Source organism: Curtobacterium sp. ME26 (genome assembly GCF_903970945.1).
Taxonomy (GTDB): Bacteria; Actinomycetota; Actinomycetes; order Actinomycetales; family Microbacteriaceae; genus Curtobacterium; species Curtobacterium citri.
In genome coordinates this window covers 1-40,978 of the sequence record NZ_CAJCKG010000027.1, presented here as the reverse complement: position 1 = coordinate 40,978, position 40,978 = coordinate 1, and the positions used below count along the sequence as shown (strand labels likewise).

General features: G+C 72.7%; 37 protein-coding genes and 1 tRNA gene. 25 read left to right on the top strand and 13 right to left on the bottom strand.

Annotation, left to right across the window (positions count from 1 at the left end):
• Positions 1-381: 381 nt before the first annotated feature.
• Together H7A69_RS11645 and H7A69_RS11640 are read left to right on the top strand one after the other, a co-directional pair.
• A tRNA-Leu gene (locus H7A69_RS11645) sits at positions 382-455 on the top strand.
• A 135-nt stretch (positions 456-590) separates the two neighbouring features.
• Positions 591-1,934, top strand: coding sequence for a threonine/serine exporter family protein (locus H7A69_RS11640; protein WP_182047157.1), 1,344 nt, complete (start codon positions 591-593; stop codon positions 1,932-1,934).
• 57 nt (positions 1,935-1,991) lie between these two features.
• Here H7A69_RS11640 and H7A69_RS11635 read toward each other — a convergent pair whose 3' ends face one another.
• Entirely contained in the window at positions 1,992-4,319 is a 2,328-nt protein-coding gene (locus tag H7A69_RS11635) for a hypothetical protein (RefSeq protein WP_182047156.1), read from the bottom strand.
• Between the two features lie 245 nt (positions 4,320-4,564).
• On the opposite strand from H7A69_RS11635, the gene H7A69_RS11630 reads away from it, so the two are divergent.
• Together H7A69_RS11630 and H7A69_RS11625 are read left to right on the top strand one after the other, a co-directional pair.
• Positions 4,565-5,146: a LemA family protein gene (locus H7A69_RS11630; RefSeq protein WP_069711703.1), complete on the top strand. Its 582-nt coding sequence runs from the start codon at positions 4,565-4,567 to the stop codon at positions 5,144-5,146.
• Between the two features lie 23 nt (positions 5,147-5,169).
• Positions 5,170-6,066, top strand: a complete 897-nt coding sequence (locus H7A69_RS11625; RefSeq protein ID WP_182047155.1) for a M48 family metallopeptidase — start codon at positions 5,170-5,172, stop codon at positions 6,064-6,066.
• 144 nt (positions 6,067-6,210) lie between these two features.
• On the opposite strand, the gene H7A69_RS11620 is transcribed toward H7A69_RS11625, so the two are convergent.
• Positions 6,211-7,476, bottom strand: a complete 1,266-nt coding sequence (locus tag H7A69_RS11620; RefSeq protein ID WP_182047154.1) for a winged helix-turn-helix domain-containing protein — start codon at positions 7,474-7,476, stop codon at positions 6,211-6,213.
• 92 nt (positions 7,477-7,568) lie between these two features.
• On the opposite strand from H7A69_RS11620, the gene H7A69_RS11615 reads away from it, so the two are divergent.
• The 3 genes from H7A69_RS11615 to H7A69_RS11605 all read left to right on the top strand — a co-directional run bounded on the left by H7A69_RS11615 (position 7,569) and on the right by H7A69_RS11605 (position 10,777).
• Positions 7,569-8,876 carry an AI-2E family transporter gene (locus tag H7A69_RS11615; protein WP_259346196.1) on the top strand — a complete coding sequence of 436 codons (1,308 nt, stop codon included), beginning with the start codon at positions 7,569-7,571 and terminating at the stop codon, positions 8,874-8,876.
• Between the two features lie 37 nt (positions 8,877-8,913).
• On the top strand, positions 8,914-10,182 hold the full coding sequence (ilvA, locus tag H7A69_RS11610) for a threonine ammonia-lyase (protein ID WP_182047161.1): 1,269 nt from the start codon (positions 8,914-8,916) through the stop codon (positions 10,180-10,182).
• A 103-nt stretch (positions 10,183-10,285) separates the two neighbouring features.
• Entirely contained in the window at positions 10,286-10,777 is a 492-nt protein-coding gene (locus H7A69_RS11605; protein ID WP_182047153.1) for a hypothetical protein, read from the top strand.
• An 80-nt stretch (positions 10,778-10,857) separates the two neighbouring features.
• Here the strand turns inward: H7A69_RS11605 and greA are convergent, their stop codons facing one another.
• Both greA and H7A69_RS11595 read right to left on the bottom strand, forming a co-directional pair.
• The gene (greA, locus tag H7A69_RS11600; RefSeq protein WP_069711699.1) at positions 10,858-11,346 is read right to left on the bottom strand and encodes a transcription elongation factor GreA; all 489 of its coding nucleotides are present in this window, start codon (positions 11,344-11,346) and stop codon (positions 10,858-10,860) included.
• Between the two features lie 68 nt (positions 11,347-11,414).
• Complete coding sequence (locus H7A69_RS11595) at positions 11,415-11,909, bottom strand: DUF4307 domain-containing protein (RefSeq protein ID WP_182047152.1); 495 nt, start codon at positions 11,907-11,909, stop codon at positions 11,415-11,417.
• Positions 11,910-11,986: 77 nt separating this feature from the next.
• Here H7A69_RS11595 and mca point away from each other — a divergent pair, with 77 nt between their 5' ends.
• On the top strand, positions 11,987-12,877 hold the full coding sequence (gene mca / locus H7A69_RS11590; protein ID WP_182047160.1) for a mycothiol conjugate amidase Mca: 891 nt from the start codon (positions 11,987-11,989) through the stop codon (positions 12,875-12,877).
• A complete protein-coding gene (locus H7A69_RS11585; protein WP_182047151.1) occupies positions 12,874-13,173 on the top strand; it encodes a hypothetical protein in 300 nt (99 codons plus the stop codon). The genes mca and H7A69_RS11585 overlap by 4 nt, the downstream gene beginning before the upstream one ends.
• A 110-nt stretch (positions 13,174-13,283) precedes the next feature.
• On the opposite strand, the gene trhA is transcribed toward H7A69_RS11585, so the two are convergent.
• Positions 13,284-13,979, bottom strand: coding sequence for a PAQR family membrane homeostasis protein TrhA (trhA, locus tag H7A69_RS11580; RefSeq protein WP_220456235.1), 696 nt, complete (start codon positions 13,977-13,979; stop codon positions 13,284-13,286).
• A gap of 95 nt (positions 13,980-14,074) precedes the next feature.
• On the opposite strand from trhA, the gene H7A69_RS11575 reads away from it, so the two are divergent.
• The 3 genes from H7A69_RS11575 (at position 14,075) to H7A69_RS11565 (ending at position 17,666) form a co-directional block, all read left to right on the top strand.
• Entirely contained in the window at positions 14,075-14,860 is a 786-nt protein-coding gene (locus H7A69_RS11575; protein WP_259346194.1) for an isoprenyl transferase, read from the top strand.
• A 101-nt stretch (positions 14,861-14,961) separates the two neighbouring features.
• Complete coding sequence (locus tag H7A69_RS11570; protein ID WP_182047149.1) at positions 14,962-16,071, top strand: aminotransferase class V-fold PLP-dependent enzyme; 1,110 nt, start codon at positions 14,962-14,964, stop codon at positions 16,069-16,071.
• A 239-nt stretch (positions 16,072-16,310) separates the two neighbouring features.
• The gene (locus tag H7A69_RS11565) at positions 16,311-17,666 is read left to right on the top strand and encodes a PhoH family protein (protein WP_259346193.1); all 1,356 of its coding nucleotides are present in this window, start codon (positions 16,311-16,313) and stop codon (positions 17,664-17,666) included.
• A 187-nt stretch (positions 17,667-17,853) separates the two neighbouring features.
• On the opposite strand, the gene H7A69_RS11560 is transcribed toward H7A69_RS11565, so the two are convergent.
• The 5 genes from H7A69_RS11560 to xseA form a co-directional block, all read right to left on the bottom strand.
• Complete coding sequence (locus H7A69_RS11560) at positions 17,854-19,266, bottom strand: class II fumarate hydratase (protein ID WP_182047147.1); 1,413 nt, start codon at positions 19,264-19,266, stop codon at positions 17,854-17,856.
• A gap of 124 nt (positions 19,267-19,390) precedes the next feature.
• Positions 19,391-20,005: a carbonic anhydrase gene (locus H7A69_RS11555; RefSeq protein WP_069711694.1), complete on the bottom strand. Its 615-nt coding sequence runs from the start codon at positions 20,003-20,005 to the stop codon at positions 19,391-19,393.
• Positions 20,006-20,050: 45 nt separating this feature from the next.
• A complete protein-coding gene (locus H7A69_RS11550) occupies positions 20,051-20,692 on the bottom strand; it encodes a DUF4245 domain-containing protein (RefSeq protein ID WP_182047146.1) in 642 nt (213 codons plus the stop codon).
• Positions 20,689-20,961, bottom strand: a complete 273-nt coding sequence (locus H7A69_RS11545) for an exodeoxyribonuclease VII small subunit (protein WP_069711692.1) — start codon at positions 20,959-20,961, stop codon at positions 20,689-20,691. The genes H7A69_RS11550 and H7A69_RS11545 overlap by 4 nt, the downstream gene beginning before the upstream one ends.
• Positions 20,962-21,057: 96 nt before the next feature.
• Positions 21,058-22,299, bottom strand: a complete 1,242-nt coding sequence (gene xseA / locus H7A69_RS11540; RefSeq protein ID WP_182047145.1) for an exodeoxyribonuclease VII large subunit — start codon at positions 22,297-22,299, stop codon at positions 21,058-21,060.
• Between the two features lie 103 nt (positions 22,300-22,402).
• Here xseA and H7A69_RS11535 point away from each other — a divergent pair, with 103 nt between their 5' ends.
• Both H7A69_RS11535 and H7A69_RS11530 read left to right on the top strand, forming a co-directional pair.
• A complete protein-coding gene (locus H7A69_RS11535; RefSeq protein WP_411469364.1) occupies positions 22,403-23,467 on the top strand; it encodes a 4-hydroxy-3-methylbut-2-enyl diphosphate reductase in 1,065 nt (354 codons plus the stop codon).
• Positions 23,464-24,228, top strand: a complete 765-nt coding sequence (locus tag H7A69_RS11530; protein WP_182047144.1) for a DUF6264 family protein — start codon at positions 23,464-23,466, stop codon at positions 24,226-24,228. Before H7A69_RS11535 ends, H7A69_RS11530 begins: the two co-directional genes overlap by 4 nt.
• A 37-nt stretch (positions 24,229-24,265) precedes the next feature.
• Here the strand turns inward: H7A69_RS11530 and H7A69_RS11525 are convergent, their stop codons facing one another.
• Together H7A69_RS11525 and fbaA are read right to left on the bottom strand one after the other, a co-directional pair.
• The gene (locus H7A69_RS11525; RefSeq protein ID WP_182047143.1) at positions 24,266-25,522 is read right to left on the bottom strand and encodes a M18 family aminopeptidase; all 1,257 of its coding nucleotides are present in this window, start codon (positions 25,520-25,522) and stop codon (positions 24,266-24,268) included.
• A 104-nt stretch (positions 25,523-25,626) separates the two neighbouring features.
• On the bottom strand, positions 25,627-26,655 hold the full coding sequence (gene fbaA, locus H7A69_RS11520; protein ID WP_069711688.1) for a class II fructose-bisphosphate aldolase: 1,029 nt from the start codon (positions 26,653-26,655) through the stop codon (positions 25,627-25,629).
• A gap of 121 nt (positions 26,656-26,776) precedes the next feature.
• On the opposite strand from fbaA, the gene glpX reads away from it, so the two are divergent.
• Positions 26,777-27,766 (top strand): class II fructose-bisphosphatase, encoded by a 990-nt coding sequence (glpX, locus tag H7A69_RS11515; protein ID WP_083263742.1) that lies wholly within the window; start codon positions 26,777-26,779, stop codon positions 27,764-27,766.
• A 129-nt stretch (positions 27,767-27,895) separates the two neighbouring features.
• Here glpX and H7A69_RS11510 read toward each other — a convergent pair whose 3' ends face one another.
• Positions 27,896-29,158, bottom strand: a complete 1,263-nt coding sequence (locus H7A69_RS11510) for a DNA recombination protein RmuC (RefSeq protein WP_182047142.1) — start codon at positions 29,156-29,158, stop codon at positions 27,896-27,898.
• 165 nt (positions 29,159-29,323) lie between these two features.
• On the opposite strand from H7A69_RS11510, the gene iolC reads away from it, so the two are divergent.
• Genes iolC through H7A69_RS11460 form a run of 10 tightly spaced genes read left to right on the top strand, consistent with a single transcriptional unit; the run spans position 29,324 to position 40,943 of the window.
• Positions 29,324-30,328 (top strand): 5-dehydro-2-deoxygluconokinase, encoded by a 1,005-nt coding sequence (gene iolC / locus H7A69_RS11505; protein ID WP_182047141.1) that lies wholly within the window; start codon positions 29,324-29,326, stop codon positions 30,326-30,328.
• Positions 30,321-31,310 (top strand): class I fructose-bisphosphate aldolase, encoded by a 990-nt coding sequence (locus H7A69_RS11500; protein ID WP_182047140.1) that lies wholly within the window; start codon positions 30,321-30,323, stop codon positions 31,308-31,310. Before iolC ends, H7A69_RS11500 begins: the two co-directional genes overlap by 8 nt.
• Positions 31,307-32,851, top strand: coding sequence for a CoA-acylating methylmalonate-semialdehyde dehydrogenase (locus H7A69_RS11495; RefSeq protein WP_182047139.1), 1,545 nt, complete (start codon positions 31,307-31,309; stop codon positions 32,849-32,851). Before H7A69_RS11500 ends, H7A69_RS11495 begins: the two co-directional genes overlap by 4 nt.
• A 7-nt stretch (positions 32,852-32,858) precedes the next feature.
• Positions 32,859-33,764, top strand: a complete 906-nt coding sequence (iolB, locus tag H7A69_RS11490; protein WP_182047138.1) for a 5-deoxy-glucuronate isomerase — start codon at positions 32,859-32,861, stop codon at positions 33,762-33,764.
• On the top strand, positions 33,761-35,668 hold the full coding sequence (iolD, locus tag H7A69_RS11485; RefSeq protein WP_182047137.1) for a 3D-(3,5/4)-trihydroxycyclohexane-1,2-dione acylhydrolase (decyclizing): 1,908 nt from the start codon (positions 33,761-33,763) through the stop codon (positions 35,666-35,668). The genes iolB and iolD overlap by 4 nt, the downstream gene beginning before the upstream one ends.
• A 47-nt stretch (positions 35,669-35,715) precedes the next feature.
• Entirely contained in the window at positions 35,716-36,669 is a 954-nt protein-coding gene (locus H7A69_RS11480) for a sugar phosphate isomerase/epimerase family protein (protein ID WP_182047136.1), read from the top strand.
• Between the two features lie 32 nt (positions 36,670-36,701).
• A complete protein-coding gene (locus H7A69_RS11475; RefSeq protein WP_182047135.1) occupies positions 36,702-37,766 on the top strand; it encodes a Gfo/Idh/MocA family protein in 1,065 nt (354 codons plus the stop codon).
• Positions 37,766-38,635 (top strand): sugar phosphate isomerase/epimerase family protein, encoded by an 870-nt coding sequence (locus H7A69_RS11470; RefSeq protein WP_069711679.1) that lies wholly within the window; start codon positions 37,766-37,768, stop codon positions 38,633-38,635. The genes H7A69_RS11475 and H7A69_RS11470 overlap by 1 nt, the downstream gene beginning before the upstream one ends.
• On the top strand, positions 38,632-39,744 hold the full coding sequence (locus tag H7A69_RS11465; protein ID WP_182047134.1) for a transaldolase family protein: 1,113 nt from the start codon (positions 38,632-38,634) through the stop codon (positions 39,742-39,744). The genes H7A69_RS11470 and H7A69_RS11465 overlap by 4 nt, the downstream gene beginning before the upstream one ends.
• Positions 39,741-40,943, top strand: coding sequence for a Gfo/Idh/MocA family protein (locus tag H7A69_RS11460; protein WP_182047133.1), 1,203 nt, complete (start codon positions 39,741-39,743; stop codon positions 40,941-40,943). Before H7A69_RS11465 ends, H7A69_RS11460 begins: the two co-directional genes overlap by 4 nt.
• The last annotated feature ends 35 nt before the right edge of the window (positions 40,944-40,978 follow it).

Below are 40,978 nucleotides of genomic sequence, written 5' to 3'. Positions count from 1 at the left end.
GATTGATCTCGGATCCTGCAAAGTCAGGCGCGCCGGAATCCGCTTTGTTCTTTTTTGTTAAGAGCAGAGCCCGCTGAAGTGATTCATGCGGGGTGAGGGGGGGTTTGGTCTGCGCTTCCTGATTTCGTCGCGGGTCTGGCCAAAGGCCCGCCGTCGAGGCGCCGGCGCCCGCCGCTGCCCAGGCTCCGGCCGAGGGCCAGCCGGCCGACGCCGCCGGCCCCGCCTACGCCACCCCGGCGGAGGACGTCTCGAAGGACGCCGCACCGGTCGCGGCCCCGGCGAACGCCGAGTAGGACCCGGCAGCACCACACAGCCGACACGACGGCCGTCGCCCCCGCGTGGGGCGGCGGCCGTCGTCGCGTCGGTAGGCTGTTGCGGCCCGCCCCCGTGGCCCAACCGGTAGAGGCACGCGACTTAAAATCGCCGAGTTGTGGGTTCGAGTCCCACCGGGGGTACCTGCGAGACTCGTGTCCGCGGACGCTTTCGCGGTCCGAGTCCCGCGAACGTGTCCGCGGAGCCGAGCCTCGCGAAAGCGGCACGGGGGCCACCGCGGGAGCGGACCACTCCGGCGAGCACCTACGATCGTCCTCGTGGTCGGACTCGGTAGCGCCCTCGCGAACCTGCGCAACGCGCTCAACCGTCCCGAGGCGCACGTCGAGGTCGTCGACGGCGAGACGGTCCCCGTCGGCATGCTGCTCGGCACCCTCGGCGCCCTGCTGCTCGACGCCGGCAGCTCCGTCACCGACGTGCGGTCCGCGCTCGAGAAGGCCCGCGACGCCGCCGGGGTCGGCCCCACGCTCGCCGTCGGCGTGCTCCCCGCGCTCGTCATGGTGAGCGAGGTCGCGACCGGGTCCGCGACGATCGTGAACGCCGAGGGCGTCGAACTCTCGTCGCGCCAGGCGGCCCGCGCGAACCGCTTGGTGCTCGGCCTGGAGCGCGGGTCGATCGCCCTCGCCGAGATCCCGGCGCGCGTCCGGGCGATCCGCGCCGGCACCGTGCCGCCGCCGGCCCCGCCGTGGATCACCGGGAACGCCCTGACCTCGGTCGGACTCGCCGTCGTCTTCCGCTGCCCGTGGTGGGCGATCGTCCTCGCGCTCGTCGTCGGCGCCCTCGTCGGTGTGCTCAGCCTGCTGCTCCGCCGGTTCCGCGAGGCCGTCGCCATCATCCCGTTCCTCGCGGCCTTCATGTCGACGACGGTCGTCGGCCTGGTCGCCGCCGGCACCGGGTTCGACCACGTCCCGCTCTTCGCCGTCTGCGCCCCCGTGGCGGTGTTCGTGCCGGGTGCGCTCATCACGAACGCCCTGCTCGAGCTCACCGCCGCCGACATCGTCACCGGGGCCTCCCGTCTGGTGCAGGGCCTCATCATGCTCGGCTTCATGGCCGCGGGCATCGCCGCCGGCAGCGCGCTGACCGGTCTCCGGGTCGACCCGTCCTCGGCGGCGCTCGTCGGCGAGGTCGCCGGTGTCGGCACACTGCGCGGCGGGTGGGAGGCCGTGCCGTCCTACTGGGTGTCGTGGGTGGCCGTGGTCGGCCTGGCGGTGGGTCTCGGCCTGGTCTTCCGCTCCGGTTGGCGGCTGACGCTCGTGTCCGTCGCGGTGATGGTCAGCGCCTACGCCGTCGTGAGCGGGACGACGCCGCTCTGGGGCAGCGTCGTGGCGACCGGCGCGGCGGCGGCCCTGCTCTTCGTCGCGACGCGGCTCCTCGAACGGCTCGTGCCGGTGGTCCCCGCGACGGTGTCGTTCTTCCCCGCGTTCCTGCTGCTCGTGCCCGGCACCGTCGGGCTGGTCGCCGTGGCCACCTTCGACCCGGTCGCGCTCGGGACACCGCTCGCGACCTTCGTCAGCCTGTGCATCGGCACGAAGATCGGCGGGCTGCTGCCGGGCCTGTTCCGACGGGGCGTGCCGCACCGGACGCAGGCGCACGCCGCCGGGTGACCACCTGACGGACGGGAGGCGCGTGGGGACCCCGACACGCGCCTCCCGTCCGTGTGGTCAGTGGCGGGAGGTCGTCGGCCGGCCCCGGCTGAGCCAGGCCCAGCAGAGTGCGCCCCCTGCCGCGCAGAGCGCGGCGGCCACGGCGACCTCCGTCGGCGAGGGCGCGACGGGGGCGGGACCGGCGACGACCGCGGCGAGGGCGACCGCGGCCACCGTCAGGCCGACGTAGCGGGCGCGGGCGCCCGCTACGAGGACGGCGCCCGCCGAACGCGGTACCGGGAGCAGGGTGGCGACGAGCGCGCCGACGGCACCGACGCAGAGGGTGGTCGCGAACTCCGCGACGAGGGCCGACCAGAACCCCGAGCCGGACGGCACCGAGTGCAGTGCCCAGCCGAGCGCCGCGACCACGAGCAGGCCGACCGACCGGGCCGTGGCGACCCGGACGCCGGACGCGAGGGTCGACCCGAGGCGGAGCGCGCCCGTGTCCGCTCCCGGTCGGCCGACGGGGACGAGGACCGCCCCGACCACGAGGGCGGGGGAGAGGTCACCGAGCCGGGTCACGCCGCACGCGACCAGGGCCGCGACGACGAGCCACGGCGAGACCCGGAAGCCGACCGACGCCCGGTCGGCACCCGCCGCCCACCGTGTGGCGAGCACGACGACCGCCGTCGTGACCGCCGCGCCCAGGAGGACGGCGACCGCCAGGCGGACGTACCGGGCCTCGAACGAGGCGCCGACCGCGAGGAGCGTCGACACCCCGACGACGCCGACCCCGATCGCGACGGCGGCCCAGGTGGGCAGCACGTCGTCGCCGAGCCGTCGCTCGGCGCGGGACCGGTTGCGCCCGAGGAGTCCGGTGAACGGGTTGCGGAGCCGACCGCGCACGGACGCCCCGACGAGGGCGAGCGGCGCGGCGACGAGGAGGAGGAAGGCCGCGGCGACGCCGGTGGCGAGGAGGACGGTGCCCCACGAGAAGGACGCCTGGATCGTGGGGACGCCGCGGTCGTACGCCGTCGAGGCCGTCCAGTCGCCCGCGGGTCCGGACCAGTCGGGGGCACCGCGCTGGCCGTCGCCCGTGGTGCCGCCGGTCGTGCCGCCGCCCGTGGTGCCGCCGCCGTGCGCGCTCCCGCCGCCGGTGCCGGTGCCGCTCGCTCCGGCCCCGGGGGTGGCGCCCGCGCTGCCGTCGGTGCCGCCGGGTCCGGCGCCCGGGGTCGTCCCGGAGGCCGACGGGCTCGGGACCCCGCTGCCGCCGCCGCCGGGAGTGGCGGACGGTCCGTCCGTCGGCTGGGCGCTCCGCCCGGGCAGCAGGACGCGGACACCGGTCGAGGACCGCGAGGCGTTGCCCGCAGCGTCCTGCTGGACGGCGGTCACGGTGTGCATGCCCGCGGCCACGGTCGACCCGGTGGTCGTGCAGGCCCAGCGGCCGTCCGGGCCGACGTCGCTCCGGCACACCGGTGCCCGGTCGAGGTAGGCGGTGAGCACCGCGCCCGCCTCGCCGGTGCCCCGCACGACGAAGGGCTGCGACGGCACCCGTTCGCCCGTTCCCGGTGCGGTGACGACCGGAGCAGCCGGGGCCGTGCGGTCGAGCAGGACGGTCCGGGGTGCCGACGCCGCACTGCGGAGGTCCGAGCGGAACCCGTCGGCCGTGCTGGCCGTCTGCACCGCGGACACCGTGTGCCGGCCGTCGCGACCCGTGATCGCGACCGTCCACCGACCGTCCGGGCCGACCGTCGTCGTGCGGTCGCCGGCGCTCCCCGCCACCGACACCGAGACCGAGGCGCCCGGGAAGCCGGTGCCGGAGACCGGCCCGATCGTCGGACGGTCCGTCGTGACCGACGGTGGCACGACGACGTCCGAGGCGGGAGCGCTCGACGAGCCGAGTGCCGGGTCGCTGCCGTCCGTCACGGTGAAGACCTGCTGCGGACCGGAGCGGACGGTCGCGATGCACGACCACGCGCCGGAGGCCGGCACGGTCGCGGTGCACCCGGTCGATCCGGTCGCCGCCGGCCCGGCGACGCGGACGCGGTGGCCGGGGGTCCCGCGACCGTGCAGGCGCACGGTCGCGGTCGTGACGTCGCCGGGGTCGGCGATGGTCGGTCGGACGGCGGGACGGTCGGAGGGCAGGGGCGTCGGGGTCCCCGTGCCGGGCGGCAGGGTGCCGAACTGCGGGAACGTCGTCGGCGACGGGACCGGCGTGGTCGTCGCGGCGGCAGCGGACGCGCTCGGCGCGCCGAGCAGGACGGTGAGGACCACGGGCAGCACGGCGGCCAGGGCCGCGGCCAGGGCACCGGCACCGCGGACCGACCGACGCGTCGACGTCCGGGGTCGCCGGACGCGGCCGTCCGCGACGGCCCCCTCGTCCACGTTGTCCCCGAGCGTGTTCACCGGCTCCATCCCACGCGATCTCGCCGCGATGGTCAATCCACCACACGGATGATGTGTCCGCAGACCGACGTGGCCGGGCGGCGACCGGACGAGCGGTGGGCATCACTCGGGAATCACCCGTGAACCCCCGCCCACGGCAGGGACGACCCGGTCGGCCTCGGTAGGATCGTGCCCGGCCGTCCGACGGCCACGCACCGGCTGCGGTCCTCCCGCGTCGGACCCGACGCGCGAAGGAGAACGCCCCGATGGACACCGGACTCGTCACGACGCTGATCGTCGTCGGAGTGGTGGTGGTCCTGCTCGTCGTGGTCGGGATCTACCTCTGGGTGACCTACAACTCGCTCGTCACGCTGAAGGTGCGCGTGGACGAGGCCTGGAGCGACATCTCGGTGCAGCTCAAGCGCCGTGCCGACCTCATCCCGACGATCGTCGACACGGTCAAGGGGTACGCGACGCACGAGAAGTCCGTCTTCGACGACGTGACGAAGGCCCGGTCCGAGACCCTGACCGCGGGCGACGCCGGGAGCGCGTCCGCCGCCGAGGGGCACATGCAGAAGGCGTTGAAGAGCGTGTTCGCGGTGGCCGAGGGCTACCCGCAGCTGCAGTCCAGCCAGAACTTCCTGCAGCTGCAGTCCGAGCTCGTCGACACCGAGGACAAGATCCAGGCGGCCCGACGCTTCTACAACGGCGGGGTGCGCGAGCTGAACACGAAGATCCGCGTCTTCCCGAACTCGACCTTCGCCAAGAGCAAGGGCTTCACCGAGGCAACGTTCTTCGAGTCCGCCGAACCGGCGGCGATCGCCGAGCCGCCACGCGTGCAGTTCTGACCCCAGCGGCGTCGGGCTGACCCGTGTACAGCGCCATCGCGCGGAACAAGCGCAACACCGTCCTCATCGTCCTGGTGTTCCTGCTCGTGATCGGGGCCCTCGGGTTCCTGGGCGGGTACCTCGCCGGGAACGTCTCGATCGGCGTCGTCGTGCTCGTCGTGGCGATCGGCTACGCGGCGCTGCAGTACTTCACGGCGGCGCGACAGGCGACCGCGATCGCGGGCGGCGTCGAGGTGGACCGGACCACCGAACCACGACTCTGGCGGACCGTGGAGAACCTGGCCATCACGACCGGGACGCCGATGCCGCGGGTCTTCGTGGTCGACGACCCGGCACCGAACGCGTTCGCGACCGGGCGTGACCCGGAGCACGCCATCGTCGCGGCGACCACCGGACTCCTGGCACTGATGGACGACCGGGAGCTCGAGGGCGTCATGGCGCACGAGCTCGGGCACGTGCGGAACCACGACATCCGGGTCTCGACCATGGTGTTCGGGCTGGTGGTCGCCGTCGGGTTCATCGCGGACGTGCTGCTGCGCATCTCGGTGTTCAGCGGGCTGGCCGGACGTGGCCGGAACAACGACTCGGGCAGCAACAACCCCGTGCTCATCGTCGCCGGACTCGTCGCCGTGCTCGTGGCCCCGGTCGCGGCCGCGGCGGTGCAGGCCGCGGTCTCACGCCAGCGCGAGTACCTCGCCGACGCGACGGGTGCGATGACGACCCGGTACCCGGAGGGCCTGGCGAGTGCGCTCGAGAAGCTCGGCGCGTACGGCCGGCCGACCCGGACGCAGAACTCCTCGATGGCGCACCTGTGGATCGCCGATCCGATGCGCCCGGGCGTGATGGATCGGCTCTTCTCGACGCACCCGCCGCTGCCGGACCGGATCACGCGCCTGCGGAACAGCCTCGACCGCTTCTGACCGCGGCCCGGAACGCCCTCGTCCCAGCGAGACGCCCGCGTGACCGCGAGCCGCCGTCGGATGCCGCGGCGTGTCGGTGGGCGGAGGGCGTCCGGCGGACCGGAGGGCGTCTGACGGGGCCGGCCACGGGCCTCCAGGCCGACGTCAGGTGGCGACGTCGTCGGCGTCCGCGTCGGCTGCCGCTGGATCGTCGGCGGCCTCGTGCGGGACCAGCGCGACCCCGAGCGCTCCCGCGACCGCGGCGGCGGCGGTGCCCCGGTCGGTGACCTCGATCCCGTCGAGACCCTGCCACGCGGCCGCCCGTCGCAGCGTGACGGCGAGCCGCTCGGCGTCCAGGTGCTCGCCGGGCTCCTGCCAGGCCGTCCTGACCCGGAGCACGCCACGCTGCCGGTCGCTCTTCAGGTCGAGCCGTCCGGTCAGCCGGTCGTCCTGGAGCACGGGCAGCACGTAGTAGCCGAAGACCCGCTTCGGAGCCGGCGTGTAGATCTCGATCCGGTAGTGGAAGCCGAACATGCGTTCCGCGCGACGACGGAACCAGACGACGGGGTCGAACGGGCTGAGCACCGCGTCGGCGGTGACGTGGCGCGGGACCCGCGCACCGGCGTGCAGCCACGCCGGCTCGCGCCAGCCCTCGACGCGGACCGGCAACAGCTCGCCGCGGTCGACGAGCTCGGTGATCGCGGCGGCGGTGTCGTCCGACCGGAGCCGGAAGTGGTCGGCGAGGTCGGCGCGGGTGCCCACGCCGATCGCCCGCGTGGCGCGGCGCACGAGTTCGGTGATCGCGGTGTGGCGGTGGGGAGCGGTCTCGAGCGCACCGACCGGCAGCACCTGGTCGGGCAGGGCGTACACGCGCTCGAAGCCCGAGCGGCCGGCGCTGACGACCTCGCCCCAGCGGAACATCTGCTCCAGCCCGGTCTTGACGTCGCTCCACCCCCACCAGGGACCGCGTCGGACGTTCGCCTCGTGCTCGACGGCGCTCGCGGGCATCGGCCCCTCGGCGGCGAGCAGGGCCCGGAGCTCGCGCCGGACGCCGGCCGTGCGCTCGACCCCGGCGACCCGGTTCGGCCGTGCGTCCCGCTCGCGGTACGCGTCCATGCGCCAGCGGAAGAGCGGCAGGTCGGTCCGCGCGACGAACGCGGCCTCGTGCGCCCAGTACTCGGCGTACGGGCCGCGGCGGGTCAGGGTCAACCGGTCGAGGACGGCGCGGTCGTAGCCGCCGAGCCGCGCGAACAGGGGCAGGTAGTGGCTCCGCTCGAACACGTTGACGGAGTCGATCTGCAGCAGGCCGAGGCGTCCGATCGTGCTCGTCAGCGTCCTGGTGGCGACGGTGTCGGCGGGCGCGGCCCCGAACCCCTGCGCGGCCAGCGTGACACGGCGGGCCTCGGCGGCGGAGAGCGTGGACCTGACCATGGGACCGACGCTACCGATGCCTGCCGACACGCTGCACGCGGGCGGGCGCGGCGCCAGGTACGCGGCCAGGACCCCGTGGATACAGTGGCGGAATGGCATGGGGCAGGAAGCGGACGCAGGCGCCGACACGGACGGAGTCGCAGCCGCCGACGCAGCCGCCGACGCATCCCGATCCGGTGGTCGAGGACTCGGTCCCCACGGGCATGCGGATCGCGGGGGCGTGGTCGTGGCGCGTGCTCGTCGTCGTCGGCGTCATCGCGGTCTTCATCAGGCTGATGACGGTGTTCAGCCAGATCCTCATCCCGTTCCTCCTCGGCATCGTCGTGTCCGCGCTGCTGGTCCCGATCTCGAACTGGCTGCAGCGGCACCACGTGCCGAAGTGGTTGGCGGTCGTCATCAGCCTGCTCGGCGGGCTCGCGGCGCTCGGCGGCCTGATCTGGCTCGTCATCGACCAGATCATCGCGTCCTACCCCTCGCTGCGTGACCGGACGGTGGAGCAGTACGCGAACATCCGCGACCTCGTGCTCAACTCCGGCCTCGGGATCACCCAGGGCGACGTCAACGGGTGGTTGAACGACGGCACGAGGTGGGTGCAGGAGAACTCCGGGCAGATCCTCTCCGGCGTCGCGAGTGCCGGCTCGAGTGCGACGCACGTCTTCGAGGCGCTCTTCATCATCCTGTTCACCACGATCTTCCTGCTCGTCGACGGCAAGAACGTCTGGCGCTGGACGGTCCGGCTGTTCCCGCGCAAGGCCCGGGCCGCGGTCGACGGCGCCGGGGTCGCGGGCTGGATCACGCTCACGAGCTTCATCCGCGTGCAGATCTTCGTGGCGTTCGTCGACGCGGTCGGCATCGGCCTCGGCGCGTACATCGTCGGCCTGTTCTTCGGCGGGATGCCGCTCGTGATCCCGATCGCCGCGTTCGTGTTCCTCGGTGCGTTCATCCCGGTCGTCGGCGCCATCGTCACCGGGTTCCTCGCGGTGTTCGTCGCCCTCATCTTCAACGGTCCGCTCGCCGCGGTGCTCGTCCTCGGTGTCGTCCTGCTCGTGCAGCAGATCGAGGGGCACATCCTGCAGCCGCTCGTGATGGGCAACGCGGTCAAGGTGCACCCGCTCGCGGTGGTGCTCGGCGTGACCGCGGCGTCGGGCCTGGCGGGGATCGCCGGCGCGTTCTTCGCCGTGCCGCTCATCGCGACGCTGAACGCGATGGTCACCACGATCGCGAGCGGGCGGTGGCGCGGGCTCGACTCCGACCACGTGCTCGAGGCGACCCCGAAGCGCGGGCAGCACGGCCGCATCCAGCTCATGCGCCGACGTCGGCACCAGGTCGGCGACGACGTGCCGCCGCCCGGTGCGGACCGGCAGCCGACGGCTGCTGAGGGAACCGCCAGCACGAACTGACGTCACGGGTTCGCCGTGACGGCTGCGAGCGACGATGATGGGTGGCGTGACCGACACCTCCGTGCCCCAGCAGCAGACCGTGGCGTTCCCGACGTTCGCGGACATCGAGGCGGCGCGGGAGACGATCGCGGGGGTGGCGCGGGTCACGCCGATGGAGACGTCGCAGTTCCTCGGCGAGCTGCTCGGCTCGCCGGTGCACCTGAAGTGCGAGAACCTGCAGCGCACCGGCGCCTACAAGGTCCGCGGGGCCTACAACCGCCTGGCGGCGTTGAGCCCGGAGCAGCGCGCCGCCGGCGTCGTCGCCGCGAGCGCGGGCAACCACGCGCAGGGCGTCGCGCTCGCCGCCCGGGAGCTCGGCATCCCCGCCACGATCTTCACGCCGGTGGGCGTCGCCCTGCCGAAGCTGCAGGCCACGCGGCACTACGGCGCGGACGTCGTGCTCCGCGGGCACTCCGTGGAGGAGGCCCTGAGTGCCGCGAAGGACTTCGCCGCCCGCACGGGTGCGGTGTTCATCCCGCCGTTCGACCACCCGGCGGTGATCGCCGGCCAGGGCACGCTCGGTCTCGAGATCGTCGACCAGGTCCCCGACGTCGACACGGTCGTCGTGCCGATCGGCGGCGGCGGGGTCATCGCGGGCATCGCGCTCGCGGTGAAGGGCATCGCCGAGCGCCAGGGCCGCGAGATCCGGGTCGTCGGGGTCCAGGCCGAGAACGCCGCCGCCTACCCGTCGTCGATCCGAGCGGGCCAGCCCGTCACGATCACGACGAAGCCGACGATCTCGGACGGCATCGCGGTCGCCCGCCCCGGCGAGCTGAACTTCCCGATCATCCGCGACCACGTCGACGAGATCGTCACCGTGTCCGACGACGACACCGCCCGGGCGCTCCTGGTGCTCCTCGAGCGGGCGAAGCTCGTCGTCGAGGCGGCCGGAGCCGTCGGTGTCGCGGCCATCATGTCGGGTGCCGTGCGCGACACCGGGCGCACCGTCGTCCTGCTCAGCGGGGGCAACATCGACCCGCTCATGATGGAGCGCGTCATCACCCGCGGTCTCGTCGCCGCCTCGCGCTACATCGGCATCCGCATCATGCTGCCGGACCGCCCGGGGCAGCTCGCCCGCGTCGCCCAGGTGATCTCGGACGCCGGTGCGAACGTCGTCGAGGTGCTCCACACCCGGCACGGGCAGGGGCTCGTCATCAACGAGGTCGCCCTCGACCTGTCGATCGAGGCCCGCGGCCCGGAGCACGCGCAGGAGGTCATCCAGCGCCTGCACGAGGTCGGCTTCCGCCCGGAGCTGCTCGAGCACTGACGGCACGGCCGGCCCGTCAGCGCTCCGCACGGAGCGCGCGTCCGACCGTCAGGGTTCCGTTCGCGGCGGGGCCGCCGGCCGGGAGGCGCGTGATGCTCCCGTCATGACCCTCACGTCGATCCTGCCGTCACTCCGCGCCTCGCTGCCCGACCCCCTCGACCCGACGCTCTGGCCCGCGCGCACCGAGGCCACGATCGACGACGTCCGCGTCCGCGCCGTGTCGATGCAGCGCCTGGCCGCCGTCGCCGGGACACCGTGCGTGCACACCGCCGAGCAGGCGCCGCCGCGGTACCGCCCGCGCGACTGGGTGCCAGCGGACGTCTGCGTGACCGTCGCCACCGTCACGCGGGTGCGTCGACCGTGGGGCGTGCTCTTCGTCGAGCTCGACGCCGTGGTCCCGGACTGCGCCGTCCTCGACGAGGCGCGGTTGATCGGCCGGCGGTCGGTCGCACCCTCGGCCGAGGTCACGGTGACGACGAACGCGACGGGCACCGCCGGCCGCGAGGCGCTCCTGCCGGGCGACGTCGCGGTCGGCGACCTCGTGTGCTTCCCGTGCGTGCGGGCGCTCACGCACCGCGAGGTCGTGGCGCGCTGAGGCGCCGCACGACCGGAAGCAGCTCGCGCCACGTGATCACGTGGCGCGAGCTGCTTCCGGTCGTGCGAGGGCGGCGCGCCCTACGGCTCGTAGCGCTCGACCTTCGTGACCTCGACGGCGATCTCCTTGCCGTTCGGGGCCGTGTAGCTCGTCTTGTCGCCCGCGCGGAGCCCGACGATGGCGGCACCGACCGGGCTGACCGGGCTGTAGACGGTCAGGTCCGAGCCCTCGGCGACGATCTCGCGGTTGCCGACGAGGAAGGTGGACTCGTCGCCGGCGATCACGGCGGTCACGACCGTGCCGGGCTCGACGGTGCCGTCGAAGTCCGCCTCGCCGACGGTGGCGTGCTTGAGCAGCTCGGTGAGCTGACGGATGCGGGCCTCGATCTTGCCCTGCTCGTCCTTCGCGGCGTGGTAGCCGCCGTTCTCCTTGAGGTCGCCCTCCTCGCGCGCCGCCTCGATGCGGTCCGCGATCTCCTTGCGGGCGGGGCCGGAGAGCTGCGCGAGCTCGGCCGTCAGACGGTCGTGCGCCTCCTGGGTCAGCCAGGTGACCTGGGTGTCGTTGCTCATGTGGGGTTCCCTTCGACAGAGAACGAGACCGGCCGGTGTGGCCGGTCTCGTCCGCGAATCAGACGAGTCTAGGGAACCCAGCAGTCGTGGATCAAGCCGGTCACGCCGCGAGTCGTCGTGTTCACGTCGGTCGAGATGGTCCGGGTGCGCTGGTCGGACTCCGGGAGCGTCACGACCTTCCACCCCACGATCGAGTACGACTTGTCGAGCACCTGCACGGCGCACTTCGCCTCGGTGCCCGGATCGACCGAGACCTGCGAGTGCACGACCGTCCGGTGGTCGGACACGACGGTGTACCCGACCTCGGTGTTGTCGAGTCCGTGCGAGGTCTGGTCGAGCCCGGCCCAGACCACCCACGCGACGAAGACGAGCACGACGGCGATCGCCGCGAGGACGCCGAACAGCCGGCCGCGCCGGCGTCGGTCGGGCGTCCGGCCGTACCGGTCGTCCAGGGTCGCAGCGGTGGCGGCCGACGACGCGGTGGTCGCGGATCCGGCGGGGTGCAGCGGTTCGGACAGTTGGGGGCTCCCGGGGTGATTATCCTGATCCCCAGGGTAGTTCACGCCTCGCTGTGCGCTGCCCGCATGCACGCGGACGCCGCGTGCGCGCCCCACTCGACTCGCACCCCGTGAGGAACACCGTGCCGTACCGCCTGCTGGCCGTCCACGCCCACCCCGACGACGAGTCGAGCAAGGGAGCCGCGACCGCCGCCCGGTACGTCGACGAGGGGCACCAGGTCCTCGTCGTGTCGTGCACCGGCGGCGAGGCCGGGGACATCCTCAACGAGCAGCTCGGCGAACCGGCGACGAGCCGCGCGCACCGGGACATGGCGGGCTTCCGCCGCGGCGAGATGGCGGCCGCGCAGGCGGCGCTCGGCATCGACCACGTGTGGCTCGGCTACCACGACTCGGGCCTGCCCGACGCCGAGCAGGGCGAGACCGTGCGCCCCGGCACGTTCTCGACGGTGCCGCTCGAGTACTCGACCGAGGCCCTCGTCCGCGTCGTCCGCCGGTTCCGTCCGCACGTGCTCGTCACCTACGACGAGAACGGCGGCTACCCGCACCCGGACCACATCCGGACGCACGAGGTCTCGATGGCCGCGTGGCGGGACGCCGCCGACCCGGCGAAGTACCCGGCCGCCGGTGCCCCGTGGTCGGTGTCGAAGCTCTACTACGAGCGCACGATGAACCCCCGCCGCTTCAGCACCATCTACGAGGCGCTGCGGGAGCGCGACCCGGAGAGCCCGGCGCTCGAGCAGCTGCGCGAGTGGGTCGAGCGGTTCGCCGACCGGCCCGATCTCGCGACCACGCACGTCGACGTGCACGAGTACTTCGACGCCCGCGACGCCGCCCTCCGTGCGCACGCGAGCCAGGTACCGCCGGACAGCGCCTTCTTCTACTGGCCGAACGACCTCCTCGCGACGGTGTGGCCCACCGAGGACTACCAGCTCGTCGAGGCACGCGTGCCCACCGAGCTGCCGGAGTCCGACCTGTTCGCGGGGATCCCTGACGACGAGGACACCACCGCGTGAGCACCATCCTGACGGCCATCGCCGCCGCCCCCAGCCCGAGCCCGTCGGTCGTGCCCGACGTCGACGTCACCCCCGGGGTCGCCGGCTTCATCGCCATCGCGGTCGTCGCGGTCGTGACGATCCTGCTGGTCGTCGACATGACCCGTCGCATCCGTCGCACGCGCTACCGCTCGGAGGTCCGGGAGCGGCTCGAGGCGGACGCGGGGTCCGGTGACCGCACGTCGACGGACGAGGCGGCGCGTCGCGCCGCCGAGGACGGCCGGGCCGGCGTCGGCGACGACACCGAACGCGGCTGAGTCCGCACACGACGGACGGGAGGCCCGTGGCGAGCGCGCCACGGGCCTCCCGTCCGTCGTCCGGTCGCGTCAGCCCGCCGGGTCAGCGCCCACGGTCCAGCGCACCGGGATCAGCGCACCGGGTCCAGCGCCACGATGAGCACACCCGCCCACTGGGCGGCGAAGGCCACGACCGTGAGGGCGTGGAAGACCTCGTGGAAGCCGAACACCGTCGGCGCCGGGTCCGGCCGCTTGAAGCCGTAGACGAGCGCGCCGATCACGTAGGCCAGCCCGCCGGAGAGCACGAGCACCGTCATCGGGACGCTCGCGGCGAAGAACTGCGGCAGCAGCCCGAGCGCGGCGCAGCCGAGCACGAGGTAGATCGGCACGTACAGCCAGCGCGGCGCGTTGATCCACAGCACGCGGAACGCGATGCCGAGTGCGGCGCCGGACCACATCACCCACAGCACCACGACCATGAGCGTGTGGGGCAGGGCGCAGATCGCGATCGGCGTGTAGGTGCCGGCGATGAGCAGCAGGATGTTGGTGTGGTCGATCCGCTTGAGGACCTTCTTCACCGCGGGGCCCCACGGGAACCGGTGGTAGGTCGCCGAGACGCCGAACATGAGCAGGGAGGTCGCCATGAAGACCGCGCTGCCGGCCTTCGCGGCACCGCTGTCCGCCAGGCAGATGAGCACGATGCCCATCGCGACGGCGAACGGGAACGTGCCGAGGTGGATCCAGCCGCGCCAGGCCGGCCGGGGTTCGGCGGCGGCCGCCTCCTCGGTGAACGGCACGTGGGGCAGCGTGGCGGTCTCGTCGTGCATGGGCCGACAGTAGGGCCCCTGGCCGAACGGCAGCCGAGCGTCCATGGCCTGCTCGGCTCCAGCGCGGTCCGGGCGCGGTGCACTACAGTCGTGCCGTGACCGGCAGGGTGGGATGGGCAGGGCGCGGCGTCCTCTACCGTGCCTACCAGCGTCGTATCCGCCGGCAGATCGACACCCGCGCGATGCCGAAGCACGTCGCCATGATCGTGGACGGCAACCGTCGCTGGGCGAAGCAGCTCGGCCTCGAGTCGGCGGCGCACGGGCACCGGGCGGGCGCCGCGAAGATCCCCGAGTTCCTCGACTGGTGCGACGACCTCGGCATCGAGGTCGTGACGCTCTACCTGCTGTCCGCCGACAACCTGACCGGGCGCGGCGGCGAGGAGCTCGAGCAGCTCGTCGGCATCATCGCCGACCTGGCCGGCACGCTCGCCGACCACCGGGACTGGCGGGTCCAGCACGTCGGCGCGGACGAGGGGCTGCCCCCCGCCCTCGTGTCCGCACTGACCGCCGCCGAGGCCCGGACCGCCGACCACACCGGGCTGCACGTGAACCTGGCGGTCGGCTACGGCGGCCGCCGCGAGATCGCCGACGCCATGCGGAGCATCGTGCGCGCCCACGGCGAGGGCGGCGGGACGCTCGACGACCTGGCCGAGGTCCTGACGCCCGAGCTCATCGGCGACCACCTGTACACGCAGGGTCAGCCGGACCCCGACCTGGTGATCCGCACCTCGGGGGAGCAGCGGCTGTCGGACTTCATGCTCTGGCAGAGCGCCCACAGCGAGTTCTACTTCGTCGAGGCGTTCTACCCGGACCTGCGCGAGGTCGACTTCCTCCGCGCGGTGCGCGACTTCGGGCTGCGGTCCCGGCGCTTCGGCGGCTGACGGACGCCCCGGCACCGGACTGCGCCGATCGGCTCAGGTTCGCTGCGCCGCAACCATCCCAGTAGACTCACAGGGTTCCCATCTCATGGAAGGTTGCCCCTGTGAACATCGCCGAGTACGTGAGCGGCTTCGCCGAGGAGCCCGGCTACCTCGACCACGCCGCGTTCGGTCCCGTGCAGACCGCCGTGCTCGAGGAGCAGCGGGTCCTCGGGACGATCCAGGAGCGCATGCGCTTCGGCGCCATGGAGACCATGGACGAGCAGGACGCCCGCGTCCGCACGGTCGCCGCACGACTCGTCGGTCGCCGCGAGGACCAGGTGGTCTCGCAGACCGCGACGACGCCCGGGCTGCTGCACACCGCGTTCGGCCTGACCGGCGGGGTGCTCGTCGCCGCGGACGAGTACCCGTCGCTGCCGCTCGCGCTCGCCAGCGCCGCCTCGGCCACCGGCGGCCGGGTGCAGCCGGTCGTGGTGGAGTCCGGCGCCGGGTGGATGACCCCGTCCCTGATCGCGTCCCGCCTGACCGACGACGTCACCGCCGTGGCCGTCTCGCTCGTCGACTGGCAGACCGGGTACCTGGCCGACCTCGCCGCGATCCGTGAGGTGATCGGCGACCGCCTGCTCATCGTCGACGCGATCCAGGGCTTCGGCGTCGTGGACGCTCCCTACGAGGTCGCGGACGTCGTGGCCACCGGCGGCCAGAAGTGGCTGCACGCGGGGTGGGGGACCGGGTTCACCGCGTTCAGCGACCGGGCACTGAACCGGTTGCGTCCGGCGCTGTCCGGTCCGCACGGCACCACCGGCTGGCCGACCGAGGTCCCCTCCGTCAAGCCCGGTGCCGCCGGGTACCAGATGACCCGCATCGATCCCGTGGCGCAGGCGCGGATGGCGGTGTCGCTCGAGCGGCTCGTGTCGGTCGGCGTCGGCGCGGTGCAGGAGCGGGTCGCCGAGCGGGTCGAGCGGGTGTTCGACATCGCCGACGAGTTCGGGCTCGAGGTCGAGTCGAGCCGTGACCCGCGCGAGCGTGCCGGCATCGTGGTGCTCCGACCGGCCCAGGGCCGACTGACGGCGCTGTCCGCGGCGCTGCACAACCACGGGGTCACGGTCACGACGCGCCTCGGGGTCGCCCGCGTGTCCGTGTTCGCGTCCACGACGGACGCGACGCTCGACGTGTTCCGCGACGCCTGCCTGTCCTACGCGACGATGCAGTAGCGCGCGAGCGCGGTGCGCTCCGCGCTGCGCGGCGCTGCCTCCCGCGCCCGTGCCGCCGTTCACGCGACCGTAACCTGCGGCTCAGCGTGTCGCGGAGTCGGTGTCAGGGGCGGGTCGTAGCTTGGCCGCATCGGGCACAGTGCCCGGTCGAAGCGGCCACGGTCGGTGCTTCGGGACCGCTCCACGGCCGCGTTCGAGGACAGTGACCGGGCCGAGCGCGGCCCGGGGATGGAGTGGTCGTGACCTCTCAGAACGTCTCTCGCGAACCCGCCCAGCGGCCCACCGCGGACCCGTCCACACCGGTCGCCCAGCGCACGTACGTGCTCGACACCTCAGTGCTCCTCAGCGATCCGCGGGCCCTGTTCCGGTTCGCGGAACACGCGGTGGTCCTGCCCGTGGTCGTCGTCAGCGAGCTCGAGGCCAAGCGCAACGACCCGGAGATCGGGTACTTCGCACGCCAGGCCCTGCGGTTGCTCGACGACCTGCGCATCGAGCACGAGCGCCTCGACTTCCCCATCGCGCTCGAGGACGGCGGCTCCTTCCGCGTCGAGCTGAACCACTCCGAGCAGTCCGTCCTGCCGTCCGGGCTGCGACTCGGTGACAACGACTCGCGGATCCTGGCGGTCGCGTCGAACCTGTCGAACGACGGGCTCGACGTCGTCGTCGTGTCGAAGGACCTGCCGCTGCGCGTCAAGGCATCGTCGATCGGCATGGCGGCGGAGGAGTACCGCGCCGAGCTCGCGGTCGACTCCGGCTACACGGGCATCACCGACCTGCAGGTGTCGGGCGAGCAGATGTCGGACCTGTACGAGCGCGAGGAGATCCGCTCGTCGCAGCTCGCGGGCGTCCCGGTGAACACCGGTGTCGTCATCCATTCCGAGCGCGGGTCGGCGCTCGGCCGCGTGCACGAGGCCGGCGCCGTGTCGCTCGTCCGCGGCGACCGCGAGGTCTTCGGCCTCCGCGGCCGGTCCGCCGAGCAGCGACTCGCGATCGACGCCCTGCTCGACCCGGAGATCGGCATCGTCTCGCTCGGTGGCTCGGCCGGTACGGGCAAGTCCGCGCTCGCGCTCTGCGCCGGGCTCGAGGCCGTGCTCGAACGGCAGCAGCACAAGAAGATCATGGTCTTCCGGCCGCTCTACGCCGTGGGTGGCCAGGAGCTCGGGTACCTGCCCGGCGACGCCGCCGAGAAGATGAACCCGTGGGCGCAGGCCGTGTTCGACACACTCGGGGCGCTCGTGTCCGACAACGTCCTCGACGAGGTCGTCGAGCGCGGCATGCTCGAGGTCCTGCCGCTGACGCACATCCGCGGGCGGTCGCTGCACGACGCGTTCGTTATCGTCGACGAGGCGCAGTCCCTCGAGCGCAACGTCCTGCTCACGATGCTGTCGCGCATCGGGCAGAACTCGCGCGTGGTGCTGACGCACGACGTGGCGCAGCGGGACAACCTGCGGGTCGGCCGGCACGACGGCATCGCGTCGGTGATCGAGCGGCTCAAGGGGCACCCGCTGTTCGCGCACGTGACGCTGACGCGCTCGGAGCGCTCGGCGATCGCCGCGCTGGTGACCGAGCTGCTCGACTCGCCCGACCTGGTGTAGCGCGGCTCCGCGCGCCGGCACGAGGCTCGGCTGGGCGGACACCTTCGCGGTCGCGCGACCGCGAAGGTGTCCGCTGGCGCGAGCCTCGCGCACTGACGCGACCGGGTGACTGACGCGACCGGGTGACGGACGGGAGGCGCGGTGCCGGCCGGCACCGCGCCTCCCGTCCGTCGGTCGAGGACCCGCGTCAGTTCGGGTGCGTCATGCTCAGCACGTCGAGGGCGCTGTCGAGCTGCTCCTCGGTGACCTCGCCGCGTTCGACGTGGCCGAGGGCGACGACGGCCTCGCGGACGGTGATGCCCTCGGCGACGGCGTACTTCGCCACCTTGGCGGCGGCCTCGTACCCGATCACCCGGTTGAGCGGGGTCACGATCGACGGCGACGACTCGGCGAACGAGCGGGCGCGCTCGAGGTTCGCCTCGAGTCCGTCGATAGTCTTGTCGGCGAGGACGCGCGAGCTGTTCGCGAGCAGGCGGATCGACTCGAGGAGCGCCGTGCCCATCACCGGGATGGCGACGTTCAGCTCGAAGGCGCCCGAGGCCCCGGCCCACGCGACGGTGGCGTCGTTGCCGATGACCCGCGCGGCGACCATGAGGGTGGCCTCGGGGATGACCGGGTTGACCTTGCCGGGCATGATCGACGAGCCGGGCTGCAGGTCGGGGATGTGCAGTTCGCCCAGGCCGGTGTTCGGCCCGGAGCCCATCCACCGCAGGTCGTTGTTGATCTTCGTGAGGCTGACCGCGACGACCCGGAGCGCACCGGACGCCTCGACGAGGGCGTCCCGCGCACCCTGGGCCTCGAAGTGGTCGAGCGCCTCGGTGATCGGCAGGCCGGTGTCCTCCGCGAGCCGCGCGATGACCTGCTGCGGGAAGCCCTTCGGCGTGTTGATGCCGGTGCCGACCGCGGTGCCGCCGAGCGGGACCTCGGCGACGCGGGGGAGCGTCGCCTGCACCCGCTCGACGCCGAGCCGGACCTGGCGGGCGTAGCCGCCGAACTCCTGGCCGAGCGTGACCGGGGTGGCGTCCATCAGGTGGGTGCGGCCGGACTTCACGGCGTCCGCCCAGAGGGTCGCCTTCGCCTCGAGCGACGCGGCGAGGTGCTCGAGCGCGGGGACGAGGGTGCGGATGAGGGCCTCGGTGACGGCGACGTGCACCGACGTGGGGAAGACGTCGTTCGACGACTGCGAGGCGTTGACGTGGTCGTTCGGGTGGACGTCCGTGCCGGCGATGCGGGTCGCGAGCGTCGCCAGGACCTCGTTCATGTTCATGTTCGACGAGGTGCCGCTGCCGGTCTGGTAGACGTCGACCGGGAACTGGTCGTGGTGCTCGCCGCCGATGATCGCGTCCGCGGCCTGCGCGATCGCGTCGGCCACTGCCGGGTCCACGATGCCGAGCGACCCGTTCACCACGGCCGCAGCCCGCTTGATCCGCGCGAGGGCGACGATCTGCGCCGGCTCGAGCCCGCTGCCCGAGATCGGGAAGTTCTCCACCGCGCGCTGCGTCTGCGCGCGGTACAGGGCGTCGACGGGCACCCGGACCTCGCCCATCGTGTCGTGCTCGATGCGGAAGCCGTCGGTCTGGTCGGTCTCGGTGGTGGTCACGTCGTCGTGGTCCTTCCTGTGGTGCACGGTCGGGGCGGTCGCCCCGCTGGCTCGGTGCCCGTCGGGGCGGTCGCCCCGCTGGCTCGGTGCCCGGGGGTGTCCGGGCGCTCGTGGTGGCGACCGGTCAGGCCTGGCCCACCACGGTGTCGATGGTGACCTCGCCCGTGGCCAGGTCGTAGGTCGCCCCGACGACCGCCAACCTACCCTCGGCGATCGCGTCCGAGACGGCGCCGGAGCGCTCGATCACCTGGCGGAGCGTGGCCTCGAGGTGCGCGGCGCCGACCGACTCCTGCGGGAGCTCGGCGTCGGTCGCCCGGACCTGCTCGACGCTGGGCGCGATCGCGTCGACCAGGGCCTGCAGGTGCGGAGCGGGGACGGGCTCACCGGACCGGGCGGCGGCCACGGCGCCGCAGCGCGTGTGCCGGAGCACGACGACGAGCGGGGTGCCGAGGGCGACGACGGCGAACTCGATCGAGCCGAGCACGACGTCGTCGACGATCTGCCCCGCGTTCCGGATGGCGAACAGGTCGCCGATGCCGGCGTCGAACACGTGCTCGAACGGCACGCGGGAGTCGGAGCAGCCGAGCACGGTCGCGAACGGTGCCTGCGACCCGGTGAGCTCGCCGCGGCGGTCCGGGTCGATCCGACCCGTGCGGCGCTTGTCGGAGGCGAAGCGGGCGTTGCCCTCGACGAGCAGGCGGAGGGCGTCGGACGGGGTGGATGCGGCGCGGTCGGGCATGGTCTTCCTCGTGCTCGGGGTCGGTCGGGTCTGCTGCTACTGCTGCTACTGCTGCTGGGCGAACTGCTCGGTCACGGCGCGGGCGACGGTCGTGAAGGATCGGTCGTCGGCGGTGCCGGACAGGACGATCGTGTTGCTGCCGAAGGTGGTCACGAGGGAGTACGCGTGGTTGCCGGCGTCGCGACCCTCGTCGCGGCGGTCGTACACGGTCCACTTCGTGCCGTCGATGGTGCGGTCACCGGTGGCCGGCTTCTGGTCGAGCTGGTTCGACACCCACGACGCGTTGGCCTCGATGCCCTGCTGCAGACCGATGTACTGCCGGTCCGGGGTCACGAGCCCGACCGTCCACACCCGCACCCCGTCGGACGACTTGTCCTGGAAGTCGGCACGGTTCGACGTGAAGCCGTCGGGCAGGTCGGGCGCGGCCAGCGTCACGCCGGGCACGTCCGCACCGGCGGCCACCTGCTGGTAGTCGACCGAGCGGTCCACCGTCTGGTCCGGTCGGACCACGACGAGCACGAGGAACAGCACGATGCCGAGCGACGCGATGAGGGCGATGACAAGGTTGAAAGCGGTCTGGTGCTCGCGGCGCGCACGGCGGGCGGCGTCCTTCCGCGCCCAGGTCTCCTCCGGGGTCTCCGGCCGACCGAGCTCGGCGACGACGGGGCGTCCGTCCTGGTCGGTCACCGGACCGCTCCGTCCTGGTCGCCGGCGGCCTGCGCGCGGTCCGCGTCGGCCGAGGCGGCACGGGCGGCGTCGAGCCGGGCACGCGCGCCGACGAGCCACTCCTCGCACCGGGCGGCGAGCGACTCGCCCCGTTCCCAGAGCGCGAGCGACCGCTCGAGCGTGGCGGACCCCTGCTCGAGCTCGGCGACGACGCGCACGAGTTCGTCGCGCGCGGCCTCGTAGCTCAGCGACTGCACGTCGGACGGCACGGGTTCCTGCTGGGTCGACACCCCTCGATCCTACCGAGCAGCCCCCGACGCGACGTACCGCGGCCCGGGTCCGTGGAGGAGGTGGTCAGGCGCCGGAGCCCTCAGGTACCGGAGCCCTCAGGCGCCGGAGCCGTCCGGCCCCGGTCCGTCCGGTTCGAGCGTGCCGGTGGCGGTGCCGGCACCGAGCGTGACGTGCACGGGCGTGGCACCGTCGAGGTCGTCCGAGCCGCGCACCACCCCGCCGTCGGCGGTCTGCACGATGGCGTACCCACGCCGCAGGGTGTCCCGCGGCGACAGCGACCGGAGCCTGGCGGTGAGGTGGCCGACGTCGGCGTGCGAGCGCTCGAGCCGGCGGTCCACGAGCTCCCGCGCCCGGGAGAGGTCGCGCGCGACCTCCTCCGCCCGGGTGTCGACGAGCCACGCGGTCGACGCCAGGGCCGGACGGGAACGCAGGGCGGCGATCCGGTCCGCCTCCACGGCGAGCACGTGCGACAGTCGGAGGCCCAGTCGGGCACGGGCCTGCCGGACGTTGGCGAGCTCCTCGGCGACGTCCGGCACGACCCGCTTGGCGGCGTCCGTCGGGGTGGAGGCTCGCAGGTCGGCGACCTCGTCGAGGATGGGGCGGTCGGCCTCGTGCCCGATGGCCGAGACGATCGGGGTCGTCGCGGCCGCCGCGGTCCGCACGAGTCCCTCGTCGCTGAAGCCGAGCAGGTTCTGGAAGTCGCCGCCGCCGCGCGCGACGATGATGACGTCGACGGTGGGGTCGGCGTCGAGCTCGACGATGGCGGCCGTGACCTCGCCGACGGCCCGCTCGCCCTGCACCGCGGTGTGGACGGTCCGGAACGCCACCTGCGGCCACCGCAGCTGTGCGTTCCGCTTGACGTCCTTCTCGGCGTCGGAGTCCTTGCCCGTGATCAGCCCGATCCGGTGCGGCAGGAACGGCAGTCGGCGCTTGCGCGACGGGTCGAACAGCCCCTCGGCCGCCAGGGTCCGTCGCAGCCGTTCGAGGCGCTCGAGCAGGTCACCGAGTCCGACGTGCTTCATCTCGACGACCTGCATGGTCAGCGAGCCGCCCTTGACCCAGTAGTTCGGCTTGACGGCGGCGACGACGCGGTCGCCCTGCTTCAGGTCCGCCGGCACCCGGGAGCGCACGCTCGACCAGATCGAGAACGACACCGTCGCGTCGACCTCGACGTCCTTGAGCTTGCCGTACACGTTGCCGCCGGCGACGTTCCACTGGGTGATCTCGCCCTCGACCCACGCGGTGCCGAGCCGGTCGATCCAGTCGCGGATCTTCGCGCCGAGCAGCGCGACGGGCCACGGGTTGTCGGCCGTCGGCGGGCCCTGTTCGATCGCCATGCCCCCATGCTGCCGCATCCCGCGGACAGCGCCGCACGGCCCGCACACCGCGGCCGGGTCGACACCCAGGCCGCACGCCCGCCCGACACCTATCATCGGGGGCGTGACGATCACCAACGGCCGCACGGTCCCGCTCGCCCCGCCCCGGGTGCACGCCGCGCGGGGCCGCCTGCGGGACGAGCCGGTCGCCGGCGCGAAGAAGGTGCTGCTCGCCGCCCCGCGCGGGTACTGCGCCGGGGTCGACCGCGCGGTCGTCGCGGTCGAGAAGGCCCTCGAGCAGTACGGCGAGCCCGTGTACGTCCGCAAGCAGATCGTCCACAACGTGCACGTGGTCTCGACCCTCGAGCAGCGCGGTGCGGTGTTCGTCGACGACGTCGCCGAGGTGCCCCGCGGCGCGCACGTCGTCTTCAGTGCGCACGGTGTCTCGCCCGCGGTCGTCGCCGGTGCCGCGGAGCGCGACCTGCACGCGATCGACGCCACCTGCCCCCTCGTCACGAAGGTCCACCGCGAGGCCACCCGATTCGCGAAGGCGGACCGCACGATCATCCTCATCGGGCACGCCGGCCACGAGGAGGTCGAGGGCACGATGGGCCACGCGCCCGAGCGCACGATCCTGGTCAACGGGCCCGAGGACGTCGCCGCGCTCCAGGTGTCCGACCCCGACAACCTCGTGTGGCTCTCGCAGACCACGCTGAGCGTCGACGAGACGATGGAGACCGTCCGCCTGCTGCGCGAGAAGTACCCGTCGATCCAGGACCCGCCGTCCGACGACATCTGCTACGCCACGCAGAACCGCCAGGTCGCGGTGAAGAAGGTCGCCCCCGCGGCGGACCTCGTCATCGTGGTCGGCTCGGCCAACTCCTCGAACAGCGTGCGCCTGGTCGAGGTCGCGCTCGAGCACGGTGCACGATCGGCGCACCGCGTCGACTACGCCGAGGAGATCCGCCAGGAGTGGCTCGACGGCGTCGCGACCGTCGGTGTGACCAGCGGCGCCTCCGTCCCCGAGGAACTCGTCGCCGAGGTCCTCGAGCAGCTCGCCGACGCCGGGTACGGCACGGTGGAAGAGGTCGTCACCGCCCACGAGGACCTGATGTTCTCGCTCCCCAAGGAACTCCGCACCGACGCGTCGGGCGCCCCGACGCGAGCACTCGGCGGGCGGCGCCGGTGACCGCGCCGCGGGGGGACTGGGCGGCGGTGCCGGTCCGCGACCCGGGACACGTCGACGAGACCGCGCTCGGCCGGGAGGCACGACCCGCCTCCGCGACGTCGGCCGGCGGTCGCGCGGACGGCCGGGTCCACGGCACGCCCGCCCCCGAGTACGGCGAGTACGCCCCGGCAGGCTGGGTGAACCCCGTGCTCGTCGAGCAGGAACGACAGGCCGCCGAGGAGCAGCGTCGGGACGCGGCACAGCGGCAGGAGGCCGCTCAGGGGCGGGACGCCGACGCACGTCGTCCGTCCGGCACCGCACGGCAGGCGTCGGACCGGCGCGACCGCGCGACGTCCGGCCCGGACGGCCGCCGTGGTTCGTCCACGTCGGCCACCGAGCCCGCGAGCCCGTACGGTGCCTCACGGCTCGACTTCGTGCTGACCGTCGGGCTGCTCACGCTGGGACTCTGGACGGTGCTCGGCACGCTCGACACGGGTCAGACGGCGAGCAGGACGCGGGCGACCGTCGAGCAGCGCTTCACCACGATGTCCGACCCGAGCACCATGTCGCTCGCAGCGGTCCTGATCGCCCTGAGCGGCATCGTGCTCCTCGCCCTCACCACGTGGTGGGCCGTCGCCCGTCTCCGCCGCCGGAAGTGGTCCACGTGGGTCCCACTCCTGGGCGGCGTCGTCTGGTTGACGGTGGTCGTCGTCGTGCTGACCGTCGTGGTGCTGGCGGACCCGAACCTCCACGAGTGGTTCGTGGGGCACAGCCGGGCGTAGGCCCGCTGAGTCCGGGTCGATCGGACCCTACCTCCGCCTACCCGGCGAGGAAGGCGGCGACCGCGCCGTGCAGTGCCGCGAGGTCGTCGACGTGCACGAGCTCGCGCACCGAGTGCATCGACAGCAGCCCGACGCCGATGTCGATCGTCGGGATGCCGAGCCGGGTCGCCGCGATCGGGCCGATCGTCGAGCCGCCCGGGATCGTGTTCACGTTGACGAAGGGCTGCCAGGTCACCCCGGCGGCGTCGCACGCGGCAGCCCAGACCGCCTCGCCCTTCGCCTCGGTCATGTAGCGCTGGTTCGCGCTGATCTTCAGGAGCGGACCCGCTCCCGGCCGCGGGCGGTTCGTCGGGTCGTGCTTCTCCGGCTGGTTCGGGTGCACGAGGTGCCCGGCGTCGCTCGAGAGCAGCCACGAGGCGCGGAAGGCCCGTGCCGCCTCCGAGCGGGTGGCGCCGAGGCCCTCCTGCACGCGGCCGAGGACGTCCTCGAGGAACGGGCCGCCCGCACCGGACGGGGTCGACGAGCCGATCTCCTCGTGGTCGAACGCGGCGAACACCGGGACGTGGTCACCGTCCGCCGGGGCCTCGATGATGCCGCGGAGCCCGGCGTGCACGCTCGTCAGGTTGTCCATCCGACCGGACGCCAGGAACGCGCCGTCGATGCCGATGCGCGCCGGGGCCTGCGTGTCCGCGAGGAAGAGGTCCCACGAGACCGCCTCGCCGACGCGGCCGCGCAGCCAGTCGAGCACGTCCGTGCCGCCGAACGCGGCATCGATCCCGACGACCGGCAGGGTGTGGCGCTGCCGGTCGATCTCCTTGCCGTCGTTCACGCCGCGGTCGAGGTGGATGGCGAGGTTCGGGATCCGGGCGACGGCGTCCGTCGACACGAGTCGGACCGCGCCGTCCGCGTCGACCACGCGGCCGGCGATGCGGAGGTCGCGGTCGAACCACGTCGACAGGAGCGCGCCGCCGTAGACCTCGACGTTGAGCTGCTCCCAGCCGCCCGTCCGGACGCCGGGGTTCGGCTTGATGCGGAACCCGGGGGAGTCGGTGTGCGCGCCGAGGATACGGAACGGGGTGGTCGCGGTCGCCGACTCCGGCAGGCGCCAGGCGATGACCGCACCGTCACGGACGACGACGTACGCGCCGGCCTCGGTGGGCCAGGCGTCGAGCTCCGACAGCTCGGTGAACCCTGCCGCCACGAGCTGGTCGCGCGCGACCGCGGCCGCGTGGAACGCGGTCGGGGACTCGGTGACGTACTGGGCGAACGAGGAGGCGATGGCGTCGGTGGTCACCCGCCCATCGTGTCACGGGCCGTGGTGGTGACCGGACGCAGAACGGGGCGCGTCCGTCGGACGCGCCCCGTTCCTCCCGGCCGGTGACCCCGGGTACGGCTGGATCAGCCCTTGGTGTTGCCGGCCGAGCCGAGGACCTTCGCGGCCTCGCCGACGCGAGCCGCCATGGCGGTCTCGGCGACCTTGCCCCAGGCGCGCGGGTCGTACTGCTTCTTGTTGCCGACCTCGCCGTCGACCTTGAGCACGCCCTCGTAGTTGCGGAACATCGAGTCGGCGATCGAGCGCGTGAACGCGTACTGCGTGTCCGTGTCGATGTTCATCTTGATGACGCCGTTGCGGACGGCCTCGTGGATCTCGTCGTCGGTCGAGCCGGAGCCGCCGTGGAAGACGAGGTCGAGCGGGTTCTCGCCGGTGCCGTGCTTCTCGGCGACCGAGCGCTGGATCTCGCCGAGGAGCTCCGGACGCAGCTTGACGTTGCCCGGCTTGTACACGCCGTGCACGTTGCCGAACGTCAGCGCGGCGATCCAACGGCCCCGGTCGCCCAGGCCCAGCGCGTCGACGACCTTCTCGACGTCGTTCGGGGTCGTGTAGAGCGCGTCGTTCGTGCCCTCGTGCTGGACGCCGTCCTCCTCGCCGCCGACGACGCCGATCTCGACCTCGAGGATCGCGTTGATGTTGCGCGTCTTCTCGATCATCGTGCGGGCGATCTCGATGTTCTCGTCGAGCGGCACGGCCGAGCCGTCCCACATGTGCGACTGGAAGATCGGGTTGCGGCCCTGGCGGACCTCCTCCTCGCTCGCGGCGATGAGGGGGAGGACGAAGCCGTCGAGGGCGTCCTTCGGGCAGTGGTCGGTGTGCAGCGCGACAGTGATGTCGTAGTTCTTCGCGACCTCGTGGGCGAAGCGCGCCATCGCGAGGGCGCCCGCCGCGCGGTTCTTCACGGTGTGGCCGGCGAAGTAGTCGGCACCGCCCGTCGTCACCTGGAGGATGCCGTCCGAGCCGGCTTCCTGGAGTCCCTGGAGGACGGCGTTGATGGTCTGCGAGGAGGACACGTTCACCGCGGGGTAGGCGAACTTGCCGGCCTTCGCTCGTTCGAGCATCTCGGCGTACTGTTCCGGCGTTGCGATGGGCACTGCGATCTCCTTCGACGTGGTGGTGTCCACGCCGAGCCTAGTCAGGCGGACTGGAGGCGTCACGGGTGCACGTCCGTGCACCCGGTGCGGCTCCTGTGAGGGCGGTGGGTAGGCTCTGGTCGTGACTCCCACGACTGAGACCGGTGCCCTGTTCCTCCAGCCCGACCGCAACCTCGCGCTCGAGCTCGTGCGTGCGACGGAGGCCGCCGCGATCCGTGCGCAGCCGTGGGTCGGTCGGGGCGAGAAGAACCTCGCGGACGGCGCTGCGGTGGACGCGATGCGCAAGTTCCTCGGCACGGTGAACTTCGACGGCGTCGTCGTCATCGGTGAGGGCGAGAAGGACAACGCCCCGATGCTGTACAACGGCGAGCACGTCGGCAACGGCCACGGCCCGGCCTGCGACATCGCGGTCGACCCGATCGACGGCACCTCGCTCACCGCCGCCGGCCGCCAGAACGCGATCTCGGTGATGGCGGTGTCCGACCGCGGCTCGATGTACGACCCGTCGGCCGTGTTCTACATGGACAAGATCGCGGCCGGTCCCGAGGGGCGCGGGGTCCTCGACCTCGACAAGCCGATCGGTGACAACATCCGCGCCCTGGCGAAGGCGAAGGACAAGGACATCGAGGACATGCAGATCGCCGTCCTCGACCGCCCGCGCCACGACGAGCTCATCCGCGCGATCCGCGCGACCGGTGCCGGCACGCGACTGCTGCTCGACGGTGACGTCGCCGGCGGCATCTCGGCGGCGCTTCCCGGTTCGAAGATCGACATGTGCGTCGGTGTCGGCGGCACGCCGGAGGGCATCATCACCGCGTGCGCGATCAAGGCGCTCGGTGGCGTGATCCTCGGCAAGCTGCAGCCGAAGGACGACGAGGAGCGCGAGAAGGCGATCGCCGCCGGGCACGACCTCGACAAGGTGCTCGACCAGGACGACCTGGTGACGGGCGACAACACGTTCTTCGTCGCCACGGGCGTCACCGACGGTGTCCTCGTGGACGGTGTCCGTCGCTCCCGCGGGGTCATCCACACCGACTCGCTCGTGCTCCGCTCGCGCTCGAACACGATCCGCCGGATCCAGGCGGACCACCGCGCCGAGAAGTGGTTCTGATCCGGTTCGCATGACCGGTGGTGCTCGGCGGTGACGTCAGGCACCGAACCATGGATGCGACATCGAACCAGGCCGACCGGCTGGTTCGATGTCGCATCGCTGGTTCGACGCGCACCTCCGCGCCGGCGGTCAGTCCTCGTCGAGAGCGCCCACGAGCTCCGGCGCGGTGAGCAGCCGCGGCTCGTCGTCGATCGTCGCGGGGTCGGCGAGCACCTTCGACTCGTCGAGCAGCGACAGCCGCCGGGCACTCGGCAGCACCTGCCGCTCGAGCGACCCCACGAAGCGGTTGTAGTCGACGACAGAGCCGCGGATCGCCCGGCCGAGCTTGTCGACGTGTCCGCCCATGGTCGCCAGGCGGCCGTACAGCTCGCGGGACACCCGGAAGAGCTCGCGCGCCTCGGCGGTGACGACGTCCTGCTGCCACGAGAACGCGACGGTCTTGAGCACCGACCACAGCGTGACGGGTGACGCCAGGGCGATGCGCTTGCGGAAGGCGTGGTCGAGCAGCCCGGGGTCGGCGGCGAGGGCGGTCGAGACGAGGGACTCGGACGGGATGAACGCGATGGTGAGCTCGGGCGAGGCGTCGTAGCCCGTCCAGTACTCGCGGGCGGCGAGGGCGTCGACGTGCGCCCGCAGGGCCTTGACGTGCTGGGCGATGAGCTGGTCGCGCCGGGCACCCTCGGCGCCGGTCGCGCTCGCCGGGATCTCGGCCGCCTGCAGGTAGGCGCTGAACGGCACCTTCGCGTCGACCGCGATCGTCTTGCCGCCGGGCAGGTGCACGACCATGTCGGGTCGGGCGGTCCCCGCGGTCGTCGTGACCGAGGACTGCACGTCGAAGTCGACGCGTTCGAGCAGCCCGGCGGCCTCCACGACGTTCCGGAGCTGCGTCTCGCCCCACACGCCGCGGGTGCTGTTCGAGGACAGGGCGCTCGCGAGGGTGTCCGCCGTGGCCCGGAGGCGTTCCTCGGACTCGGCGGCGGACCGCAGCTGCGCGGAGAGGGCACCGTACTGCTCGCTGCGGGACTGCTCGAGCTCGGCGATCTTCGCGCGCATGACGTCGAGCGTCTGCGCGACCGGGCTCAGCGCGGAGAGCACCTTCGACTCGCCCTGCGTGCGCGCGGCGTCGGCGCCGTGCATGCGCTGCACGAGGTGCTCGAGCTCGGCCGCCCGACGCTCGAGCGAGTCGACCTGCCGGCGGTACTGGGCGTCCTGCGCGTCGAGCCGTTCCTCGGCGTCGGCGCGCGCGGTGTCGAGCTGCGCCCGCACGGCGTCGGCGGTGGCACGTGCCGCGGCGGCGTCGACGCCCGCGCGGGAGCGCGCGAGCGACCACGCGACGACGGCACCGACGGCCGCGCCGAGGACGAGGCCGATGACCAGGGCGAGGATCTGCATGACGCGACCCTGGCAGGTCCCACCGACACGCGCCTCCCGGCCCGCCGACGCGGCGAGCACGCGTCCGCACACGCGGACTCGAGCCATGTACTGACATTAGGGCAAAGTGCGTGTACAGTCGTGCTCGTCCGCCGAAGAAGCCGCACGGAAGGTCCATCGCGTCGCATGACCAACGAAGTTCCCCACGCCTACGACGTGATCACGATGGGACGCGTCAGCGTCGACGTCTACCCCCAGCAGACCGGTCCGCTCGAGGACGTCACGACCTTCTCGAAGTCCGTCGGCGGCAGCGCGACCAACGTCGCCATCGCCGCCGCACGCCACGGCGCGGAGACGGCCGTCGTCACCCGCACGGGCGACGACCCCTTCGGGCGGTACATCGCCAGGACCCTCCCCGAGCTGGGCGTCGCGAACGACTTCGTCGCCACGGTCGACGGGCTGAACACGCCCGTGGCGTTCTGCGAGATCTTCCCGCCGGACGACTTCCCGCTGTACTTCTACCGGGCCCCGAAGGCCCCGGACCTGATGATCACCGCGAAGTCCCTGCCGCTGCACGAGATCGAACGGGCGCGCATCTTCTGGACGACCGTGACGGGCCTGAGCGAGGAGCCGAGCCGGAGCGCGCACCACGCGGCGTTCGCGGCCCGGTCCGCGTCGACGGCTCCCACCCGGGTCCAGACCGTGCTCGACCTCGACTACCGGGCGGTGTTCTGGGCGAACCCCGCCGCCGCGACGCGCGAGGTCGCCGTCGCCCTGGAGCACGCGACCGTCGCGGTCGGCAACCGCGAGGAGTGCGAGGTCGCCGTGGGCGAGACCGATCCGGTCCGTGCCGCCGACGCCCTGCTCGAGCGCGGCGTCGAGGTCGCGATCGTCAAGCAGGGGCCGAAGGGCGTGCTCGCGAAGACCCGGGACGAGACGGTCGAGTTCCGCCCGCACACCATCGACGTCGTGAACGGCCTCGGGTCGGGTGACGGGTTCGGCGGTGCGCTGACCCACGGCCTCCTGCAGGGCTGGAGCCTCGACCGCACGCTGGCGTTCGCGAACGCCGCCGGGGCGATCGTGGCCACGCGGTTCGAGTGCTCGACCGCGATGCCGACCAGCGACGAGATCGAGCAGTTCCTGCGGGACAACCCCGTGCAGGCGACCACGAAGGAGGGCATCGATGCCTGAGATCAGCCCCGCCGACTTCGCCCGGCTGCGGGACCTCCGCGCCGGCGCACCGGAGCGCATCGCCGACGTGCTGCGCGCGCGGACCCGGCGCCCGCTGCTCGCCGACGACGGCAAGCTGTTCATCGTCGCCGCCGACCACCCCGCACGCGGCGCCCTGGCGGTCCGCGACGACCCGTCCGCGATGGCCGACCGCTACGACCTGCTCGAACGGCTCGTCGTCGCACTCGGCCGTCCGGGGGTGGACGGTGTCCTCGGCACGCCCGACATCGTCGAGGACCTCGCGCTCCTCGGCGCCCTCGACGGCAAGGTCGTCGTCGGGTCGATGAACCGCGGCGGGCTGCGGGGCGCCTCGTTCGAGCTCGACGACCGCTACACGGCGTACTCCGCGCGGGCGATCAAGGACGCCGGGCTCGACGTCGCGAAGCTGCTCGTGCGCGTCGCACTCGACGACGCCGGGACCGCGCCCACGCTCGAGGCCACCGCGCGTGCCGTGAGCGAGGCCGCTGCCCTGCGGCTGCCGATCATGCTCGAGCCGTTCATGTCGTCCTGGCGCGACGGCCGGGTGGTCAACGACCTGACCGCCGAGGCCGTGATCACCTCGATGGCGATCGCCGCGGGCCTGGGGGAGTCGAGCGCCTACAGCTGGCTCAAGGTCCCGGTCGTCGACGACATGGCCCGCGTGATGGCGGCGACGACGCTGCCGACGCTGCTGCTCGGCGGTGACCCGTCCGGCAGCCCCGACGAGACCTACGCCACCTGGGCCGACGCCCTCGCCCTGCCGGGCGTCCGCGGGCTCGTCGTCGGACGCACCCTGCTCTACCCCCAGGACGGCGACGTCGCCACCGCGGTCGACGTCGCGTCCTCCCTCGTCCACAGCCGGGAGGCCCGTGGCGAGTCCTCCACACCGGCTCGCGACCGACCCGGGTCGCCTGCCACGTCCACCACCCTGGACACGTCCGTCCCGGAAGGAAGCAGCGCATGACCACCACGGAACAGCCAGCAACCGAGCAGTCGAACACCGAGCAGGGACTCGCAACGGTCGGGCACTGGATCGACGGCGAGCACGTCGCGTCGACCTCGGGCCGGACGGCCCCGGTGTACGACCCGGCGCTCGGCGTCGTGACCAAGCGGGTCGCCCTGGCCGACGAGTCCGAGATCCAGCGGGCGATCGCGAGCGCGAAGGCCGCGTTCCCGGCCTGGAGCCAGATGTCGCTCGCGAAGCGCCAGCAGGTCCTCTTCGCGTTCCGCGAGGTCCTCAACCGCGACAAGGCCGAGCTCGCCGAGATCATCACGAGCGAGCACGGCAAGGTCACCTCGGACGCGCTCGGCGAGATCGCCCGCGGGCAGGAGGTCGTGGAGCTCGCGACGAGCATCCCCTCGCTGATGAAGGGCGAGTTCTCCGACCAGGTGTCGACCGGCATCGACGTCTACTCGATCCGCCAGCCGCTCGGGGTCGTCGGCATCATCTCGCCGTTCAACTTCCCGGCCATGGTGCCGCTGTGGTTCCTGCCGATCGCGATCGCGGCCGGCAACACCGTCGTGCTCAAGCCGAGCGAGAAGGACCCGAGCGCGGCGATCTGGCTCGCGCAGAAGTTCCGGGAGGCCGGGCTGCCCGACGGCGTCTTCACGGTGCTCAACGGTGACAAGGAGTCCGTCGACGGCCTCCTCACCAGCCCGGACGTCGAGTCGATCTCGTTCGTCGGGTCCACCCCGATCGCGCAGTACGTCTACGAGACCGGCACGAAGCACGGCAAGCGCGTGCAGGCCCTCGGCGGCGCGAAGAACCACATGCTCGTGCTGCCGGACGCCGACCTCGACCTCGTCGCCGACAACGCGATCAACGCGGGCTTCGGCTCGGCCGGTGAGCGCTGCATGGCGATCTCGGTCGTCGTCGCGGTCGAGCCGGTCGCCGACGAGCTGATCGCGAAGATCAGCGAGCGCGCGGCGACGCTGCGCATCGGCGACGGACGCCGGGGCTGCGACATGGGCCCGCTCGTCACCGAGCAGCACCGCGACAAGGTCGCCTCGTACATCGAGGTCGCCGAGCAGGACGGTGCGGAGGTCGTGGTGGACGGCCGCACCGTCCGACCCGACGGCGACGAGAACGGCTTCTGGCTCGGTCCGACGCTGATCGACCGGGTGCCGACGTCGAGTCGCGTGTACACCGAGGAGATCTTCGGCCCGGTGCTGTCGGTCGTCCGCGTGCAGACCTACGAGGAGGGGCTCGAGCTCATCAACTCCGGCGCCTTCGGCAACGGCACGGCGATCTTCACGAACGACGGCGGTGCCGCCCGTCGGTTCCAGCGGGACGTGCAGGTCGGCATGATCGGCATCAACGTCCCGATCCCGGTGCCGGTCGCGTACTACTCGTTCGGTGGCTGGCGGAACTCGCTGTTCGGCGACCACAAGGCGTACGGCGCGGACGGCGTGAGCTTCTTCACCCGGCAGAAGGCGATCACCTCGCGGTGGCTCGACCCCGCCGTGCACGGTGGCGTCGACCTCGGCTTCCCCGCGAACGGCTGACCCGGGGATGGCGAACGACGACTGGTTCGTCCGGGCGGGCAGCCGACCGGAGGACGGCTGGACCGACGTGGTCGACGGACGGGTGCCGGGGTGGGCGCACACCGGCCTGCGGACCGGCGCGCTGACCGACGGGGCCGAGCTGCGCCTCCCGGCCGCCGCCGTGGAGCGCATCGTGGTGCCGCTCGCCGGCACCTTCTCCGTCGCCTACGCGGGCGACGCGGGGACCGGGGAACAGGCACTGGCGGGACGCCGCAGCGTCTTCGACGGGCCGACCGACGTCCTGTACCTCGGGTCCGGGTCGGAGGCGCGGATCACCGGCAGCGGTCGGCTCGCGGTCGCCGAGGTCCCCACCGACACGGTGAAGCCCTCGACGTACATCGCGCGCGGCGACGTCCCCGTCGAGCTCCGCGGTGCCGGGCAGTCCAGCCGGCAGGTGCACAACTTCGGCACCCCGGCCGCGCTCGACGCCGTCAAGGCGATCGTGTGCGAGGTGATCACGCCGGCCGGCAACTGGTCGTCGTACCCGCCGCACAAGCACGACACGCACCGGCCCGGCGAGGAGTCGGACCTCGAGGAGATCTACTACTACGAGGCCGACGTGGCCCGTGGTGTCGATGCTCCGGAGACCGCCGAACCCTTCGCCCTGCACCGCACGTACGCCTCGGACGACCGGCCGATCGACGAGTTCCGTCAGGTCCGCAGCGGCGACATCGCCCTCGTGCCGTACGGCTGGCACGGCCCGGCCGTCGCGGCACCGGGCTACGACATGTACTACCTCAACGTGATGGCCGGGCCCGACCCGGAGCGCGTCTGGAACATCACCGACGACCCCGCCCACGGGTGGGTCCGTCAGGTGTGGGAGTCGGAAGCCGTCGACCCGCGCCTGCCCTACGAGAAGGAGTCCGACCGATGACCGCCACCCGCCGCATGACCGTCGGCCAGGCCCTCGTCGCGTTCCTCGCGAACCAGTGGACCGTCGACGGCGACCACCGCGAGCGCACGATCCCGGGGATCTTCGGCATCTTCGGGCACGGCAACGTCGCGGGCCTCGGCCAGGCGATCAAGCAGCTGCACGTGGAGCAGCCGGGTCTGCTGCCGTACCACCAGGCGCGCAACGAGCAGGCGATGGTGCACGAGGCCGTCGGGTTCGCACGCATGCACCGTCGTCGTGCGACCTTCGCCAGCGCGGCGTCGGTCGGCCCGGGCGCCGCGAACATGCTGACCGCCGCCGCCCTCGCGACGACGAACCGGCTGCCGGCGCTGCTGCTGCCGTCGGACACGTTCGCGACCCGGACCACGGACCCGGTGCTGCAGCAGATCGAGATGCCGCACGACACCTCGATCCAGGTCACCGACGCGTTCCGACCGCTGTCCCGGTTCTTCGACCGCGTCGAGCGTCCGGAGCAGCTGTTCTCGATCGCGCTCGCCGCCATGCGGGTGCTCACCGACCCGGCCGAGACCGGAGCCGTGACCATCGCCCTGCCCGAGGACGTGCAGGCCGAGGCCTTCGACGTCCCCGTCGCGTTCCTCCAGCCGCGCGAGTGGCACCTCCGCCGTCCGCTGCCCGAGCACGGTCCGCTCGCCCGGGCCGTCGAGGCGATCCGCGCCGCCGAGCGCCCCGTGGTCGTCGCCGGTGGCGGCGTGCTGTACTCGGACGCGGCGTCGGAGCTCGCCGCCTTCGTCGAGGCGACGGGCATCCCGGTCGGCACCTCGCAGGCCGGCGGCGGCGCACTCGTCTGGGACCACCCGCAGTACCTCGGCGGCATCGGCGCGACCGGCACGGCGGCAGCGAACGCGATCGCCGCCCAGGCCGACGTCGTGATCGGCATCGGGACCCGGTACAGCGACTTCACCACGGCGTCACGGACCGCCTTCCAGCACCCGGACGTGACGTTCGTGAACGTGAACGTCGCCGCGTTCGACGCGTACAAGCACGGCTCGCAGCTGCCGGTCGTCGCGGATGCCCGGGAGGCGCTGGTCGCGTTGACCGCCGCGCTCACGTCCGACTCGTCGTACGCGGTGGACCCCGGGTACGCCGCCGAGATCGCCCAGCGCAAGCAGGAGTGGGACACCGTCGTCGACGCCGCCTTCGCTCCGTCCGGTCTCGCGCTGCCCGGTCAGGCGGAGATCATCGGCGCGGTGCAGGAGGCATCCGACCCGCGCGACGTCGTGATCCAGGCGGCGGGGTCGCTGCCGGGTGACCTGCACAAGCTGTGGCGGGTGCGCGACGAGCTCGGCTACCACGTCGAGTACGCGTTCTCGTGCATGGGGTACGAGATCGCGGGCGGGATCGGCGTCCGACGGGGTGCTCCCGACCGCGACGCCATCGTGATGGTCGGCGACGGCAGCTACCTCATGCTGCACACCGAGCTCGTCACCGCCGTGGCCGAGGGCATCAAGATCGTGGTCGTGCTCATCCAGAACCACGGGTACGCCTCGATCGGGCACCTGTCCGAGACCGTCGGATCCGAGCGCTACGGCACCAGGTACCGGTACCTCGACGAGACGCAGTCGTTCGAGAACGGCGACCCGCTGCCCGTGGACCTGGCGGCCAACGCCCGCTCCTACGGCGTGGACGTCATCGAGGTCCAGCCGGGCCCGGACGCGATCGCGGACCTCCGGGCCGCGGTCCGGCAGGCCAAGGCGAACGACCACACCACGCTGGTGCACGTGAACTCCGACCCCCTGCTGTACGCGCCCGAGGGCGACGGCTGGTGGGACGTGCCGGTCGCGCAGACCTCCGCCCTGCCGAGCACGCAGCAGGCCCGTACCGACTACGAGCAGCAGGTCGCCCACCAGCGGCCCCTGCTCGGCTGACCCTCCACCCCACACCGGGCCGCGGCCCAGAAAGCGACAGCGACGTCATGACCGACACCGCCACCCCCGCCGGCACCCCGTCCACGGACGCACCGCCCGCCTCCATCCGGATCGGCACCGCGCCCGACTCGTGGGGCGTCTGGTTCCCGGACGACCCCGCCCAGGTGCCGTGGCAGCGCTTCCTCGACGAGGCGGCTGCGGCCGGCTACGAGTGGATCGAACTCGGCCCGTACGGGTACCTGCCCACCGACCCGGCGCAGCTGTCGGACGAGCTCGAGTCCCGCGGGCTGCGGCTCTCCGCCGGCACGGTCTTCACCGGGTTCCACAAGGGCGAGGACCAGTTCCAGCGCGCGTGGGACCAGGCGGTCGCGGTGGCCGGCCTCGCCTCGGCACTCGGTGCCGAGCACCTCGTGACCATCCCGGACCTCTGGCGCTCGGACGCGACCTCGGAGGTGCTCGAGGCGCGCACACTGACCGACGAGCAGTGGGAGCGCCTGGGCAAGGGGCACGACCAGCTCGGCAAGGCGCTGCTCGAGGAGTACGGCGTCCACCAGCAGTTCCACACACACGCGGACAGCCACGTCGGCACGTACCGCGAGACCGTGCGCTTCCTCGAGGTGACGAACCCGGAGTACACGAACCTCTGCCTGGACACGGGACACTTCGCCTACTACGGCGGGGACAACCTCCGGCTCATCGCCGAGCACCCGGACCGCATCGGGTACCTGCACCTCAAGCAGGTGGACACCGAGCTGCTGTTCGACGTGCTGAAGAACGACGTGCCGTTCGCCACCGCCGTCGCGCAGGGGATCATGACCGAGCCGCCGCACGGCACGCCCGAGCTGGCCCCGATCATCGAGGCGGTCGCGGCGATCAACCCCGACGTCTTCGGCATCGTCGAGCAGGACATGTACGGCTGCTCGGTCGACGCTCCCGGCCCGATCGCCGAGCGCACCTTCCAGCACATCTTCGGATCCACCTCCGCCGCCCGCGCCTCCTGACGCGCCGTCACCACCCCCGGGAGAACACCACCATGACCACGCAGAACCTCCGCGTCGCCGTCGTCGGCGCCGGCATGATGGGCGCCGACCACGTCCGTCGCATCACCGCCAAGATCTCGAACGCCGACGTCGTCGCCGTCGTCGAGCCGGACGAGGCCCGCGCCCGGGCTGCCGCCGACCTCGCACCGGGCGCCGTCACCGCGGCGTCCTTCGACGAGGCCCTCGACGCGACCGACATCGACGCCGTCATCATCGCGACGCCCGGCTTCCTGCACGAGCCGATCCTCGTGACGGCCCTCGAGCGCGGCCTCACCGTCCTGTGCGAGAAGCCCCTCACGACCAGCGCCGAGGACTCGCTGCGCATCGTCGAGCTCGAGCAGCAGCACGCCACCCGTCCCGTGATCCAGGTCGGCTTCATGCGCCGCTTCGACGCGGGGTACCAGGAGCTCCGGGCGCTGCGCGAGTCCGGTGCCCACGGCGCACTGCTCGCGCTGCACCACGCGCACCGCAACCCGACGACCCCGCCGAACTTCAGCGAGTCGATGCTCATCCACGACTCGGTCATCCATGAGATCGACATCATCCCGTTCCTGACGGGGGAGCCGATCGTCGCGGTCGAGGTCAAGAAGCCGCGGAAGAACTCGCTCGCACCGGCGGACCTGCCCGAACCGCAGTTCGTGCTGTTCACCACGGAGTCCGGCACGATGGCGATCGTCGAGATCAACGTCAACGCCCAGTTCGGCTACCAGGTCACGACGGACGCCGTCTTCGAGTCCGGCGTCGCCTACATCGGTCGTGACACCTCCGCGACCGTCGTCGCCGCCGGGGCGACCGGTCAGGGCGTCACCCCGTCGTTCAAGGAGCGCTTCGGCGCCGCCTACGACGAGGAGGTCCAGCGCTGGGTCGACGCCGCACGCACCGGCGGCATCGACGGCCCGAGCGCCTGGGACGGCTACACGGCCTCCGTCGTCGCCGAGGTCGCGGTCCGTGCGCAGCAGTCCGGCGCGCTGGAGTCGGTCGAGTACGCGGTCGCGAAGCCCGCGTTCTACGAGACGGCAGGCGAGCCGGCCGCCACCGGTGCGCTCGCGGGGGCCTGATGCCGAAGATCGCCCTCGACCCGACCCCGTACCACCACGACCTCTCGCTGCTCGAGTTCCCGCGGAAGGTCGCCGACCTCGGGTACGAGTACCTGCAGCTCACGCCGCACCGCGACTTCATCCCGTTCTTCCGGCACCCGAAGGCCGACGACGACCTCGTGGACGCGTTCGCCGCAGCGTGCCGCGACGCCGGCGTGCAGGTCGCCTCGGTGCTGCCGGTGCTCCGGTGGTCCGGCCCGGACCGCGACGCCCGCGAGGCAGCGGTCACGAAGTGGAAGCGCGTCATCGAGATCACGAAGCGTCTCGGCGTGGACACGATCAACACCGAGTTCTCCGGTCGTCCCGAGCGCGCCGAGGAGTCCGAGGACGCCTTCTACCGCTCGATGGAGGAGCTCCTGCCGATCATCGAGGACGCCGGGCTCCGCGTGCTCATCGACCCGCACCCCGACGACTTCGTCGAGGACGGCCTCGAGGCACTCCGGGTGATCCGCGGGCTCAACTCGAAGCACGTCGGGTTCGTCTACGTCGCCTGCCACACGTTCCACTACGGCGGGAACATGGACGAGGTCATCGACGCCGCGGGGGACTCCCTGCAGCTCGTCCACGTCGCCGACGCCTACGACCACACCCGGTCGCACGGCCTCCGGTACATCACCAACCCGCCCGGCAACCCGGTCCGCGTGCACCAGCACCTGCCGGTCGGCGCGGCGGACGTCGACTTCGACGCCTTCTGGGCCGCACTCGACCGCGTCGGGTTCACCGCCCGCGAGGACACCGTGGCCGTGTCCAGCGTCTTCGCCGAGGACGAGGACGCCGACGCGGTGTCTCGGTTCCAGCTCGACACGATCACGAAGGGACTCACCCGATGACCGACACCCTCGAGACCCCGGCGTCCACCGGCGTCGACGCGCGGCCTGTCACCCTGCAGGCCGCGACGCAGACACCGACCGCACTGTGGAACGACTCGGCCGACCCGCACGAGCTGGCCGTCGCGATCGCCGAGTACGGTGCCGTCGGCGCGACGTGCAACCCGGTCATCGCCTACACGTGCATCCAGCAGGACCCGGCGACGTGGGAGCCGCGCATCCGGGCGATCGCGGCCGAGCACCCGACAGCGGGGGAGTCCTGGATCGGGTGGAAGGCCGTCGAGGAGCTCTCGATCGCCGCGGCCGCGCAGCTGCTCCCCGCGTTCGAGGCCTCCGGCGGGCGGAACGGCCGGCTCAGCATGCAGACCGACCCGCGCCTGCACCGCGACCGGGACGCCCTGGTCGAGCAGGCCGTGCGGTTCTCGCAGCTCGCCCCGAACATCATCGTGAAGATCCCGGCCACGGCGGTCGGCATCGCCGCGATCGAGGAGGCCGCGTACCGCGGGGTCTCGATCAACGCGACGGTGTCGTTCACGGTGCCGCAGGTCGTCGCCGTCGGCGAGGCCATCGAGCGTGCCCTCGACCGCCGCGCCGCCGACGGGCTGCCGGAGCAGGAGTTCGGGCACGTCGTCACGCTGATGGCCGGCCGGTTCGACGACTGGCTGAAGACCGTCGTCAAGCGGGACCACGTCATGGTCGACCCCGGCATCCTCGAGTGGGCCGGCGTCGCCGCCGTGAAGAACGCCTACCGGGTGTTCCAGGAGCGCGGCTTCCGCTCCCGGGTCCTCGTCGCCGCCTTCCGGAACGCCCTGCAGTGGTCGGAGTTCCAGGGCGGGGACCTCGTCGTGTCGCCCCCGTTCCAGTGGTCGCGGGACATCAACGCGAACGCGTTCCCGTGGCGCCCCGACGCCATCCACGACGAGGTGCCGGCGCACGTCATCGCGGCGCTGCGGGCCGCGACGCCGGAGTTCGCCCGCGGCTACGACGTCGACGGCATGACGGTCGACGAGTTCGACCGCTTCGGTGCCACGGTCACGACGCTGCGCCAGTTCCTCGACGCGGATGCCAAGCTCGACGCCCTGGTGCGGGACATCATCGTCCCCGCCGCATGAGCAGCGTGGACACCGTCGGTGTCGGCCTGGTCTCGGTGGGGTGGATGGGGCGGCTGCACTCCCGTGCGTACCGGGCCCTGCCGGACCACTTCCCGGAGCTCGGCGTGCAGCCGCGGCTCGTGGTCGCCGCGGACCCCGTCGAGGCCGCGCGCGACCAGGCCGTCACGCGCCTCGGGTACGAGCGTGCCGTCGCCGACTGGCGCGAGGTCCTCGCCGACCCCGCGGTCGAGGTCGTCTCGATCTGCTCGCCGAACTTCCTGCACCGCGAGATGGCGGTCGCGGCGGCCGAGGCCGGCAAGCCGTTCTGGATCGAGAAGCCGATGGGCCGGTACGCCAGCGACTCCCGGCAGATCCACGAGGCCGTGCAGCGCGCCGGCGTGATCACCAGCGTCGGCTTCAACTACCGGCACGCCCCGGCGGTCGAGCGCGCCCGTGAGCTCGTGCGGAGCGGACGGCTCGGCCGGATCACGAACGTGCGCGGCTCGCTCCTCGCCGACTACTCGTCCGACCCGGCGGCCCCGCTGACCTGGCGCTTCGAACGGGAGCGCGCCGGCTCCGGCGTGCTCGGTGACCTGCTGTCGCACGGGCTCGACCTCGCGCAGTACGTCGTCGGTCGGATCGCGAGCGTCAGCGCCCTCGCGGAGACGTTCATCACCGAGCGGCCGCTGCCCGGCGCCGGCATCGTCGACCGCTCGGCAGCGGCGACGGGGGAGCGGAAGCCGGTCGAGAACGAGGACTACGCGGCCCTGCTGTTCCGCTTCGAGGACGGCGCCGTCGGCACCATGGACTCGAGCCGGGTGATGCGCGGGCCGCACGCCGAGTACACGCTCGAGGTCTACGGCACGCGGGGCTCGGTGCGGTGGGACTTCCAGCGTCTGAACGAACTGCAGGTGTTCCTCGACGGGCAGGAGGTCGACGGGTACGCCACCCACTACGTCGCACCCGGCGACGGCGAGTTCGCCCGCTTCCAGCCGGGTGCGGGCACCGCGATGGGCTACGACGACCTGAAGACGATCGAGGCGGCGCAGTTCGTCGCGAGCGTCCGACGCGGGGAGCAGCTCGCGCCGTCGGTCGCCGACGGCCTGGCGGCCGCGTCGATCGTCGAGGCGGCGGAGGCGTCCATCGCCGACGGGGCGTGGCACGACGTGGTCCGCGTCGACGGGCCGGTGACGACGGACGCGGCGGCACCGGTGCTGTAGACGCGCGGGCCGACGGACGGGAGGCGCGGTGCCGG

Excerpts from the sequence above, each read along its gene's own strand:
- H7A69_RS11630 (WP_069711703.1), top strand. The coding sequence starts at position 4,565 with ATGGACACCGGACTCGTCACGACGCTGATCGTCGTCGGAGTGGTGGTG.
- H7A69_RS11620 (WP_182047154.1), bottom strand. The coding sequence starts at position 7,476 with ATGGTCAGGTCCACGCTCTCCGCCGCCGAGGCCCGCCGTGTCACGCTG.
- H7A69_RS11615 (WP_259346196.1), top strand. The coding sequence starts at position 7,569 with ATGGCATGGGGCAGGAAGCGGACGCAGGCGCCGACACGGACGGAGTCG.
- ilvA (WP_182047161.1), top strand. The coding sequence starts at position 8,914 with ATGGGTGGCGTGACCGACACCTCCGTGCCCCAGCAGCAGACCGTGGCG.
- H7A69_RS11605 (WP_182047153.1), top strand. The coding sequence starts at position 10,286 with ATGACCCTCACGTCGATCCTGCCGTCACTCCGCGCCTCGCTGCCCGAC.
- greA (WP_069711699.1), bottom strand. The coding sequence starts at position 11,346 with ATGAGCAACGACACCCAGGTCACCTGGCTGACCCAGGAGGCGCACGAC.
- trhA (WP_220456235.1), bottom strand. The coding sequence starts at position 13,979 with ATGCACGACGAGACCGCCACGCTGCCCCACGTGCCGTTCACCGAGGAG.
- H7A69_RS11555 (WP_069711694.1), bottom strand. The coding sequence starts at position 20,005 with ATGCCCGACCGCGCCGCATCCACCCCGTCCGACGCCCTCCGCCTGCTC.
- xseA (WP_182047145.1), bottom strand. The coding sequence starts at position 22,299 with ATGGCGATCGAACAGGGCCCGCCGACGGCCGACAACCCGTGGCCCGTC.
- H7A69_RS11510 (WP_182047142.1), bottom strand. The coding sequence starts at position 29,158 with ATGCAGATCCTCGCCCTGGTCATCGGCCTCGTCCTCGGCGCGGCCGTC.
- iolC (WP_182047141.1), top strand. The coding sequence starts at position 29,324 with ATGACCAACGAAGTTCCCCACGCCTACGACGTGATCACGATGGGACGC.
- H7A69_RS11500 (WP_182047140.1), top strand. The coding sequence starts at position 30,321 with ATGCCTGAGATCAGCCCCGCCGACTTCGCCCGGCTGCGGGACCTCCGC.
- H7A69_RS11495 (WP_182047139.1), top strand. The coding sequence starts at position 31,307 with ATGACCACCACGGAACAGCCAGCAACCGAGCAGTCGAACACCGAGCAG.
- iolB (WP_182047138.1), top strand. The coding sequence starts at position 32,859 with ATGGCGAACGACGACTGGTTCGTCCGGGCGGGCAGCCGACCGGAGGAC.
- iolD (WP_182047137.1), top strand. The coding sequence starts at position 33,761 with ATGACCGCCACCCGCCGCATGACCGTCGGCCAGGCCCTCGTCGCGTTC.
- H7A69_RS11480 (WP_182047136.1), top strand. The coding sequence starts at position 35,716 with ATGACCGACACCGCCACCCCCGCCGGCACCCCGTCCACGGACGCACCG.
- H7A69_RS11475 (WP_182047135.1), top strand. The coding sequence starts at position 36,702 with ATGACCACGCAGAACCTCCGCGTCGCCGTCGTCGGCGCCGGCATGATG.
- H7A69_RS11470 (WP_069711679.1), top strand. The coding sequence starts at position 37,766 with ATGCCGAAGATCGCCCTCGACCCGACCCCGTACCACCACGACCTCTCG.
- H7A69_RS11465 (WP_182047134.1), top strand. The coding sequence starts at position 38,632 with ATGACCGACACCCTCGAGACCCCGGCGTCCACCGGCGTCGACGCGCGG.
- H7A69_RS11460 (WP_182047133.1), top strand. The coding sequence starts at position 39,741 with ATGAGCAGCGTGGACACCGTCGGTGTCGGCCTGGTCTCGGTGGGGTGG.